The following is a 55,954-nucleotide window of genomic DNA, read 5'->3' on the forward strand; positions in this document are numbered from 1 at the left end:
CGGCTCGACTGGGGCTACGGTCTCAACCACCGCCCCGGAGAGCAGAGGTACCAGGTCAACTTCGGCATCGGCCCGATGTTCTGAACTATGAAAAAAAGAACCTTGCTTTCCCTCCTCGCCGCCGTCGCCCTCGCCGCCCTCCCGCGCAGCGCCCGCTCCCTCGAGGTCAGCCTCGAGGAGAACCGCGGCGAACGCGGCAGCATCGGCTACGTCGACCTGCACCGCGTCTTCCAGCGCTTCCCCGAGACGCACAAAGCGCGCCAGAGCTTCCAGGAGATCGTCCGGCAGGCCGAAGAGCAGGTGAACCTGCGCAAGGCGGAGCTGGTGGCGCTGCGCGCAGACCTCTCGCGGCTCATCCTCGAGCGCGAGCTGCTCCAGAAGACCCCGCTCGCGGTCCCCGCGCCCGAACCGGCGAAGCCCCCGGAGACGGTTCCGGCCGCTCCCGCGCCCCTCGAAGCCAAGCTCGCGGTGGCTGAGCCGCCCAAGCCCGAAGCCCCGAAGCCTGAGGCCACGAAGCCTGAGGCCGCGCAGCCTCCATTGCCCGACCTCAAGCTCCCCGCCAGGGAGGAGATGACGCTCCCGGGCATGAACAAGCCGCTGACCATCAACCTGCCCGGCCTCACCACCGGACCGGTGCAGATCGAGCCCCCCGTCCAGGAGGCCGCCAAGCCGGCGGAGACTCCGACGCCCGCCGAGCCCCCGACGCCCGCCGAATCCCCGAAACCCGCGGAGCCGGCCGCCGTTCCCGTCCTCCCGCCGCCTCCCCCGCAGCCCACGACCGCCGACCTCGAGGCCGCCGCACTCCGCTCGCGACAGGACCGGCTCGCCATCCTCGACGCCCAGTCCGACGCCAAGCGCAAGGAGATCGCCGCGAAGGAAGAAGAGGCCCTCAAACACCAGGAGCAGGTCGAGAAGAACCTCCTGGAGCTGGAGAGCCGGCGCTCCGAGATCCTGCTCGGCAAGATCTATACCGTCGTCCAGGAGGTCGCTCGCGAGAACGGCGTCAGCGTCGTCGTCGACAAGGGGCAGATCCTCTTCGGCCAGAAGACCGTGGACCTCACGGAGAAGGTCCTCAAGAAGTTGGAGGGCCTATGAGTCTGCGGATGACCCTGAAGGAGCTCGCCGAGCGGACCGGCTGCGTCCTGGAGGGAGACCCCGCCCATGAGGTCGGCGCCGCCGCGGGGCTCGCGGAGGCCGGCCCCTCGGACGTCTCGTTCCTGGAGAACCCCAAGTACGCCGAGCAGGTCGCCGTCACGAAGGCCGGCGCGGTGTTCCTCCACGACTCCGCCAAGGGCAAGCCCGGCCCGGCGAACCGACTCTACTGCGCGCAGCCCAAGTGGGCCTACGCCCAGTGGCTGGCGCTCATCGACAAGGAGCGCCGCCGCACGGAGCCGCCGCTCGTCTCTCCCAAGGCCGACGTGCACCGCGAGGCCGTGCTCGGAAAAGACGTCTTCGTCGGCCCGTTCGCGACGATCGGCGCCCGCACCATCATCGGCGAACGCAGCTCCATCGGCGCGCACTGCGCGATCGGCTACAACGTCCGCATCGGCAAGGACTGCGTCGTCCATCCCAACGTCGTGATCTACGACTTCTGCGAGCTCAAGGACCGCGTCGAGCTCCACTCGGGGACCGTCGTCGGCTCCGACGGCTACGGCTATTGGACCGACCCGAAGACCGGAGAGCACCGGAAGATCCCCCAGATCGGACGCGTGGTCCTCGAGGACGACGTCGAAGTCGGCTCGAACGTCTCGCTCGACCGCGCGACGACCGGGGAGACCCGCATCGGCGCCGGCACGAAGATCGACAACCTCGTCCAGGTCGGCCACAACGTGCGCATGGGCCGCAGCTGCCTGATCGTCTCCCAGGCCGGCATCGCCGGCTCGACGGCCCTCGGGAACGGCGTGGTCCTCGCCGGCCAGGCGGGCGTGGCCGGGCACCTCACGATCGGGGACGGCGTCGTCGTCACGGCGCAGACCGGCGTGATGAACGACGTCGAGCCGAAGACCATCCTGTTCGGCTCTCCGGCCCGCCCGCACCGCGAGGCGATGAAGCTGCAGGCGATCTTCTCGAAGCTGCCGGAGATGTATCAGGCTTTCAAGGAACTGCGACGCAAGGCCGAGGAGGCCCCGCGATGAACGACCGTCCCGACTGCCAGACCACCCTGCGCGAAAGCGTCACCCTGGAGGGCATCGGGCTGCACACGGGGAACTCCTCGCGCATCACCTTCCGTCCGGCCCCCCCCAACGCGGGGATCCGCTTCTTCCGCTCCGACCTTCCGGGCTCTCCGATGATCCCCGCCCGTCTGGGCTTCGTCGTCGCCACCGTGCGCGGGACCAACCTCGGCCTCGGGGACGCCAAGGTGCACACCGTCGAACACGCCCTCGCGGCCCTCACGGGCCTGGGCATCGACAACGCGGACGTCGACGTCACCGCCAACGAGCCGCCGGCCCTCGACGGCTCCGCGATGCCCTACTTCCAGGCCCTCATGAAAGCCGGCCTCCAGCGCTTCCCCGAGAACCCCAAGCGCTACCTCCACCTCCCCGGAGAAGTCGTCTACGAGGACAAGGGCTCGATCTACCGCGCCGTCCCCGCCGAGCACTTCGAGATCTCGGCGACGCTTCTCCACGACCATCCGCTCGTCCCCGAGTTCAAGATGACGGTCCGCCCGACCCCGGAGACCTTCGCCTCCGAGATCGCCTCCGCCCGAACCTTCTGCTTCGAGCATGAGATCGCCTTCCTGCGGGAGCTCGGCCTCGCCCAGGGCGGGAGCCTCGACAACGCCGTCGTCATCTGCCGCGACCGCATCATGGCCAGCGAGGGCGGCCTGCGCTTCCCCGACGAGTTCGTCCGCCACAAGGTGCTCGACCTCATCGGCGACCTGACCCTCATCGGGCGGCCGCTCTTCCGCATGCGCATCGAGGCGCTGCGGCCGGGCCACGCCCATAACATCGAGTTCGCCCGCCTCCTCAACGAGGCCGCCATGCGCATGCGCGGCCGCGTGCCGGCCGCGGGGAGACCGGCGTGAGCGGCACCGCGCGCCTCCTCGGACCCGTCGAGGTCCAGGCGCTTCTGCCCCACCGGCACCCCTTCCTGCTCGTGGACGCCGTCGAGGTCCTCGAGCCGGGGAAGAAGGCCGTCGGCCGCAAGGGCGTGACGATGAACGAACCGTTCTTCCCGGGCCATTTCCCCGGACGGCCGCTCATGCCCGGAGTCCTCATCCTCGAAGCCCTCGCCCAGACGGCCGGCGTCCTGCTCGCCGACGACGGCACCCTCGCGGGCAAGCTCGGGGTCTTCATCGGCATCGAGGAGGCGAAGTTCCGCCATCCCGTGACCCCGGGAAGCCTGCTCGAGCTGCACGTCGAAGTCCTCCGTTCGGGCTCCCGCGCCGCCAAGGTGCGCGGAGTCGCGTACATCGCCGGCGGGACCTCGGTCCTTAGCGCCAAAGGTCCGTCGCGAAAGGAGGGCGAACAGCGCGACGGACACGCCGCGCCCTTGAGCGCGTCAGGGACGGCGCGAGAGGAACACGGCCTGCGCGCCGCCGAGGCCGTCATGACGTTCGCCTTCATGGAGAAGCCATGAGAAAAACCCTTCTGTTCGGAGTGCTCCTCGCCGCGGCCGCGGGCTGCGGGAAGGAGGAGAAGAGCGTAGCGGTGGCCCCCGCCAAGGACTTCACGCTCGCCAAGCCCGTCGTCTGCATCTTCCAGGAAGGCCAGTCGCTCACCGACCACGGCGACCTGCGCTTCTTCTTCCGGCAGAAGCCGAACTCCCGGCCGATCGTCTGGCGCTTCGCGGAGCTCTTCCACGCGAACCCCGTCTGGAGCCGCGACGGCGAGTCCGGCCCCGCCGCCGCGCACGTGACCGGCGACGGGGTCACCCTCGTGATCCCCCGCGTCAACGGCATGCACGTCGTCACGCTCTGGGGCAGCGGCGCCTCGGTCTGGACCAAGCACGACGTCATCAACGGACTCGCCGGCGCCAATCAGTTCCTCGGCGTCTGCGAGAACAGCGGAGACAAGAAATGAGCGACATCCACCCTTCCGCCGTCATCCATCCCAGCGCGAAGATCGACCCCACGGCCGTCATCGGCCCCGGCGCCGTCATCGGCGAGGACGCCGTCATCGGCGCGGGGACCGTCGTCGGCGCCCACGCCGTCGTGGAGTTCGCCGCCCTGGGGAAGAACAACCGCCTCTCGCCCGGCTGCTTCGTCGGAACCCCTCCGCAGGACGTCAAATACGCCGGCGAGCGCACGCGCCTGACGATGGGCGACAACAACGTCGTGCGCGAAGCCGTAACCCTCAACCGCGCGACCCCCGCCACCGGGATGACGAGGATCGGGTCCAACTGCATGTTCATGGCCTACTCCCACGTGGCCCACGACTGCCAGATCGGCAACAACGTCATCCTCGTGAACTCGGTCGCGCTGGCCGGCCACGTCCACATCGGCGACAACGCCATCCTCGGAGGGCTCTGCGCGGTGCACCAGTTCACGCGCATCGGGCGCTTCTGCATGGCCGGCGGCGGCTCGATGATCGGCAAGGACCTCCCCCCCTTCTGCCTATGCCAGGGCGACCGCGCCCGCGTGCGCGGCCTCAACCTCGTGGGACTGCGCCGGGCCGGCTTCTCCCGCGACGCGATCACGGCCGTCAAGCGGGCCTATAAGACCCTCTTCCTCGCGGGCCTGCGCCTCGAAGAGGCTCTCGCGTCGCTCAAAGCGGAGAAGCCGGGACCCGAGGTCCTGGAGCTCCTCTCCTTCATCGAGACTCCGACCAAGCGCGGCGTCATGCGGGCCGCTTCCCGCGTCCGCGCGAGCGAGGACGAGGACGTGTCTGTTTAGCATGGGAGAACGGCTCGGCCTCATCGCCGGTTCGGGGCGCTTCCCCCTGCTCGTCGCCGAACAGGCGCGCCGTGCCGGCCTGGAGGTCGTCGCGCTGGGGCTCCCCGGCGTGACCGACCCCGCGCTCGAAGCGCTCGTCTTCCGCCTGGAGTTCTTCAAGCTCGGACAGATCGACGCTCCTGTCCGCTATCTTCGCGAGAGCGGCGTGAAGAAGGCCGTGATGGCCGGGAAGGTCCAGCATGCCTCCCTCTTCGGCGGGGTCCTGCCCGACCTGCGCGCGGTGCGTCTGCTCGCCGGCCTCAAGGACAAGCGCACCGACACCGTCCTGGGCGCGATCGCCGACGAGTTCAAGAAGGAGGGCATCGAGCTCATCTCTTCGGCCGCCTACCTCGGCCACCTGCTGCCCGAGGAAGGCGTCCTCAGCCGCCGCAAGCCCTCCGCCGAAGAGAGCGCCGACGCCCTCCTCGGCTGGAAGGCGGCGAAGGCGCTGGCGGGCTTCGACGTCGGCCAGAGCGTCGCCGTGCAGGGCGGCGCCGTCGTCGCCGTCGAGGGGATGGAGGGCACCGACGCGATGATCGCCCGCGCCGGCGAGATCGCCCGCAGCCACGGCCGAGCGCCGCGCCTGACCCTCGTGAAGGTGGCCAAGCCGAAACAGGATTTCCGCTTCGACCTGCCGGTCGTTGGACTGGACACGCTCGCCTCCCTGCGGGGAGCCGGGGCCGTCCACCTCTGCCTCGAGGCGCGCAAGACCCTCATCTTCGACCGCCCCGAGTTCCTGCGCGGAGCCGACGAGATGGGGCTGTCCATCGCCGCCGTCTCCGAGGATACCGTCGAGAAGGGAGGCCGCACATGACGAAGGACAAGACCCGCTTCGCCGTCATCGGCGCCGGACGCATCGGCGCGCATCACGCCCGCATCCTCAGCCAGCATCCGGACACGGAGCTGGTGGCCGTCTGCGACCAGAACATCTGGCGCGCCCAGCTCACCGCCTGGCGCACGGGCGCCCTCGCCTACCGCGACTACCGGCAGGTCCTCGACCAGATCGACGCCGCCGTCATCGCGGTCCCGACCACCAAGCACCACGAGATCAGCATGACGGCCATGGAGAAGGGCATCCACTGCCTCATCGAGAAACCGCTCGCGGCCACCATCGAGCAGGCCAAAGAGCTCGTGGCCTCCTCCGAGAAGAACAACGTGGTCCTCCAGGTCGGCCACGTCGAGCGCTTCAACCCCGCCGTCCTCAAAGCCATCGAGTTCGTGCGCCAGCCGCGCTACATCACCGTCGAGCGCCTCGGCCCCTACGACCCGCGCATCGCGGACGTGGGCGTCGTCCTCGACCTCATGATCCACGACCTCGACATCCTGCTCACGCTCGTCGGCTCGGAGATCGAGAACATCGAGGCCGTGGGCGCGAGCCTCTTCTCCAAGCACGAAGACATCGCCAACGTCCGCGTGCGGTTCAAGAACGGCTGCATCGCGGACGTCACCGCCAGCCGCATCTCGCTGAAGCGCTGCCGGAAGATCCGCATCTTCCAGGAGAGCAGCTACATCTCGCTCGATTACATGAACGCCTCCCTGCAGGTCTGCCGGAAGAAGGCCGACGTCATCAAGACCCTCCAGGACGTGGACGTCCATGAACCCAAACTGGCCAAGTCCGAACCCCTTCGCAACGAGATGGACCATTTCCTCGACTGCGTGCGTCACAACCGCAAGCCCTGGCCCTCCGGGGAGCACGGGATGGAGGCGTTGAAGCTCGCCCTGCAGATCACCGACGAGCTCGAGAAATACGAGCTCGCCGGACACGCCGGCTCGCGCTCGTTCTTCCCCAGCTGGGTGGGCGGTCTCGGAAAGATCGCGGAAACCGTCTCAAAACAGGTGCTCGGCTAGGATGAGGCTTCTCGTCGTCGCCGGCGACCCCTCGGGAGACCTCTACGGCTCCCTGCTCTTGCGCGCCCTGAAGACGCGCCGCTCCGACCTGCGCGTGGACGCGGTCGGCGGCGCGCTCATGCGCGCGGCGGCCGAGGAGACCGGCGGAGAGTTCCTCCATGACCTCGCGGGCATGGGACTCACCGGCTTCGTCGAGCCGCTGCGGCGCATCCCGCATCTGTTCGCGCTGCGGCGGACGCTGGCCGCGCGCATGCGCACCGAGCGCCCCGACGCGCTCGTGGTCATCGACTACTACGGCTTCAACCGCCACGTCCTCGCCGCGGGCCGCGACGCGGGCGTGAAGACCCTGTACTACGTGAGCCCCCAGGTCTGGGCCAGCCGTCCGGGCCGCATCCGCGTACTGCGCGGACTCGTCGACCGCATGATCGTCATCTTCCCCTTCGAAGAAGAGCTCTACCGCGCGCAGGGCGTGCCGGTGACCTGGGTCGGGCATCCGCTGCTGGACCTGCTCCCGGCGCCGCGCGACCCCGACGCCTCCGGCGACGGCACCCTGCGCCTGGGCCTGCTCCCCGGAAGCCGCGCCTCCGAGCTCGCGCGCCACCTCCCCGTCCTCCTGCCCGCCGCCGAGCGCGTCCTGAAGTCCTTCCCGCGCTCGGAGCTGTCGGTCTTCGCCGCGCCGCAGGCCCCCGACGCCCTCTACACGCCCCACCTCGCGGCGTTCGAGCGCCGCACGGGCCGCGCCGTCCGCCTCGTCCGCGACCGGGCCTACGCGGAGCGCGCGCGGCTCGACCTCGCGCTCTGCTCCTCCGGCACCGCCACGCTGGAGAACGCTCTCCTCGGCGTACCGATGGTCGTCGTCTACCGCCTCTCCTGGCCGACCTACGCCCTGGCCCGCGCCCTGGTCCATGTGCGCAACATCGCGATGGCCAACCTCCTCGCCGGCCGCACCCTCGTGCCCGAGCTCATCCAGCACGAGGCCACGCCGGAGCGCATCGCCGACGCCGCTCTGGACCTCCTCGCCGAACCCCGCCGCCTCGCGGCTCTGCGCCGAGAACTGGCCGCCCTGCGCGAGAAGCTCGGCGGCCCCGGCGCCACCGGCCGCGCCGCCGCCGCGGTCCTGGAGGCCGCCGTCGGCCCCGCGCCCGCGCGCGAGGAGGTCCGCGCATGAACCCCCTGCGGCGCATCCTCCCCTACCTGAAGCCCCATCGGCGCCGCTTCATCGAGGCCGGGATCGCGATGGTCATCGTCGCCGCGGCCAACGGCGCCATCGTCTACCTCATCAAATTCCTGACCGACAACGCCCTCGTCCGCAGCGACGCCCGGATGCTGAAGGCGATCGTGATCGCGGTCCCCGTCCTGATGGGGATCAAGACCGTCGCCGCGTACGCGCAGAACTATCTGATGAGCTGGATCGGCCAGCGCGGCACGCAGACGCTGCGCGAGGAGCTCTTCCGGCACCTCCACACGCTCTCGCTCGACTTCTACGCGGAGAAGAAGTCCGCCGAGGTGCTCGCGCGCGTCACCAACGACCTGGGCAACCTCCAGTCCGCGCTCCAATTCCTCCCCCTCTACCTCATCCGCGACACGCTCACGGTCATCGTGCTGACGGCCACCCTCTTCTTCCTGAACTGGCGCTTCGCCCTCATCGCGTTCTGCGCCATCCCCATCGCCTCGCTGGTCATCGGCGTGCTCGGCCGCAAGATGCGCGACGCGAGCCGCGAGAGCCAGGTCATCATGGGCCAGCTCTACCACCGCTTCCAGGAGAGCCTGCAGGGGATGCTCCTCATCAAGGCCTTCAACTACGAGGAAGGCGCCATCGCGAAGTTCCGCCTGGAGAACGACTCCTTCTTCAGCCAGATGATGCGCTACCTCCGCGCGGCCGCCCTTTCGGGGCCGCTCATGGAGTTCTTCGGGGCCCTCATCCTCTCCCCGCTCCTCTATTTCGGCGGCCGGGAGATCCTCGCCGGCCGCATGACGATCGGCGACTTCTTCGCCTTCATCACGGCCTTCTTCGCCGCCTCCGCGCCGACCAAGAACATCGCGCGCCTGAACTCCGAGCTCCAGCGCGGGCTCGCCTCGGCAGAGCGCATCTTCCAGGTGCTCGACGAGAGGCCGACCGTCGTCGAGCGCCCGGGATCCGCGCGCTTCTCCTCCCTGCGCGAAGGGCTGCGCTTCGAGGACATCGTCTTCCGCTATCCCACGCGCGAACTTCCCGCCCTGCGCGGGGTCACCATCGACGTGCGCCGCGGCGAGCGCGTCGCCCTCGTCGGGCCCTCGGGCTCGGGGAAGTCCACCCTCATCCACCTCCTCCTGCGCCTCTACGACCCCGCCTCGGGCCGCGTCCTCGTCGACGGCGTCGACCTGCGGGAGGTCGACGTGCGCTCCCTGCGCGCCCAGACCGGCTTCGTGACCCAGGAGACCATCCTCTTCAACGAGACGATCCGGCACAACGTCGCCCTCGGCCGCCCCGACGCCACGGAGGCGGAGGTCGCCGCCGCCTGCCGCGTCGCGGACGCCGATTCCTTCATCCGCGCGCTCCCCGCGGGCTACGACACGCCCCTCGGCGACCGCGGCCTCAAGCTCTCCGGCGGCCAGCGCCAGCGCCTGGCCATCGCGCGGGCGGTGCTCAAGGACCCCGCGATCCTCGTCCTGGACGAGGCGACGAGCAACCTCGATTCCACCAGCGAGCGCGAGGTCCAGGGCGCGCTCGACCGCCTGATGGACGGCCGCACCACCCTCGTCATCGCGCACCGCCTCTCGACCGTGCGCGGCGCCGACCGCATCTACGTGCTGCAGGAGGGGGCCGTCGCCGAGTGCGGCTCTCACGACGAACTCATCGCCCGCGACGGCCTCTACCGCCGCCTCTGGGAGATCCAGCGCGCGGCGCCCGAGCCTCGCTCCGCGGAGGCCGCGGCGTGAGGGAGCTCGTCCTTTTCAACGTCGGCGCCGCCGCCATGACCCTCTTCGGGGGACTCGTCCCCGCGATCCGCGGGGCGCTCTCGCGCCGGACCGTCGCGCGGATGTTCGCTCTGCGTTCGGGCCTCCTGCTCGGGATCGCGCTCGTGGGCGTGCTCCCCGAGGCGGCCCGCCTCGACGAGGCGTGGTCCGGCTGGGGCGCGCTGACCGCCTTCGTCGCGCTCTTCCTCGTCGAGAGCACCGGCGTGCCCGACGCCTGCTGCGAGTACGTCGAGGACTGCCACGCCCACCTCCTCGGCCCCTGGGCCTTCGCGGCGCTGGCCCTCCACTCCTTCCTCGACGGGGCGAACCTCTCCGCCGCCCTCGCGGCCGGAGCGGCCGTGGGGGCCGCCGGCGGCTTCGCGCTGCTCGTGCACAAGCTGGCCGACGGCTACACCGTGACCTCTCTCATGCTGGAAGGCGGCTGGCGCCGCGACACGACCCTCACGGCGCTCGCCGCCGTCACTCTCGCGACCCCGCTGGGGAGCCTCGTCGCCCACGCCGGCCTCGCGGCCATGCCCGCCGCGGGGAATGCGGCGCTCCTCGGCTTCTCCGGCGGCTCACTGCTCTACATCGGCGCCGCGGGCGCGTTCACACGCGCCCACAAGGACAAGGACCGCTGGGCGCTCGCCTCCTTCGCCGCCGGCGCCGTCTTCATGGGCCTCCTGCGGAGCGTGCGATGAACCGCGAAGAGATGAAGGCCCGCTTCCTCGAGTACTCCCCTCACATCGACGCGGCGATGCTCGAGAAGGCCTACGATTTCTCCAAGCAGGCCCACGCGCGCCAGGCGCGCGCCTCCGGCGAGGAGTATTTCGTCCACTGCGCCGCCGTCGCCCAGACCCTGCTCGAGTTCAAGCTCGACCTCCCGACCGTCTGCGCCGGGCTCCTCCACGACGTGCTCGAGGACACCCCTTCGACCGCCGCGGAGCTCAAGAAGGAGTTCGGCAACGAGGTCGTCCAGCTCGTCGAGGGCGTGACGAAGCTCGACTCCCTGCAGTTCACCTCCCACGACGAGGCCCAGGCGGCCAACTGGCGGCGGATGCTCCTGGCCACGGCGCAGGACATCCGCGTCATCATCATCAAGCTCGCCGACCGCCTCAACAACATGCGCACCCTGCAGTACCTCGCCCCGGAGCGGCGCCAGCGCATCGCCTACGAGACCGTCTCCCTCTACGCCCCGCTCGCGCAGCGGCTCGGGATGTTCGAGCTCAAGAGCGAGCTCGAGGACCTGGCCTTCAAGTTCCTCCACGCGGAGGAATACGCCGAGCTCGAGAAGCAGGTCGTGGCCCTGACGAGCAGCCGCGAGAAGTCCCTGGAGAACTTCAAAGCCGTGCTCGAGCGCAAGCTCCAGAACACCCAGCTCCCTCACCGCGTGCTGGCGCGTTCGAAGAGCCTGTGGTCGATCTACCAGAAGATGCAGCGCCAGGACAAGCCGTACGCCGAGATCCAGGACTCCCTCGGCGTGCGCATCATCACCGACTCCGTCTCCAACTGCTACGCGCTTCTCGGCATCATCCACTCCGAATTCAAGCCCGTGGCCGGCTCCTTCACGGACTACATCTCCATCCCGAAGATCAACCTCTACCAGAGTCTTCACACGACGGTCGTCAGCCCCGGCGGGGACCTCGTGGAGATCCAGCTGCGCACCGAGGAGATGCACCGCACCTCGGAGTACGGCATCGCCGCCCATTGGCGCTACAAGACCGGCGAGCAGACCGCCGACGTCCACCTGGAGGAGAAGCTCAACTGGCTGCGCCAGTGGCTGGAATGGCTGCAGGACCTCAAGAGCCCGCGCGAGTTCCTCGAGAGCCTCAAGACCGACCTCGAGCTCCACCAGGTCTTCATCTTCACCCCCGCCGGCGAGGTCAAGGCCCTGCCCGCGGGAGCCACTCCGCTCGATTTCGCCTTCGCCGTCCACACCGACATCGGGATGACCTGCGTCGGCGCCAAGGTCAACAACAAGATGGTCCAGCTGGACTACGAGATGAAGTCCGGCGACATCTGCGAGATCGTCACCCGGCGCAACTCCGAGCCGAAGAAGGACTGGCTGCGCATCGTGAAGACCGCGCGCGCTCGCTCGAAGATCCGGAGCTTCCTGCGGGAGAAGGGCATCAGCGCCTAGGAGAGTCCGTCATGACCATCACCGAGTTCCTCAAGGACCATGTCCCCTTCCTCAAAGGCCTCAGCGACGAGCAGGCCCGCCTGCTCGCGACCTCGGTCGAGCAGAAGACCTTCAAGGCGAATCAGACCGTGATCTTCAAGGGCGTGACGGTGGACGGCCTGTACGTCATCGCGACCGGCAAGGTGAGCGTGTTCATCCGCCCTGAGAAGAACAAAGAGTGGGTGCGCGTCGCGGAGCTGGGCCCCGGCGACATCTTCGGCGAGCGCTCGATCCTCGAGTTCACGACGGCGACGGCGACCATCAAGGGAGCGGCGGAGGAATCCCTGCTCTTCGTGGTCCCCCAGGCCGCCTTCCGCCAGCTTCTGGACTCCGACGCCTCCTTCAAGGAGCGCACCGTCGCCCTCATCGAGAGCCGGACGAAGAAGCCGGCTCCGGCGTCCGCGTCCACCCCCGCCCCTCAAAAATAATCAGCGGATCCCCTTCGGGGACCCGCTGTTCTGCTTAAGCGGGTGAAGAACCCGCCCCTAAAGATCAGGGGGCGGGTTCTTCACAACCGCCCGACAGGGACGGCCGCGAGGACCGCCGACTCGCGGAGGTTCCTTTCCCGCTCGGCGGCGTAGCGCTCACCGGAGACCTCGCCGTGCGCGAGGGCGTCGGCGAAGGCCTCCTCGTCATGCGGACGGTAGAGCCGGTACTCGCGCGCGGCCACCCAGCGCGCGTCGAACGCGGCCCGCCGCACCAGCAGCAGCGCGCGCTCGTCGGAATGCAGGAGCGCCCAACGCTCCGAGGGGAAATAGCTCGCGTACCACGGCCGGCGCAGGGCCGCCGTGCTCCCGTCGGCATGGACGCGCGTCCCGGGCCGCATGAACGGGAGGTTCTCGACGAGCGCCGCCTCGACGCCGCGTTCGTCCAGGAAGGCGGCCCACGCCTCCGGACTGCGCGCCGCGCGGGCGGACTCGGCGAAGAGCGGATGGAAGATGTAGCGCCCATCCTGGAAGACCTTCAGGCGGCCCTGCAGGGCGTAGCCCAGATAGCCGCCCCAGCCCCAGGGGTGATAGAAGCGGCGCCCGTGAAGCTCGGGCGTGCGGGCGATGAACGCCGCTCCCTGCGCCGGGATCAGGACGTCGGTGAAGACCGCGCGGCCGAGCTCGAGCTCGGCGCCGGAACGGAGCGTCGAGAGGACGCAGAAGGCGAGGATGAGGGCGGAGGCCGCGCGCGCGGCGCGCGCGTACAGGCCGGCGAGGCCGGAGGCGACGAGGGGCACCGCGGCGCAGGCGAGGTAGGGAGCGAAGCGCGCATGCCGCAGGGAGAGCGCCGCGAAGAGCGCCGCGAGGAGCCAGGCCGCCGGCGCGCGGCGGAAGGCGGCGGGACGCTTGAGCAGGACCGCGGCGAGCAGGAGGATGAGGAGGAACGCGGGCCAGTGCGCCGGGCGCGACGGGTCGAGAGGGCGCCATTCGACGATGAGCCGGGCGAGCGTCCCGCCGTCGGCCGCGTGCACGGCGAGCGCCGAGTAGAGCCGGACGCCGAAAGGCGTGAGCAGCGTGCCCGCAGCGCCGCACGCGAGGGCCTTCAGCCAGGAGCGCATGCGCAGATGGGCGGACCCCTCGAGGCGGAAGAGTTCCCCCAGCGCGCAGAGCGCGAGCACGGCCAGGCCCGCGGCGAAGCCCGCGTGGAGGTTCGCCCAGAGGGCGAAGAAAGCCGCGCAGGCCCAGGCGGGGGCGAGGCGGCGCGCGGCGCCGCGGCGGTACGCGTCGGCCCGCGCCAGGAGGAGCGCGAAGAAGAGCAGCGAGAAGAGCTCGACGCGCGCGTCCGAGCGCGGGACGAGGCAGGCTCCCCAGAGCCCGAGGGCGGCGGCTCCCGCCGGCGCCGAGGCCCCCTCTTCCCCGCGCAGACCGGACGCGAGGACCGCCGCCGTCATCGCCAGGAACACCGCCTTGAAGACCCAGACCGCCGCCAAGCCGCCGGCGCGATAGGGCGCGTACAGGAGGAGCTGACCCAGCCACTCGAAGTCGGTCCACCGGCTCCCGGACCTCGTGAAGCTCAGCCAGTCGGAGACGGGCAGGGCGCCGTCGGCGAGCATGCGCTGCGCGGCGGAGAAATGCCACCACAGGTCGGGGTCGCGGACGGGGAGCAGGACGCAGAGGGCGAGCACGAGGACGGCGGCCGCGGCCCAGGCCCCTTTCATCGCGGCAGCCCCTTCAGCCAGGCGCGGGCCGCGGCGGCGTCGCCCGGCTCGGCCCAGCGGGAGAAGCGTTCGACCTCGCCCGCCAGGGCGGCGCGCGTCGCGTGGCCTTCGGCGAGCATGCGGGCGGCGGCGATGAGGTCGTCGGGACGGAAGAGGGAGAACTCCCGCTCCTTGAGCCACGCGGGCCTGACGGCGGCGCGTCGGACGAACGCGCTCGCCCGGGCGTCCCAGTACACCAGCGCCCAGTCCCTCTTCGGCAGATAGAACAGGTAGAACGGCCGCCAGAGCTGGGTCTTCGTCCCGTCCTTGAGCGTGACCGGCATCGGCACGAGCTGAGAGGTGCGCTCCAGGATCACGAGCTGCGCGCCGAGGCCGTCGAGCCAGGCCCGGTACAGCTCGGGGCTGCGGTTGGCCGCGTACATCGGCGCGAGGCGCTCGTGGAAGATGTAGCGGCCGTCGACGAAGATCGGATAGTCGGGAGCGAGCCGCCAGCCGATATAGCCGCCCCAATGCCAGGGGTTGACGAGCCGCAGCCGGCCCAGCGGCGCACGCTCGGCGTCGAGGAAGCGGCCAAGCCCGACCGGCACGTAGTCCGGGAGGAAGGCGCGAGGCCGCGAGAGAGGCGGGGCGAGCTTGACGGCGAAGAAGAGCACTCCGGACGCCCATACCGCCGCGAGCGCGGGCCGCAGCCACCGCGACCCGGCGAAGCCCCCGAGCGCCGCGGCCGCGATGGGGATGGCGACCGTGACCGAATAGACGGTCATGCGCGCGTGGCCGGAAGCCGCCAGCGCGAAGAGCAGAAGGGCGGCCAGGTGCTCGAAAGGGAGAGCGCGGTCCTTGAGGAAGCGCGCGAGCGCCGCCGCGAACGAGCCCGCGAGCAGCGCCCAGAACGGCCAGAGCCAGGGCGTCTCCACCGAGCTCCCCTGCCATTCGCGGATATAGCTGCTCAGCGCTTCGCGGGCTCCGGCATGTTCCAGGAGCACGCCGTAGACCCGCGTCCCATACGGGTTCAGCAGTGCGCCGGCTGCGGCCGCGAGAAGGCAGTACCCCAGCGTCCACGAGCGCCGGCGCCGGGCGTCGCCGGCGGCATGGAGCGCGAGCAGGAGCAGGCCGTAGGGGAAGCCGGCATGCAGGTTGGCCCAGAACGCGAAGAAGGCCGCGCAGCCGAGGATCTCCGCGCGGGGTCCCCGCGAAGGCCCGCGCAGGCGCCTGCGCTCGAGCAGCAGCCAGAGCGCCAGGAAGAAGACGAGGGAGAAGCCCTCGGGACGGAGGTCGTTGGCGGTCGTCAGGCCGAGCGCCCAGAGGAAGATCCCCAGCCCGCGCGCGGCCGGCGCGGCGCCGTAGAGGCCGAGGATGGGCCAGAGCAGGGCCGCGGCGCAGGAGAGCTGGAGGAACTTGAGGACCCAGAGCCCGCGCATCCCTCCGAGGGCATGGAAGCCCTGGAAGACCAGCTGGGAGAGCCACTCGAAGTCGGCCCACGGGGCGCCGCTCATCGTCCAGGAGAGCCAGTCGACGCGGGGAACGGCGCCGTGCGCCAGCATCCAGCGCGCGGCGCTCAGATGCCAGAAGACGTCCGGGTTGGAGAGGGGAAGGCCGAAGCAGGCCGCGGCGAGCGCGGCCGATAGAGCGGCCGGCATCCAGCGTCGGAAGCCGGCCATGAGCCCGGGGAGCACCTAGGGACCCCCAGGGCTGTCTTGGAAGCCCCTATTCCGTGGCGAGTCCAAGAAGCGACGAGGGAGCATAGCGCGAGCTATGTGACCGAGGAGCGCCGCAGGAATCGTCCGGAAGAGGGGCTTCCCAAAATGAAGGGCGGGGCTGCTTTCTACCCGTCTGCAGCGTTGCTCGTCGCTCACATAGCTCACGCTATGCTCGCTCCTCGCGCCTTGCATCCGGGTCAAAACCAGCCCCGCCAAGACAGCCCTGGGGGTCCTTAGGTGCTCAGGGCTTTCTGCTCGGACGGACCGCTTTGCCGGACTTGATGCAGGTCGAGCAGACGTAGGCGGTGCGGGTCTTGCCCGCGAGGACCAACTTCTGCTTCTGGAGGTTGGGCCGGAACACCCGCTTCGTCGCCCTGTGCGAATGGCTGTAGCTGAAGCCGGAAACCGGACCCTTCTCGCAGATGGAACATCGATAGGCCATAGTAAGACTATGATAACAAATTCGGAGCGCCTAAATCTTCAGGGTCTCGGCGATGACGCAGAGGTCCCGGTCGCCCTCGCCCGCCGCGAGGGCTCGGGCCATGAGGACTTCGACCGCCTCCGTCACGGGCAAGGCGGCCCCCCGCGCCCCGGCCTCGGCCAGCATGAAGCGGACGTCCTTGAGCATGTGCTTGAGCGGGAAGGCCGGGGAGTAGTCGGGCGCGAGCAGGGCCTTCTCCTTGATGCGGAAGTAGCCGCAGTCGAGCGCGGGACTCGCCTTGAGCACGTCGAAGACCCGCGCGGGGTCCACCTGCAGCGTCCGGGCGAGCGTCACCGACTCGGTCAGAGCGGTCGTCATCTGCGCGACGATGAGGTTCATGCACAGCTTGAGCGCCGTGCCCTGCCCCGCCGCTCCGGCCCGCACGACGGCCTTCCCCATCTTCAGGAGCATCGGCTCGGCGAGCGCCAGATCGGCCTCCTCGCCCCCCGCCAGCACGATGAGCTGTGCGGCCTCCACCTGGGCCTTGCTGCCGGCGACCGGGCAATCGAGGAAGCGAGAGCCCGCGGCCCGGCAGCGCTCGGCCAGGGAGAGGGTGCAGGCGATGGAGACGGTGCTCATGTTGACGAGCAGGCGTCCGCGGGGCCCGCCGGCGAACCAGCCCGCCGGTCCGCCGAGGACCTCGTCGAGGGCCTCGGGACCCGTGACCATGGCGACCGTCGCGTCGCACTCGGCGAGGTCCCGGGGTGCGCCCGCCAGCGCGCAGCCCAGCGCCTCCAGGGGGAGCGCCTTGCGCCGGTCCCGGTTCCACACCCGGACCCGGTAGCCGGCCGCGCGCAGATGCCGCGCCATCGGCGCGCCCATGATGCCCAGCCCGATGAATCCGACGCTCTCGATCTTCTCCATAGGAGTCCCCCCCGACAAGGGTACTGAAATCCCTCCGCCCGGCGCCATGCCTGTTTGTTAGAATCCCCCTCGATGACCAGCGCGCTCGACCAGCCCGTGCAGTTCGTCAAGGGGATCGGGCCCAAGCGCGCGGCCGTCTTCGAGCGCCTGGGGATCGTCACCCTCCTGGACCTCCTCGAGCACCTTCCCCGCGCCTGGCAGGACCGCCGCCCCTCGCGCCTCGACATGCCGCCCGGGGAGGACCCCGTCGTGGCCTTCGGACGCGTCGCGCGCGTCCGCGAGATCCACGCCGGGATGCACCTCCTCATCTACAGCGCACTGCTCAAGGTGCCGGGAAACCCCGAGGACATCGAGTGCGTCTGGTTCAAGCGCCCGAGCCGCCGCTACGACGTCTTCGCGGGACTCAAGAAGGAGGTCCGCCCCGGCGCCGACCTCTGGGTGGTCGGCCGCACGGAGCCGGGCCTGCTGCGCGTGCGCAAGATCCAGGTCGAGGAGCACTATCCCGCCGAGGACCCGCGGGCCGGCCTCCACATCGACCGCCTCGTGCCGGTCTACGCGCTGACCGAGGGGCTGAGCGCCCGGCTCGTCCGCGAGACCGTCGCCGCGGCCCTCGAGGCGGCGGCCCCCGACCTGCGCGAGGTCCTCCCTCTCGCGCTCCTCGAGGAACGGGAGCTCCTCGCGCTGCCGCAGGCCGTCCCCGCCGTCCATTTCCCCCGCAGCGAAGCCGAGCTCGGCCAGGCGCGGCGGCGCCTCGCCTACGAGGAGCTCCTGCTCCTCGAGCTGGCCTGGGTCATCAAGCGCCGCCAGACCCGCGCCGTCGAGAAGGGCTTCAGCTACGAGGTGCGCCGGACCCTGCTGACCCCGATGCGCGAGAAGCTCGGCTTCGAGTTCACGCACGCCCAGAAGCGCGTCATCAACGAGATCTTCGAGGACCTGCGCGCTCCGCAGCCGATGACGCGCCTGCTGCAGGGGGACGTGGGCTCGGGGAAGACCGTCGTCGCGCTCTCGGCGCTGCTGCTGGCCGTCGAGAACGGAGGGCAGGGAGCCTTCATGGCGCCCACCGAGATCCTCGCCGAACAGCACCTCTGGACCCTGCGCCGCTTCCTCGAGGGCCTCCCCGTCCGCATCGAGCTCCTCTCCTCGAGCGTCGGCGCCCGCGAGCGCCGACGCGTCCTCGAGAAGCTCCGGGAGGGCGCCGTGGACATCGTCGTGGGCACCCATGCGCTGCTCGAGGGCGACGTAATGATCCCGAAGCTGCGCCTGGCGGTGATCGACGAGCAGCACCGCTTCGGGGTGCGCCAGCGCACGACGCTGCGCCGCAAGGGGCCGCCGCTGGACCTTCTGCTCATGACGGCGACGCCGATCCCGCGAACGCTGAGCCTCGCGCTCTACGGAGACCTCGACGTCTCGACCATCGACGAGATGCCTCCCGGACGGCGCTACGCGGTCACCCACCACGTCGCGGAGGAAGAGGCCTTCGAGGCGGTCCGCCGCGAGGTCGCGGCCGGCCGCCAGGCCTACGTGGTCTACCCCATCATCCAGGAGTCGAGCCGCCTCGACCTCAAGGCCGCCGTCGCCGAATACGAACGCCTGAAGGCGCACGCCTTCGCGGGCCTGCGCGTGGCCCTCGTGCACGGCGACATGCCGGGCAAGCGCAAGGGCGTCGTCATGGACGAGTTCGCGCGCGGCCTCTGGGACGTCCTCGTCGCCACCCCGGTCATCGAGGTCGGCGTCGACGTGTCCAACGCGACGGTCATGGTCGTCCAGAACGCCGAACGCTTCGGCCTTTCGAGCCTGCACCAGCTGCGCGGGCGCATCGGCCGCGGAACCGAGAAATCCTACTGCTTCCTCGTCGCCCAGCCGGCCACCCCCGAGGCGCGCCGCCGCATCGCGACCCTCTGCGAGACGAGCGACGGCTTCCGCATCAGCGAGGAGGACCTCAAGCTCCGCGGCCCCGGCGACGCGCTCGGCGTCGACCAGCACGGCGACCTCGCCCTGCGCGCGGCCGACCTGCTCCGCGACGCCGACCTCCTCGCGGCGGCACGCGAAGATGCCGAGCGCATGCTCGAGAAGGACCCGGAGCTGCGCGCTCCAGCGCTCGCGGCGCTGCGCCGCCGCCTGGGCCTGCGCTACGAGCAGAAGTGGCATTCTATAGATCTCGCCTGAAGTCTGCCGCGCACTAGAGGCTATTCTTCCTTAGCTCCCCTTCCTGCGGGAGGGGGTCAGGGGGAGGGGGCCCATACAGGGCAGGCCCCTGCCACCCGCATAAACATAACAAACGTCCCATAGGCCTACCTTCCTTCATAGGCCCCTCCCGCGCCCCGGGATGCCCCCGGGACCCACCCCGCCTTGGGCCGAAAAGCGGCCCGAAAATGCCCTTACGGACCCATCCGCTTCGGCCGCTCCGCCGCTATACTCTGGATATGAAAGGCCGTTGGTCTCTTTACTGGATCGTCTTCCTGTTCGCGGCGCTCTTCCTCGGTCCCACGCTCATCCTCGAGGGACCGCAGAGCCTGAAGCCCTCGGCCGACACCCTGCACGCGGCCATCGAACAGGAGCAGCTCCGGGACTCCCCGAACTCCCCTTCGCGGACGGGCTTCCCCGCTCCGTCACAGGCGGCCGCCGCGGGGAATCCCGTTTCCTCTAATTAGAGGGTTCTTCACCCTGCCGAAACAGACGCCGGGATCTCCTGCGGAGATTCCGGCTCTCGACAGGGGGGCGCCGCTCCGATATACTTGGGGACGATGATCCTCCTGCGGCTGCTCTCGCTGTTCGCGGCGGCGTCCTTCGCAGCGCCGGCGACGTTCCAGGGGCGGGTCGATTCGTTCAGCGAACTCCCCCGCGAGGAGCTCTCCTTCCTCGGCTGGTCCGACGCCTGCTCGGCCGCCATCACCCACCTGCGCTTCCCGGGGATCGGCGAGGGACTCCAGGGCGAGCCGGTCGCCTGGAGCATCGGCACGCTGACCCTGGAGCCGGGCCAGACCGTCCCCAAGCCGGCCTGGCGCTTTGATTCTCGCCGGGACTCCGCCTGGAGCCGCGAGCGCGGCCGCCAGGAGACCGAGGACCTCTCCAAGAAATTCCTCCGCAAGGGGTTCACCGAGAAGGTCCGCGACGCGGAGGTGCCGGGCCGCGCGGACCTGACGGCCCTGCTGCTCAGCACCGCTTCCCTGCGCGCCGAGGGCTCCCCCTCCTGGCCCGGGGAGAAGTTCGTGCCGTACCGGATCCAGTACCACCCGCTCCTCCAATGCGCCCTCATCATCTTCCGCGAGCGGGGGGTGGGAGAGGCGGCGGGCTACAAGCCCCTGCTCGTGCGCCTCCTCGAGCCCGGCGTCCGGCGCGAGCGCGCTCACGCCCACGCCACCCATGGGATCCTCCTCTACACCAAGGGCTCGGACCTCGAGGCGGCCGGAGTCGAGCTCGCGACCGCCGTCGAACTCGACCCCCGCCGCGCCGATGCGCGCTACCACCTCGCGCTCATCTCGGCCTCGCAGGGACGCGACGCCGAGGCGCTCAACCAGCTGCGCTCGGCCGCCCTGCTCGACCCGGGCCTGACGGAAAAGGCCCGTGAAGCCCTCGAGTTCGAGCCCCTGCGCGGCGACGCGCGCTTCCTCGACATCGTCGACAAGCCGCTCTAAGGAGTCCGTTCCTCCGAATTACTCGGACGGACTCCTGAGGGCGCGCCTGGAAAAGCTAGAATAGCCGCGCCGGAGGAGATCCCATGAAACGACTGCTCTGCGCCTCATTTCTCGTCGCCGCCCTGCTTTCCGCCGGACGCCCCGCGCAGGCGAAGATCGGGCTCTCGTCTCAGTTCGTGGACGTGGTGCTCGAGAACCTCAAGCCCGGGCACAGCTACAACATCCGCGAGCTCAAGGGCGTGCCCTACACGGTCAAGAACCGCGGAGACTCCCCCGCCGAGATCGCCGTCGAGATCGTCTCCCCCTCCAGCGCCGAGTGCAAGACGCCCTACGAGCCCATTCCCGACCCGACCTGGCTCCAGGTCCGCCCCGCGGCCTACCGCCTGAACGCCGGCCAGCCCGGCTTCAGCGACCTCGTCATCACCCTGCCCGACGACCCGAAACTCGCAGGGCGTCATTTCCAGGCGAAGATCTGGGCGCACACGAAGGATACGGGCCTCCTCGCCGCCGGCGTCAAGAGCGACGTCCGCTTCTCGGTCGGCAAAGGCCCCGCGACGCTCGAGGAGGAGCGCCGCCGCAAGGCGATGGTGGACCTCGACTACGACTTCTACCCGGCCGCCCTCTACGTGCGGAGCGCCCGGCCCGGGCCCTACGACGTGAAGAAGGAGGAGAAGCGCTCCTTCAAAGTCACCAACCGCTCCCAGAAGGCGCTGGACCTCGTGCTCAAACCCATCGCCTGGCAGAGCACCGTGATGCCGCTGCCGCCCGGCTACACGGCGCTCGAGGACGTCTCCTGGATCCGCGTCGAGCCGGAGAGACTGCGCATCGAAGCCGACACCGTCCAGGAGGTGCGCGTCACGCTCGCCGCTCCGGACGCGATGAAGGGACGGAAGGTCGCCCTGCTCATGCAGCTGAGCCTCCCCATCGGGGTGATCGTCGGCGCCTCGAACGCCGTCTACATCGAGTTCCCATGAACCCCGACCGCTCGAACGCCCTGAGGACCGCGCTCGCCGAGCGCATCCTCGTCCTCGACGGCGCCATGGGCACCGCGCTGCAGTCCGCGTCCCTGAGCGCCGCCGACTTCGGCGGCGCGCGCTATGAAGGCTGCAACGAACACCTCGTCCTGACCCGCCCGGACGCCATCGCCCGCGTCCATGCCGACTATCTCGAGGCGGGCGCCGACATCATCGAGACCGACAGCTTCGGCTCCGTGCGCCACGTCCTCGCCGAATACGGCCTCGAGGGGAAGACCGTCGAGCTCAACCGGGCGGCCGCGCGGATCGCCGCCGAGGCGGCGAGTCGCTTCTCGACCCCCGCGCGGCCCCGCTTCGTCGCCGGTTCGATGGGACCGGGGACCAAGAGCATCCTCGTCACCGGCGGGATCACCTTCGACGAGGTCCGGCGCTACCACGCGGAGCAGGCCCTCGCCCTCGTCGAGGGGGGCTGCGACCTGCTCCTCCTCGAGACCCAGCAGGACACCCTCAACGTGAAAGCCTCCCTGCTCGGCATCGAGGACGCCTTCGCCGCCGCCGGGCGCCGCCTGCCGACGATGCTCTCGGTCTCGATCGAGCCCATGGGGACGATGCTGGGCGGACAGACCGTCGAGGCCCTCTCCTCCGCGGTCGAGCACTTCGACCTGCTCGCCGTCGGCCTCAACTGCGCCACCGGCCCGGAGCTCATGACCGAGCACCTGCGCACTTTCGCGGCGGTCAGCCGTTTCGCCGTCGTCTGCTATCCCAACGCCGGCCTGCCGGACGAGCACGGCTGCTACAACGAGACGCCGGAGAGCTTCGCCGCCAAGGTCCGCCGCTTCGCGGATGCCGGCTGGCTGAACGTCGTCGGCGGCTGCTGCGGCACCACCGCCGCGCACATCCGCGCCGCGGCGCGCGCCGTCGAGGGGCTTCCCCCCCGCCGCCCCGACCCCGCCCGGCGCTCGACGCTGAGCGGCCTCGAGGCCCTGAGCGTCGAGGACGACCGCCGGCCCGTCCTGGTCGGCGAACGCACCAACGTCATCGGCTCGCGCATCTTCAAAGACCTCATCGCCCGTGAGGCCTTCGAGGAAGCCGCCGAGGTCGCGCGGCGGCAGGTCCGGGGCGGCGCCGGAGTCATCGACGTGTGCCTCGCGAACCCCGACCGCGACGAGAAGGCCGACATGGAGCGCTTCCTCGGCTTCCTCGTGCGCAAGACGAAGGCTCCCTGGATGATCGACTCCACGGACCCGTCGGTCGTGGAGGCGGCGCTGCGCATGTGCCCGGGGAAGGCCATCATCAACTCGGTGAACCTCGAGGACGGCGAGGAGCGCCTGGGTCCCGTCGCGCGCCTGGCGCGCCGCTACGGCGCCGCGCTCGTCGTGGGGACCATCGACGAGGACAAGAAGGCCGGCATGGCGCTGACGCGCGCGCGCAAGCTCGCGGTCGCGCGCCGCGAGCACGCCCTCCTCACCGGGACGTACGGGATCCCCGAAGAGGACCTTTACTTCGACCCGCTCGTCTTCCCCTGCGCGAGCGGCGACCGCAACTACGCGGGCTCGGCGGCGGAAACCGTCGAGGGACTGCGCCTCATCAAGGAGGCCTTCCCGCGCTCGAAGACCGTCCTCGGAGTCTCCAACGTCTCCTTCGGTCTCCCGCCGGCGGGCCGCGAAGTCCTCAACGCCGTCTTCCTTCACCGCTGCGTGGAGGCGGGACTCGACCTCGCCATCGTCAACGCCGAGAAGCTCGCGCGCTGGGCGTCGCTGCCGGAGGAGGAGCGCCGGCTCGCTGAGCGCGTCCTCTTCGGCGGCGAAGGGCCGGGCGACCCGGTCGCCGAGTTCGCCGCCCGCTACCGCGACGCGAAGTCTCGCGTGAAAGCCGCTCCCGCCGCCGGGCTCCCCGCCGAGGAGCGCGTCGCCCGCTGCGTCGTGGAGGGGAGCAAGGAAGGGCTCGGGGAGGCCCTCGACGAGCTCTCAGGGCGGCTGAAGCCGCTCGAGATCGTCAACGGCCCCCTCCTGAAGGGGATGGACGAGGTCGGCCGCCTCTTCGGCGAGAACCGCCTCATCGTCGCCGAGGTGCTCCAGTCGGCCGAGGTCATGAAGGCGGCGGTCGCGCACCTCGAGCCGCGCATGGAAAAGGGCGTCTCCTCCCCCCGCGGGCGCCTGCTGCTGGCGACCGTCAAAGGCGACGTGCACGACATCGGAAAGAACCTCGTGCAGATCATCTTCCAGAACAACGGCTTCGAGGTCGTCGACCTCGGCATCAAGGTCGAGCCCGGCGCCATCGTGGAGAAAGCCCGCGCGCTGAAGCCGGACATGATCGGGCTTTCGGGGCTGCTCGTGAAGTCCACCCAGCAGATGGCCGCGACCGCCTCCGACCTGAAGGACGCCGGCGTCGACGTCCCCCTGCTCGTCGGGGGGGCCGCGCTGACGGCCCGCTTCACGGCGACGCGCATCGCCGCGGCGTACGGCGGTCCGGTGCTCTACGCCCGCGACGCGATGACGGGACTGCAGCAGGCCAACGCGCTGCAGGACCCCGCGCGCCGCGCGGGGCTCGTCGCCGAGAACCGCGAGAAGCAGGCGGCCTTCGGGGCGGGAGACGCCTCTCGCCCGTCGACGGCCGCCCCCTCCGTCGGGATCCCTTCCTCCCCGGCTCCGAAGCACGACCACATCATCCCCACGCCTCCCGACCTCAAGACGCACGTCGTCCGCGGGATCGAGCTCGACGAAGTCTTCCGCTACGTCAATCCCGTGATGCTCTACGGCAAGCACCTCGGACTCAAGGGGAACCTCGAGGAGCTGCTCGCGCGCGGAGACGCGAAGGCGGTCGAGCTCCATGACCGCGTGCGCGCGCTCATGGGGGAGGCGGCGGAGAAGGGACTCCTCAAGCCCCGCGGGGTTCTGCGCTTCCTCTGCGCCGAGTCGGAGGGCGACGTCATCCGCCTCTATGACTCCCCGCGGGAAGGACGACGCCTCCTCGAGACGCTCTCCTTTCCCCGACAGAGGGGCGGCGCTCGCCTCTGCCTGGCCGACTATGTCGCCCCCGCCGGGAGCGGCCGCACGGACTACGTCGCGCTCTTCGTCGTCAGCTGCGGCGAGGGCGTGCGCGAGCTCTCGACGCGCTGGCGCGACGGCGGCGACTACCTGCGCTCCCATGCCCTTCAGGCCCTGGCCCTCGAGAGCGCCGAGGGCTTCGCGGAGCTGCTCCACGAGCGCGTCCGCTCGATGTGGGGCATCCCCGACCCCGCCGGCCAGGCGGTCGCTGAGAAGTTCAAGGCGCGCTACCGCGGAGCGCGCTTCAGCCCCGGCTATCCCGCCTGCCCTTCCCTCGAGGACCAGACCAAGCTCTTCCGCGTGCTCGAGCCGGAGAAGAACATCGGGGTGCGCCTCAGCGAGGGCTTCATGATGGATCCCGAGGCCAGCGTCTCGGCCCTCGTCTTCCATCACCCTCAGGCGCGCTATTTCTCCGTGGACGCATGAGGACTCTCCTCCTGCTGCTCATCTGCGGCCTCGGGGCGGCCCGGTCCGTCGACGCCGCGCCCCGCCGGGCCCGGCCGGGCCCGGCGCAAAAGGCCGCGAAGGCGACCGCCTCACCGGAGACGCTGCTCCCTCCCGCGCAGCGGGCCGAGGCGATGCTGCGCACGATGGAGGGCCTCGTCGCGCGCCAGGGAGAGGCCGATCCCCTCGAGCAGATCGCGCTCGAGCGGCGCCTGCGGGGCTTCGGCCCCGAGTTCCGCGCGCTCGGGCTGCCGGCGGTCGTCCCGCTCGCGTCCTGCCTCGGCGAGCGCACGCGCGCGCACAAGCTCAGGGCCTACGCCGCCGCCTTCCTCGGTCTGATCGGAGACCCCTCCGCGCTGGCGCCCCTGCGCGACGTCGCCGCGGACCCGAAGGAGGAGGCCGGCCTGCGCGCGGCCGCGCTGCAGGCGGCGGGCTCGCTGCGGCTCGACGTGACTGCGCGCCGCACCCTGGCGGAAAAGCACGCCTACGACCCGGCTTCCCCGGAGCCCCTCCTGCGCGAGGCGCTCGCCGTCCTCGCCGAGACCGGCTCCGACGAGGCGGACCTCCTGCTGCGCCTGGCGAAGAAGCACGGCCCGGGCCCGGAAGGCCTGCGCGAGACCGCGGCGCGCAGCGCGATCGCGGCGCTCGTCTCCTCGCGCCGCCCATCGGAAGGAGCGCTCCTCGAGCTCGCGCGCTACTACCGCCGCAGCAGCCCCCTCAGGGGCGAGGCCGCCGCGGCGCTGCGCGCGCGCAAGCCCCGCATCGGGGATCTTCCCGCCGACGGCTTCGACGCGGTCTGCGCGCTCCTCCTGCGCGAGCGCGGCCGCCCGGCCCTCGAAGCCGCGCGCCTGCTCGGAGGGACGGGCGACGTGCGGGCGGTGCGTCCGCTCCTCGAGGCCCTCAAATCCCCCGACCCCTCTCTCATCGCCGAGGCCGCCGAGGCGCTCGTGCGCATCGGCGACGCCGACTCCGCGGAGCCGCTGCTGCGGCTCAGTGAGAGCGTCATCTCCGACAAGCGCTTCGCGCCCAGGGAGAAGGGTGGGGACCCGCGCCCCTACGCGGTGCGCATCCAGAAAGCGGCGGATTTCTTCGCGACGGCGCTGCGCTCTTCGCGCGAGCCGCCGGCCGCCCCGGAGGCGAAGGCGCCCGCGAAGGAGAAGGCCGCGCCCGCACCCTTCCGTTACGGCGGCTGGCCCACGACGGGGAAGCCTTCGCCGCTCTGGAACGGACGGCGCCTCTCGCTCGAACTGCGCGAGACCCCGGACCCCACCTCGCCGGCGCGGCTCGAACGGCCCCCAGAAGGAACCCCCCTGCCGGTCGTCGATTCCGCCGTGGTGATGCTGGAGCCGGGGCTCCTCCGCGCGCGCAGGGATCTGCGCGCCGGGTTCCGGGACCTCGGGCCCGACCGCGTCCTGAAGCCCTCCGACTACGAATCACCGGTCCTGCGCGTGAACCTGGACCTGCGCGAGGGGCAGACCCTCGAGATCCTCGCCTACCGCCCCGACGGCGCCTGCTTCCTGCGCTCCGCCGGCCGCCTCCTGCTGGGAGAGTGCCTGACCGAGTCCGCCGAACGCGACTTCACGCTCGTCGCCGAGCCGCGCACGCGCTGGTGGCTGCGCACGCGCCTGGGGGGCGCGGCGGGCTGGTACCCCAGCGATGATGAGGGCGTCGACTTCACCCGCTAGCAAGGATTTTCCGCTCAAAGCGGCGGAAAATCCTTGCTCTTCAAGATCAGGAAGTTTCTGGGGCGATCCCGGACGCCTGGAACAGCTGGACTAGACCCTGTCGGGAATCCCCGTTGAGGATTCCCGACTACCGCATGATGCGGAGCATGCCGGCGCGGGGAGCCGGCAGCACGGCCTTCGAGACCGCCGCCAGCCCGTCGCCGACGAAGAGCGCGACGATGAAGACGACGCTCGCCAGAAGGATGCCCACGGCGAGGTTCCCCTTCTCCAGCTCGGCGCCGGCCCGCATCTTCTCGGTCCGGGTCAGACGACCGAAGAGCCGAAGCGACAGGGACATCGTCATCACCGTGACGCCGAAGGAGAGCGCCAGGTCCCCGAGCGTGTAGAGCGCGAGCTTCAGGATCCCGAACTGACGGGCCTGGGCGCTCGAGAACCAGCTGCGCAGGAGGTCGGCGGCCGGCTCGAAGGCCTTGTGCATCATGGAAGCCGAGCCGAGGAGGAGCGCCGCCACGAGCAGGCCCACGGCGACGTTGCCGCGCAGCAGCTGGTCGTCTTCGTCGAAGTCCGTGTTCGTCCGGATGAGCGCCCGGAGCGTGAGATACACCACGACCACCGCGAGGAGCGAGGTGACGAGGAACTCGAGAAGGCTGGCGAGGACGCTGAGGAGCGGCATCGCCCATTTATAGCAGATTTTTGGTAGATTCCCGAACGGAGGCGTCCATGAAGAAGATCGCCGTCTATCCGGGAAGCTTCGACCCCGTCACCCGGGGGCACCTCGACATCGTCCATCGCGCCAGCCGGCTCTTCGACCGCGTCATCGTCGCGGTCCTCTCGAACCCGGCCAAGAAGTGCACCTTCAGCGTCGCCGAACGCCTGGGGATGCTCGAGGAGTGCGTCCGCGGCATGCCGGGCGTCGAGGTCGACGCCATGCCGGGGCTGCTCGTGGACTACCTGCGCAAGCGCGATTCGCACATCATCATCCGCGGCCTGCGCGCGGTCAGCGACCTCGACTATGAGTTCCAGATGGCGGCGGTCAACCGCCAGCTCCACCCGAAGGTCGAGACGGTCTTCCTCATGCCCGACGACCGCTACACCTACCTCTCGTCGACCATCGTCAAGAGCGTCGCCTCCTTCGGCGCCAGCCTCGACCATTACCTGCCCGCGCCCGCGGCGCGCATGCTGCGCCGCAAATACCGCATCCGCCGCAAGAGCGCCCGATGAACGCCAACCGACGACGCCGTCTCCTCGTGGAGCCGCGCTTCCAGATCCAGATGATGCTGCGCATGGCCGGCTGGGCCGTCCTGGCCACCCTGGTCACCGCCGCCTGCATCGAGGTCTTCCTGCTCGTGGCCGACCAGCGCTGGCCGGGGGACTTCTTCTTCGTTCGCCCGGAGGCGGGCTCGCACCCCATGCTCCTCAAGCGCGCGGAGATCATCCTCCCCGCGGTGGCCGTCTCGCTCGTCATCAACCTCATCCTCGGCCTGGCGGCGACGCTCTTCTACTCCCTGCGCCTCGCCGGCCCCCTGCACCGCATCGCGCAGGACATGCTGAAGATCGCGCGCAACGAGCCGGTGAAGACCGATTTCCACCTGCGCGGCTCCGATGAGCTCCAGGACGTCGCGCGCTCCTTCGACGCGATGCTGAAGACCCTTCAGGAAAAGGGCGTCATCCGCAGCCAATGACCCCGCGGCCCGCGGCGCTCTCCCTCGCGCTCCTCCTGGGCGCCCTGCCTCTCCGGGCGGGGACGAACCCTTCCTCGGGCGGCCGCCTCCCCCGTCCGGCCGGCGACGCGCAGGCCGAAAGGGTCGTCTCGGCCATCGAGGCGCGCTGGCCCGAGGTCGAGCGAACGGTCGCGACGAACATCATGGTCCCCTCGAAATCCATGTCGCTCGGCCTCTCCACGAAGCTCTACCAGTGCTGGCAGCTCCGCCTCAACGGCGCGCACGGGCTCCAGGTGCAGGGAGTCCTCGAGCGTCTGAAGTCGCTGCAGGAGGCCCTCCGGGGCGACCGCGACCGCGTGCTCCAGGACCTCGGAGCCTACGCGGCGAAGCCCGACCCCGCCCGCCTGCGCCGCATCGAGGCGCGCGGCAAGACCCTCTCCGACGAACTCTCCGCCTACCGGACCCTGCTCGAGTCCGGAACCCGCAACGGCCTCGTGAAAGCCGTCGAACCCGGCCCGCTCTCCGAACGCGCCGTCGTCAGCGGCATCCTGCGCGACGACGACTACACGATGAACTACGACGACTCCAAGCCCGAGTGCCCGAGCGCGGAGCCGTCCAGGTGAACACCCCCGCGCGGCGGCGCGCCGTGGCCGCCGCGGTCCTCGCCGGACTCGGCGCACTCGTCCTCGCGGCGGGCTTCCTCTTCCGCGGCCGCGGCGCCGCGGTCGACGACTTCCGCGCCGGCGTCGACCCCGCCGCGGGCGTCCATTGGCGCAGCGACGTCCAGGCCGCAGGGACCCCGCTCGTCGTCCCGACCGAGCCCGCGACGCCCGCCGAACCCTCGGCGATGCCCGGGGACTCCGCGGGAGTCCAGGCGCCGCCCATCGCGCCGCCTACCGAGACGGTCGCGAGCAACGAGGAGATCCACAACTTCCTGGAGCAGGAACGGACGCGCATGGGCATCGCGAAGATCGGGGTCCAGCCGGAGGAGGAGACGGAGGACGCCCGCGAAGGGACCGTCGAGGCCGTCGGGAAGGACCACCCCATGACCAAGAAAGAGGCCATGGCCTACATGCGCGAGATGACGGCCGCGCTCGTGAGCCTCAATCAGCGACGACAGAATCAGCGCGCCCCGGCGGTCCCGATGCAGGGGACGGAGAGCCCGCGCCTCATCTCCGACCCCGATCCGTCCGGACCCCTCGTCGAAGCCGCTCCCCCGGCGTCGGGAAAGACCGCCGACAGCGTCGACTTCGTGCGCGGCAAGAACCTCTCCGGCGGCAAGCCCGCCGCCGAGCGCTTCGACATGCCGATGGACATCCAGCCCACCGCGGTCCAGGCGCGGCCGGTGCGGCCGCCGCTTCCACAGGTCCGGGAACCCCGGATCGACTTCAGCTGGAAGCAGGCGTGGACGGGCGCCGCGCCCGGACTGCCGCCCGGCGGCGCCCAGGCCCTGGAGAAGGACAAATGGGCCAAGCTCTGGAGCTCCGCCGGCCGGACCGACGCCGCCCCCGCGCTCGATTTCTCCCGCCAGATGGCCGTCGGCGTCTTCGGCAGCCCCTCGAAGGGCGTAGAGATCGTCTCCATCAAGCCCCAGGGCCCCAACCTCTGGGTCAGCTGGCGGGAGCTCCCGGACGGAGCTCCCGGTCTGACGCCCTACCAGATCGTCGTCGTCCCCTCCTCCCGCCTCCAGGTCACATTCGAGAAAATAAAGTAGGCCCTCAGCGGACCGAAAGACTTGTCCGCATGGGTCCTTCGGTCCATGTGCCCCCTCCGTACCGCACACCCCTCCTCGACGAGAAAAGCAACATCCTAGGCCTGGGGACCCAGATTACGATGGGGCCTACGCCTCTCGCGTGGGCCCACGGCAGGGACTAAAGTCCTAGGGTAGGGCCCCAGCCCGGGGTCCCGGAGGCAGCATGAGAAGTCTCATCGTCCTCGTTCCATTCCTCATCAGCGTCACCGCCGCCGCGCAGGTCCCGGTCTCCTTCGAGACCTCCCTCGGTCTGCTCCGCCAGAACGTGCTCGCCGTGCGTGCCCAGCAGGTCGAGACGAAGAACGCCTCTCTCGTCGCCGACATCAACCGACTGCGGGGTACGGCCCAGTGGCTGCGCGCCGACCTCTCCCGCATGCGCGGCGAACTGCTGAGCCTGAGCAGCCGCGTCCGCGGCGCTCAGACGGCGGACAGCATCCTGCGCTACGACGTCCAGCGCTTCAACTACTTCCTGCAGGAAACCGCCCGCAAGGCGCAGGACCTGGCCTACGGCGTCCGCCGCGTCGACAACGCCGTCACCGACAAGGACCCCGCGCTCGTCGGCCCGGCGCAGGCGCTCGCCTCCGAGACCCGATGGCTGGGCAGCGACCTGGTCTGGATCACCAACGACCTGCGGAGCATGGGCTGGGACCTTCGCCGCATCCAGATGCACATGGAGGCCTTCGACGTCGAGCGGGAGTCCCGCGAACTCGATAACCAGGTCACCCAGGCGGACTCCGAAGCCCAGCGCCTGTTGAGCAAGGTCCGCTGAGCTATGCGCCCCTCGAGCTCGACCCTCCTGGCCGTCGGCCTCCTCCTCGCGCCCGCACTCGCGCTCGCGCAGGACTCCTCGTGGATGGACGGCGCGGCCTCCGCTCCCGCCGCGGTCTCCGAGACCGCGGCCAAGGCCAAGGGAACGAAGGTCCATAAACCCGACGCCCTGCTCAGCGAGGACCGGGTCTGGGTCGAGCTCGAGGCGCCCGACAAGGGCGCCCGCAGCCGCATCGCGAACAGCGGCTTCGCCATCGAAGCCGTCAACGGGACGAAAGTCTCCGGGATCGCCGGCCCGGCCGCCCTCCAGCGCCTCGAGGGACTCGGCCTGCGCATCCTCAAGAAGACCCCGCTGCGCACCATCTCCCCGGAGGACTTCCCGCCGGCGGACTCCGCCTACCACAACTTCACCCGCCTCGACGCCGAGCTCAAGGGCATCGCCTCTCTGGCCCCCGAGCTGACGAGCCTCTTCTCCATCGGGAGCAGCGTCCAGGGCCGCCCGATCACGGCGCTGCGCCTGAACTCCTCGGAGCGCGGGACGCAGGCGAGCCGCAAGCCGGGCGCCGTGTTCCTGGGAACGCACCACGCCCGCGAGCACATCTCCACCGAGGTCGTACTCGGCGTCGCCCGCTGGATCGTCGAGAACCGCAAGCGCGCCGACGTGGCGAAACTCCTCCAGGAGCGCGACGTCTACTTCATCCCGCTCGTGAACCCGGACGGCTCGGAATACGACATCGCCACCGGCCGCTACCGCTGGCAGCGCAAGAACATGGCGAAGAACTCCGACGGCTCCGTCGGAGTGGACCTCAACCGCAACTACGACTGGCTCTTCGGCGGCGTCGGAACCTCGGACTACCCCGGCGACGACACCTATCACGGACCGCGAGCCTTCTCGGAGCCCGAGAGCCGGGCGGTCAAGCAGTTCTGCGAGGCGCGGCCAAACCTCAAGACGCTGATCAGCTACCACAGCTACAGCGCGCTCGTGCTCTACCCCTGGGGCGGGGTCGAGGAGCCCATCTCCGACCCGCGGGCGCTGAAGGCCTACAAGAACATGGCCGAGAAGATGGCCTCCTGGACCGGCTACACCGCCGAGCAGTCCTCGGACCTCTACCCGGCGACCGGGGACATGACCGACTGGAGCTGGGGAGCCCTGAAGATCTTCTCCTTCACCATCGAGCTCGGCCCCGCGAGCGGCGGAGCCGGCGGCTTCTATCCGGGGCCTTCCGTCATCAAGCCCGAGATCCAGAGGAACGTCCAGCCCGTCCTCTACCTCATCGACCTGGCCGACGACCCCTATCGGGCGGCCGACATGACGCTCTCCGCCGCCGCGCCGGCCGCGCCGGCCGCCGCGCTCGCGCGCTGAGGATGGGGAAGGTCGAGGCCGCCCTCCTCTTCGCGCTGCTGCCGACGACGGCGCTCGCCGCCCCGGAATCCCATCGGGCGGCGGGCGCCGCCGCTTTCGAGGTCCTCCTCGCGCCCGAAGCTTTCCGCGCCGCGAGAGGCGCGGGGGCGCCTCTCGTCGGCGCCTCCGGCGCGGTCGTTTCACCCGCTCTCCTCCTCCCCTCCCGCGCCCCGGCCGCCGCGGCCGCGCCGGAACTCCTGGGGAGCTTCCGGATGTCCGAGCGCCTCGACGCACACCGCCGCCTGCTGCGCCTGCGCCTGGGTCCCGGCGACTGGGACGTGAGCATGGCCTCCGACCCGTCCTTCTCCCACCGCTACCTCACCTTCACGCAGGGGGCGGCCGTCCGAGTCCTCCCCTTCGACGACTTCAACAACCCCTCCCGGGGGAGCACCCTGATCCTCGAACCCGCCGCGGGTACCGCGGGTCCGGCGCACCGGATCAAGACCGGCGCGCTCTTCGACGCCCTGCGGGCGAACGCCTACGTCTTGCGCGCCGCCGGCCGCGAGCTCTGGCTGCTCTACGGCACCGACGTGGACCCGGCCACCGGCTCCTTCGCGGACAGCCGCAGCCTGCTCCTCATCCAGGAGGACGGCACGAACACGCGGATGTGGCCGATCACGGAAGCCTCTCTGCCCCTCGACAAGCCCGCCGCCTGGACCTTCGGGACGGCGACCCTCACGTTCCTGCGCGGCTCCAACGGCCTGCTGAGCGTCTTCGGCGTGCGCTGAAGCCTCGGGCGGAAGTAGTACAATCGTCGACGACGGAGCGCCCGTAGCTCAGCGGTCAGAGCAGCCCGCTCATAACGGGTTGGTCGCAGGTTCGAACCCTGCCGGGCGCAGACCTTTTCCTTCCGCACAGTCCTCGGCGCCGCGCGCGACAGCGCGATACGGACGGCGACGAGGGCCGGGCGCAGACGATTTCCTCGGACGAGGAGACGATGGCGAACTCAGAGCTCATCCGCTACATACGCGAGAACCTGGCCGCTCACGGCGAGCAGTCCGTGCGCGAGCATCTCATCGACGAAGGGCTTTCTCCGGAGGAGATCGAGGCCGCTTTCGCGGAGATGCGCGGGCCGGCGCCCTTCCCGCGCCGTCCGCGCGGCAAGAACGCCGTCTACGGGATCTTCCTGGGGGTCGCGATGATCGCCGTCGCCGCTTACATCGCCCTCGACAGGCCCGCGAACTCCCCGGACCCCGTCCCCGCGGAGACCGCCGCTCCGCCGCAGCCCTCGGCGCAGGTCGTCCAGGACGGCGACGCGTTCATCTTCAACGGGCACTACGGCTACATGGTCAAGCTGCCGGCCGGCTACCAGGCCGAGGCCGGCTTCCTGGACCCGGAGAAACGCCACGAGGTCGTCCACCTCTATCCCACCGGGACCAACCCGACGAACTTCATCCATGAGGGGCTTTACGGCGCGCTGGGCATCCTCCGCATCGAGGCCGTGCCGCGCCGCACCCCGGGAGGGGTCCTGGGCCTCGACACCCTCCGGGCGATCGCCCAGCAGCGCCTCCAGCTCGAGCGGGCGCAGTTCACGGTCCGCGCCGCGGTCTATAACGGACTCAACGCGTCCGTCTTCTCCGTCACGCAGCCCTTCGCCCAGGCGAAGGCCTATCTGGTCGGGCAGAAGGTCTACTACATCGTCACCACCGGAGCCGACGACGAGCGCCTCAACGGCCTCCTCGAGACGCTCGTCGAGGTCTCGCCGCACGACAACCCGGGAAGATGACGCTTCCCTCGCACGCACGAACGCGCTAGAATCTCCCTGAGGATCGGAGGAAGACCCATGCCGCCCAAGAAGAAGACCCGCAGACCCGCGCGCAAGGCCGCCCGCAAGAGCGTCCGCAGACCCGCGCGCCGGCCGGCGCGCAAAGCCGTCCGCAAAGCCGCGGCGCCCGCGCGCGGGCGCAAGCACGGCGTAAAGAAGTCCGCTTTCACACGCACCCTGCGCCTCGCCGGCGCCATGACCGGTGCGCAGAAGACCCTCTCCCCCAAGGACATCGACGCGCTCTGGGAGCAGCTGCAGACCGAGGAGCGCAGCGAGAAGGCCTGGCAGGAGATGACCGGGCAGAAACCCTACGAAGACGAGGACCGCTGGAACCAGGTCGAAGAGGACCTCGTCCAGGAAGCGAACTCCCGCAACGGCGACATCAAGCGCTGGAAGTACTTCGCCAAGTAGACTGAATTTTCCCTGTTCGCATGCCGGACGGTATGGGCGGGAAAATTCAGTCTCCTCAAGACAAAACGAAGTCTTATCTTAACATCAGCCGAGAATCCTTGCAGGATTCTCGGCTGATTGACACCCACGCCCATCTGCTCGACCCCGCCTTCGACGCGGACCGCGCCGACGCGCTCGCGCGCGCGCAAACGGCGGGGGTCGGCCTCGTCGTGGAGATCGCCGACTCTCCCGAGACCTGGGAGCCGGTCCTGGCGCTCGCACGCTCGCGCGGCCTGCGCTGCGCGCTCGGCCTGCATCCCTACTCGGCCGACCGCTACGAGCCCTCGCTCGCCGGACGCCTTCTTCGCTGCGCGGAGGACCCCGTCGTCGTCGCCGCCGGCGAGATCGGTCTCGACTACGCGAAGTGCCCGCATCCCCGGGACCTGCAGAAGGCGGCCTTCCTCGGCATGCTCGAGGCGGCCGACGCCGCGGCCCTTCCCGTCGTCGTGCACTCCCGCGACGCCTTCCCCGACACCCTGGACATCCTCGAGGCGTTCTATCGCGACCGTCCCGCGCGCGGGCGCCTGCGCGGAGTCCTGCACTGCTTCTCCGGGGGACGGACGGAGGCCTTGCGCGGCGCCGCCCTGGGCTTCGCGCTCGGCGTCGACGGCCCCGTGACGTATCCGAAGAACGAGCCGCTGCGCGACGCCTTCCGCGCCGTCGGGCTCGCCGCGCTCGTCCTCGAGACCGACTGCCCCTACCTCCCCCCCCAGAGCTCCCGCGGCCGCCGCAACGAGCCCGCCTTCCTCCCCGAGATCGCCCGGGGCCTCGCCGCCGCGCTGGCGACGACCGAAGCGGCGGTCGCCGAGGCGACCAACGCCAACGCCCGGGAGCTCTTCCGACTCGGACGTCCTTAATAGAGGAAGCCCCTCCGCAGGGAGGGGCTTCTCTCTATCCGGGGAGCCCGGAGGCTAGTTCAGGATCGAAAAGCCGGCTTTCTCGACGGCGTCGCCGAGGCCGCTGCCGTCGAGGTCGAAATGGGCGCCGCGGTCCGTGGTCACCGTGAGGCCGCGGACGATGCGGGTCTTGCCGCGCAGACCCTCGACGAGCCCCTGGATGTCGCGGACGGCGCGCCGGTGGTCCTGCACCTCTCCGTCGGCGAACCAAGCGATGGGCTTCTTCTTGGTCTTGCAGCTGGGGTGGAGCTTGACGGTGACTTCGGACTCCGTCACGAACAGGTCTCCGATCTCTTCTTCGAACTTCATCGACGCGCCTCCGAAATAGTATCGCTGCGTCCGTACGGCGGGAACTCATTCTACCATATCCCGCCAAGCCCTGCGAAGAATCTGGGCCCCAGGGCCCAGGAGTCAGGGGCCCGCCGCCTGGGTCCCGGGCTCTCCTTGGAGCCCCTCCCGCTCCGCCTCCTCCTCGCCGCCCGCGCTCTGCGGCATGCGCAGCGGCTTGAAGACCGTCTGCGTCAGCGCCTCGGGCTTCGGCGGCAGGACGCCCTCCTCCAGGAACCAGACGGGCAGCGCCGTCTTCGCCGCCAGCTCCCGATCGTCGAGGCCGAGCAGGGCGATGTCGGGCTCCTTGCCGACGATGCGCAGGAGCGCCTCGACCGTGCCGGTCCCCCACGGCAGCGGCGGGATCATGCCGGCCTCGAGCTTCCCTTCCATGACGACGTTGCGCACGCCGAGGACCCGCTCCGAAGGCACGCGGTAAAGGGACGCGAAGCGCTCGGCCGACCACTGGTCGGAGCGGCTCATGACCCAGACGACGAAGCCCTGCTCCGCGAGCTTGCGCGCGAGCTCCTCGAGCTCGGGGACCCGGCGCAGGCCGGTCGGGAACTCGACGGGGTCGGGGTCGTCGAGGAAGTCCCCCGCCCGCCCGGAACCCACCGGCTCCGCGAGCGCGTCGGGGATCGCCTCGCGCACGATCGCGCGCAGGTCGCGCTCGGAGAAGCCGGCGAGCAGCGTGGCCTTCCAGCGCGCGCACTCGCGCCCGCCCCAGAGCCGACATACTTCGCGCCGCGCCCGGTAGAAGGCCTTGCGGTAGACGGCGTAGTCCTCATCCTTGGGCCAGACGGCGGGCGGGCGGTCCTTGAAGCCGTTGTAGCCGGCGCGCACGCGCTCGCCGCCGAAGGGTTCGGGGATCATGCGCCAATATTTGTCGTCGAAGCGGAACTCCGCATGGTCGACGAGGCGTCGGAAGAGCGCGTCGCCGGCCGAATGCGCGCCGGCGAGGCCGTCGAGCATGAGCACGGCGACGGGCGGATCCTCCGGATCGTAGCGCGAGGAAAGACGGCCTTCGCGCGCGAGCCGGAGCTCGAGCGCGTCGCGGACCTCGGGCTTCCAGCGGCCCGGCTCGAGCGGGATGCGCGCGGGCCCGGAGTCGACGACGACGGCGGCTTTCCGGCGGTGGCGCGGACGCCAATGCGTGTCGGGGTCGAAGGCCTTCTTCCTGCGCCGCACGGGGGCCGCCGCGGGCGCCTGCGCGCCGACGACGGGAGCCGTAGAGACCCGCGGCAGCGGCTCGCGCGCGAGCGCCGTGGCGGCGCCGAGGACGAGCAGAGAGAGGAGCGCCGCGCGCGGGCGCGGAGCCTTCGAAGCGTTCATCGTCAAAAAGGTTAGCACACGGATGTTTCTTTTTTTATATCATTGCGAAGTCTTGTGGTACGCGCGCGTATGAGGAGGTCTCAACGCGACGACGGGCCCGGACTGCTTAAAACGGCAAGAAGGACGCTGAAGAAGAGGCCATCATGGCTAAGAAGTCGGACTTTCTGAAGACGCCCATCGAACACATCGACATCAAGAAGCACGACACGGTCAAGCTCGTCGAGGCCATGTCGAAGATGGCCTTCTCCGCGCGCGACCTCGCGCGGGCGAGCGAGATCTACGACATGATGCTCGCCGACAAGGACTGCGCCGTCGTCCTCTGCCTCGCGGGCTCGCTGTTCTCCGCCGGCCTCAAGCGCGTCGTCTACGACCTCGTCCACAACAACATGGTCGACGCCATCGTCTCGACGGGCGCGAACATCATCGACCAGGACTTCTTCGAGTCGCTCGGCTACCTGCACTACAAGGGCAACAAGTGGGCCGACGACTGCCAGCTGCGCGACGTGCGCGTCGACCGCATCTACGACACGTTCATCTGCGAGGACGAGCTCGGAGAGTGCGACAACACCACGGCCCGCATCGCCGACGGCCTGAAGCCGCAGCCCTACTCCTCGCGCGAGTTCATCGCCGAGATGGGCCGCTACCTCGTCAAGAACAACAAGGCGCAGGACTCCATCACCCTCGAGTGCTTCAAGAAGGGCGTGCCGATCTTCTGCCCGGCCTTCTCCGACTGCTCGGCGGGCATGGGCCTGCTCTACCACCAGTGGCACAAGCCGGACGCCCACGTCACGATCGACTCGGCCCGCGACTTCCGCGAGCTGGTGCGCCTGAAGCTCGCCAGCAAGAACACCGGCCTGCTCATGATCGGCGGCGGCGTCCCGAAGAACTTCGCCCAGGACATGACGGTCGGCCTCGAGATGGTCGGCTTCGAGCCGAAGATGCACAAGTACGCGATCCAGGTCACCGTCGCCGACGAGCGCGACGGCGCCCTCTCGGGCTCGACGCTGCGAGAGGCGCGCTCGTGGGGCAAGGTGGACATCACCTACGAGCAGATGGTCTGGTGCGAAGCGACCATCGCGGTGCCCATCATGGCGGGCTACGCCTACCACAAGGGCAACTGGAAGAACCGCAAGGCCTTCAACTTCAACAAGGTCCTCAACGAGACGAAGGAGCCGGCCGCGAAGCGCTGAGACTTATCTTCCACAAAGAGGAACCCCGGGGATGACACCCCGGGGTTTCTTTTTTGCGGCGGGTCCTGCCGGCGGCGCCTTCCCGGCACCTGCGGTGCTCAGACGGCTACGGACATTGCGCTCCTCGGTGCCGGGGCCCTTCCGCCGTCACCCGCCGCGCAGGCACGCTTCGACCTCGTCTCCTCACGCCACCGTATCTCTTGTGAGTCCTATTAGCTTCTTAGACGAAGCCTTCCCTTCTCCCCACAGGTATCGTTGAGCTCAAGAGAAGGGGATGATTCTCGCGGTTTGGGGGACCTCCCCCACCCTCCACCAACGCCTGGGAGGTGGGCGGCCCTCCCGCGAATCAAAGAGCGGGAGGGCCGAACGACCGACAAGATGAGGAGTTAGGAACCTTTGGAAGAGGGGACGAGGTCGGGCGGGCGGGACTGGCGGAGGATATGGGTCAGGCAGACGGGGCAGACGCCGTGGGTGTAGCCGCCGCCGAGCGTATCCCGGCCCGTGACGACCCCGAGCTCCCGACGGCACCACGAACAGATCCGGCGCGATGAGGGGCCTGCGTCGCGCCGAGTTCAACGGGCGCGACGAAGGCCGCGGCTCACGAACGTCCAGGCGATGAGTTTGTAAAGAAGCCGCATCCCCACGTTGGCGTCCCACTCATCCTTGCCGCCGGGGGCGGGAGCGACCTCGACGAGGTCGAAGCCCAGGATGGTCCGGCCGGAGCGGGCGAGCTCGGCGAGGATATACGAGGCCTCCGCGAACTCGAGGCCGCCGGGGACGGGGGTCCCCGTGTGCGGGCAGAGCTTGGGGTCGAGCCCGTCGATGTCGAAGCTCACCCAGACCTTCTTCGGCAGGGCGGTCACGATGTCGGAGACGGTCCTCGCGAACGGCTCCCCGGCGAAGCGGCGGCGCTTGAGCTCGTGGTCGAAGAAGACGCGGACCCGCTCCCCCTGGGAGCGGACGAAAGCGTCTTCCTGCGCGCAGTAGTCGCGGATGCCGACCTGCACGAGCGTCTTGACGCGCGGCAGGCGGACGAGCGCGTTGCGCATGATGGAGGCGTGGGAGCCGACGAAGCCCTCGTAGGCGTCGCGCGTGTCGGAGTGCGCGTCGAAATGGAGGAGGCCGAAGTCCCCGTGCACCTCGCCGGCGGCCTGGAAGGCGCCGAAGGGCGTGGAGTGGTCCCCCCCCAGCACGCAGGCGATCTTGCCGGCGTCCATGAGCGCGCGGCACTCCCCATGGACCCAGGCGTCGAGCTCCGCGCTCAGCGCGTTGGCCGCAGAGAGCGCGGACTGCAGCGCGCGGCTCCCCTCGACCTTCCCCCCCGCGCGGATGACCTTCTGCGCGGCGGCCTTCGCCTTCCGGCTCCAGGCCCGTACCTTCGCGGACTCGGCGCGCAGGTGGATGCCCGGCTCGTAGGGCCGTTCGACCTCAGGGTCGAAGAGGTCGATCTGCCCGCTTGCCGCGAGCAGCGCGGCGGGTCCCTCGGAGGCGCCGGCGCCGTAGGAGGTCGTCGCCTCCCACGGAACGGGCAGAAGGACGAGCGCGGCCTCTTTCTCGCTGAACGGAAGGCCGAAGATCCCGCCTTCGTCGTCCGCCGGGGCATCGGGGTCGAAAACCATGCGTGGATTATACTCTTTCTCCCCCCTTTCATCGCCGCACGCGGTTTAACGCACAAACAACACTGAATAGCTGTATATGATTACTAACAATCCAAATAACAAAATTATGATTCAATATGACTCTAAATCCACATGAATCTATATGGTTTTCACGTGAAAACTCATTGCCTTGATTGACGCGGAGCGCTCTCAGCGATATAATCAGGCAGCCCCTCCTATATATCCCCTATCCACCACCGGAAGAGACACATGACCGAGATCATCGCACTCGCGAACCAGAAAGGCGGCGTCGGGAAGACCACCACCGCCATCAACATCGCCGCGGCCCTGGCCTGCTTCGGTCAGGAGACCTTGTTGGTGGACCTGGATCCCCAAGGCAACGCGACCTCCGGGGTCGGTGTCGACAAGTCCGCGGTCGAGTTCGGGACCTACCAGGCGCTGCTGGAAGATGTGCCCGCTGAAAAAACCATCAAAGATACCGCACAGGAATTACTCGACATTATGCCGTCCAATTCGGATATGTTGGGCGCGGAGATGGCCCTTGCGGATGCGTTTTCACGTGAAAACAGGCTGCGGGAGGCCCTCAAGAGCGTCCGGGACCTCTACAAGTTCATCATCATCGACTCCCCACCCTCTCTGGGTCTTCTCACGATCAACGCTCTCTGCGCCGCGGACAAGGTCATCGTTCCCATCCAAGGCGAATACTACGCGCTCGAAGGCCTTGCGAGCTTTGTGCAGACGGTCAACCGCGTGAAGGAGACGATCAACCCCTCCCTGGAACTCGAAGGCGCCGTCCTGACGATGTTCGACCCGCGCCTCTCCCTGGCCCAGCAGGTCCGCGACGAGCTCTCTCGCTTCATGGGAGAGAAGCTCTTCAAGTCTTTCATCCCTCGCTCGGTACGCCTCGCGGAGGCCCCGAGTCATGGAAAGTCCATCCTGCAGTACGACCCCCGCTCGCGCGGAGGGCAGTCGTATCTCGCCGTCGCCGGCGAACTGCTCGTCCGACGCGGCTGGGATGTCGTGAAGATCGATTGAGGTGACGACATGAGACAGGCACTCGGCAAAGGACTCGAAGCTCTGCTCCCCCGCAAGGGGGGGACGCCCACGGCGCACGCGCCGGCGCACGCCAAGGACGCCCCTACGGCGGAGTCGACCAGCAAGGTCCCCATCGGAGACGTCCGCCCGAATCGGCACCAGCCGCGCCACAGCTTCGATCAGACGAAGCTCGCGGAGATGGCCCAGACGATCAAGGAGCATGGCCTCGCGCAGCCCATCCTGGTCACACCGCTGCCGGACGGGAAGTATGAACTCGTCGCGGGCGAGCGGCGCCTGCGCGCCGCGAAGCTCGCGGGACTCAAGGAGATCGATGTCGTCGTCCGCAAGCAGATGGGGGAGAAGGACCGGCTCGCGCTGGCCCTCATCGAGAACGTCCAGCGCGACGACCTCAACGCGGTGGACGTCGCGCGCGCCTACCGGAACCTCATCCAGGATCACGGCCTCACGCAGACCGACCTCGCGCATCAGATGGGGAAGTCGAAGTCGGCGGTCTCGAACACCCTGCGCCTGCTCGACCTCTCGGAGGACATCCTCAAAGCCCTCGAAACCGACCAGATCACGGAAGGGCACGCCCGCGCTCTCCTGGGCGTCAGCGACCGCGTCAAGCGCACGCGCCTCTTCCACTCGATCCTGGAACGCAACCTCTCGGTGCGCGAAGTCGAGACGCTGGCGCGCGTCATGGAGACCGGACAGGTCGAAGCGCAGCACGCGCCGAACAAACGGACGCCGATGACCAAGCCGGCCGAGGTCCGCGAGATCGAGCGCAAGCTCGCGCACTCGCTGGGGATGAAGGTGGACCTGCGCACCAAGAAAGACGGCAAGAGCGGCGCCGTCGTCATCCACTTCTACAACCTCAATGACTTTGAAAAACTGATGGGGAAACTTAAATAATGTATATTTTTAAAGGATTATTTACTATCGCCTTCGCCCTCTGCGCGCTCGCGCCCTGCGCGCTCGCGCAGCAGGACGCCGAGCCCGTCGCGGAACCGGACTTCGAGGACGCCGAACCGGCGCCCCGCGCTCCGGCCGCCGCGAAAGAGGAGGTCGTGCGTCAGCCCCTGGTCCTCTCGCTGGCCGAGAACATCAACGACTTCGGCCGCTTCGCGGACGGTGGTTCGGATTCCAACTGGTTCATCGGCTTCAACAACGCGTGGATCGTGAAGCTTCCGCCCGCGCCTCCCGGCGACTACGCGCGGGCCTTCGTCGGCGCTCGCATCGGCCGCGCGAAGTCGCAGCCGCTGGCCGAACGGCCCTGGGAGCGCACGCTCGTCCCCGGACAGGTCTACATGGGCGTCTCGCAGACGCCCTCCTACGGCACGGAGAAGAGCTTCTTCCTCGCCGAGACCGCCGACATCCCCGCGGAGACCGACGCGAGCGTCAACATGCCGGGCACGGGCCGCTCGGAGTGGTTCTGGGCCGAGGTGCCGCCGGGCCTGGTCTCCTTCGACCGTCCCAACTACCTCATCATCTGGTCTCCGACGCGGGAGTTCCGCGACGCGCTCCACTCTCCCATCCTGGCGGGCCTGGAGACCCCGGCGTCCGCGAAGGGGGAGGAGACGCGGGCCTGGAACAACCATTCCATCCAGGGCGTCCCGCCGCGCTCGGAGCAGGACGCGCTTCAGGTCCCCATCAACAACCTGCGCCCGGCGCTCGCTCTCAAGCTCGTTCCCGCGGGACTGCGCGGAGCGGTGCGCCTGAGCGCCTTCAGCGTGCGCCCCTCGGGCGAGGGCTGGGTCGCCCGTTTCAGCGTCGAAGGCCGCGACATCGACGCGGCCTGGCTGGAGGCCTCGCAGGACGAGCTGGAATGGAAGCGGGTCACCCCGCTTCTGCGCCGCCCGCCCTACATCTCCACCCTCGCGAAGGGCTCGCTGCCCGCGCGGGGCGCCTACCTGCGCGCGGCGGCCCGCGACTTCTCCGCCGTCGAGAATCACAGCTCGTCGGTTTACGTCGGCCCCTCCTCCGATGGCCCGCGCTGAGGGGGGGCTTCGCGTCGGCGTCGTCGGGGCCACCGGCCTCGTCGGACGCATCCTGCTCGACCTGCTCGTCGAGCGGCGCTTCCCCGTCGGCGAACTGCGCCCCTTCGGCTCGGGCCGCGCGGGCGCACGCGCGCGCTTCCGCGGCCGCGCGCTGCCCTGCCCGGCGCCTTCGCTCGCGGCCCTCAAGGCCTGCGACCTCGTCTTCCTCGTCTCCAGCGACGAGGTCTCCAGACGCTTCGGCCGGGCCCTCGCCCGGGAAGGGGTCTGGGTCCTCGACGACTCCTCGGCCTTCCGGCTCGACCCCGCGGTCCCGCTCGTCATCCCCGAGGTGAACGCCTCGGCGCTCTCGCCGCACCGCCGCCTGGTGGCCGGTCCCAACTGCACCCTCACCGGCGCGGCCGTCGCCGGGGCCCCGCTGCTCCGCAAGGCCGGCCTCGCCGCGGTGCGCATCGCGTCCTATCAAGCCGTCTCGGGCGCCGGCCGCGAGGCGCTCGAGGAGTACCATGCCCAGGCCCGCCGCGCGGCCCGGCTCGCCGGCCGCCGCGGACCGCTCGACGTGCCCTCCGCCCCGCGCGCACGCGCGCTCCCGCGCCCCATCGCCCTCAACGTCTTCCCGCAGGTCGGCTCCTTCGATCGGAAGGGGGACTCGGGGGAGGAGTTCAAGGTCCGCGAGGAGCTGCGCAAGATCTGGGGACTGCCCCGCCTGCCGGTCTCCGTGACCGCCGTGCGCGTCCCCGTCGTGCGCGGCCATTCGCTCTCCCTCTGGCTGGAGACCCGGCGGCCTCTCGCTCCCGGCGCCGCCCGCGCGCTCCTCGCGAAGACCCCGGGGCTTCGGCTGTGGAAGGAGGGGGACTACCCGACTCCGCTCGACGCCGCCGGCACCGCGCCGGTCCACGTGGGTCGCCTGCGCGCGGGGACCTCCGGACGCGAACTCGCGCTCTGGGTCGTCTCCGACAACCTCCTCAAAGGAGCCGCGCTCAACTCCGTGCAGACGGCCGAGCTCCTGCTGCTGAAAGGCTGGCTCAAGAAGCGCCTATAATGGAGGAGCCGTGAAAATCCTTCCCTTCCTCTTCGCCGCACTCCTCGGTCCCCTCGCCGCCCAGACGCCTTCCAGCGCGCCGGTTCCCGCGCAGGCCCTCCAGGGTCAGCCGCCGCCCACGCCCGGGAGCGTGCTCCTCGCTCCCGACGGTCGCTTCCGCTGGGTCGAGGGCGAGGACGCCGTCTTTGTTCGGACCGACGACGGCTCCGAACGCCGCGTCCGCCTCCCCTCTCCACTCGAGAAAGCCGCACGGCGCCGCGTCCTCTTCGCCGCCGGGGCCCGCCACTTCTGCGTCCTCGAGGAGAAAGACAGCGACTTCGGCCTGCACGTGAACGCGCGCAAAGGCGCGAAGAACGCCAAGGCCCTGCTCCTCTCCTCGACGCTGCGCCTCATCGACGAGCGCGGCCGGCCGCTCTGGGCGCGGCCGCTCCCCGAGAAGGCCATCGTCGGCAAGGCCTCCGAGGCCCGGATCCTGGCCCTGGCCGGCGACGGCACGACGGCCATCCTCCTCCAGGACATCGACCCCTACAACAAGGTCCGGCCGCTGCTCATGGTCTTCGACGCCCGCGGCCGCGAACTGCGCGCTCTCGACTACGCGCAGTGGACCCGCGTCGACGAGTTCGCGCTCTCCGCCGACGGCCGCGCGCTCGCCGTGCGCGGCTTCGGGCTCGTGCCCGAGGACGCCGATTGGAGCAAGGCCGTCGGCGTCTATCCGCTCAACGGCAGGGCCAAGCCCCGCATCGCCGCCGCCCCGAAGGCCGAGGAGAGCCGCGAGCTTCGCGGCTTCGACAAGGACCTCTGGGTCTGCTGCGTCAAGGAGGGGGGGACGCTCTCGGCCCTCGGGCCCGCCGGGGAGAAGACTCCCGTCGATCCCGCCGAGGCCGACCGCCGCTTCGGAACGAGGGGAAGATGAGAGCGCTCCCCCTGCTGCTCGCGTTCGCGCTTTCCGCGGTCCCGTCCTTCGCCGTCCCGCCGGGCGACCCCCTCGCCCGGGAGCTCGCGCGCCTCTCGAAGGAAGGCTTCACCGACGTCCAGCGCGCCGACGCGAAGGTCCGGGAAGGCCTCCTCAGCGCGCTCGTCGTGCGCCGCTCCGACGGAGGGGGTTCGCGCCTGCTCGTCTACCTCAGCGGCGACGCCAAAGCGCGCCTCCTCCACTTCGAGCCCTCGCTGGCGGGCATCCGCCTCTCGGCGCTGCATGTCGACGGGACCCTGCCCGACCTGGCCGGCGACGGCTCGCGTACGATCGCCTACGTGGTCAGCTTCTCCGGGCTCGAACAGGACGCGCTCGTGCTGCTGCGCTACGGCAAGGGCCGCGTCGAGCGGCTCGGAAAGCCCATGCCCTTCACCGATTTCGAGGACGTGGACGTCGACGGGAACCTCGAGCTCGTACGCCGCGAGAAGCCCCTGGGCCGCTTCTTTTCCATGGACTGCGAGTCCTTCTTCACGATGGCCGGCAAGGCCGAGAAGACGACCATCCTCCTCCTCAAGGGCCGCCGGCTCGTCGACGTCTCCGCGCGCTATCCCGCCTTCTACCGCGCGCACATGGGCCGCCTCGAAACGGAGCTCGCCTCCAACGACCCGATGAAGACCCAGCGCTTCGAGGACTACCTGAGCACCTCGCTCGCCTTGTACTTCGACTACGAGACGCTCGGCCGCAGGAAAGAGGGTTACGACCGCCTGCGCAAGGCGTACAAGCTCCCACGCGCCGCCCCGTCGGGGATCCGCTCCTGCGCCGACAAGATGGGCGCCGAGCTGCGCCAGAAGCTGAATGTACCCAGCGATTGGGATTAGGCCGTACCTGAAGTTCCTTATTGTCCTCCCCCGCGGGGAGGGCAGGGTGGGGGGAAGTCCCTAAGAAAAGAAGAAGGCCCGCATCAGCGGGCCTTTTTCCATTCTTGGGGATCCGCCCCCCTCCTGCCTCCCCCGTGGGGGGAGACAATGAGGAAACTGTCAGACGCCCGTGACCTTATCACCCCCGAAGTAGGGCCGCAGCACCTCGGGCACCAGCACGCTCCCGTCCGCCTGCTGGAAGTTCTCCAGGATGGCTGCGAAGATGCGTCCGACGGCGAGCCCCGAGCCGTTGAGGGTGTGGACGAACTCCGGCGCGTCCTTGGGCCCGCGGCGCATGCGCGCGTTCATCCGGCGCGCTTGGAAGTCCCCGCAGTTCGAGCACGAGGAGACTTCGCGGTAGCGGCCCTCGCCGGGGAAGAAGACCTCGAGGTCGTAGGTCTTGCAGGCGCCGAAGCCGATGTCGGCGGTGCAGAGCTCGAGGACGCGGTGGGGCAGCCCGAGCTTGAGGAGCACGCTCTCGGCGTCCTTCGTCAGGCGCTCGAGGGCCTCCGGGGAGTCCTCGGGCCGCGTGATCCAGACGAGCTCGACCTTGTCGAACTGGTGGTTGCGGATGAGCCCCTTCACGTCCTTTCCGTACGAGCCCGACTCCTGACGGAAGCAGGGAGTGAGCGCCGTGAGCTTGAGCGGGAGCTTTGAGGCGTCGAGGATGTCTCCGCGTACGGTGTTCGTCAGCGGGACCTCGGCGGTCGGGATCAGGAAGCGGACATCCTTCGCGACCCCTTCGGCCCCTTCCTTCTCGGCGTGCTGTCCGGTCTTGTAGAGGTCCGCCTCGAACTTGGGAAGCTGACCGGTGCCTTCAAGGACCTCGGGCAGAACGAGATAGGGGACCCAGTGCTCGAGATAGCCGTTCTCCTTCGTCTGGTGGTCGAGCATGAACTGCGCGAGGGCGCGCTCGAGGCGGGCGCCGGCGCCCTTGAGCAGGGCGAAGCGCGCGCCGGAGAGCTTCGCGGCGAGCGCGAAGTCGAGTATGCCCAGCTTCTCCCCGACGGCGGCATGATCGAGGGCCTTGAAGGGGAGCTTGGTCGGCTCGGCGCCGAGCCGCACGACTTTATTGTCCTCTTCCGACTTCCCGACGGGGCAGCTGGGATGAGGAAGGTTGGGGATGGAGAGGAGGCAGTCGCGCACCTCGGTCTCGACGGCGGAGAGCCGCGCTTCCTTCTCGGGCATGGCCGTCTTGAGGACGGCGACCTCGTCCATGAGGCGCTTCGCTTCGGCCTCGTCCTTCTTCGCCTTGGCCGCGCCGACGGCCTTCGAGACCTCGTTGCGGCGCGCGCGCAGGTCCTCGACCTCCTTGAGCAGGGCCCGGTGGGCTCCGTCGAGCTCGAGATACTTCTCCAGAGCGGGGAGATAGCGTCCCCCGCGGTCGCGCACGCCCTGCCGGGCCCTCTCGCTCTCCGTGCGCAGGATCTTAGGATCGTTCATCGCGGGCCTCCGCCCTTCGCCTCGCCTGCGGGGGCCGTCCCCGCCGCCTGCTGCTTCCAGAGCACCGGCAGGACGGACTCGTGTATGCGGCCTTGCAGCGTGCTCTCGCCGGGACGCGGCTCGAGCATCACCTGCAGCCGCAGTGCGTCGGGCCAATAGCCCGCGCGCGCCATGCGCTTGAGATAAGCTCCGAGGACGGCGCGGTTGAGCCCGGCCGGCACCGGCCTCGTTTCGCCGGCGCGGATCGTGGGTACCCGGCGGTCCTCGAGGATGAAGGGGATGGCCCAGACGCCCTCGCCTCCGCCCACGATGGGGACGAGGCGCGCGGTCACGATATAGCGAAGGAGCATCGCCTCGTCGGCCTTGCCCGCCGCGTTGCGCAGTCGCAGCTCCAGACGCGGAGCGGCGGCGACGGAGCCGTTGGGGGGGAGCAGCCAGGCGCTGACGTCATGCCAGACCGGCTTCGTCGGACGGCCGACGGGAAGCTGCCAGCGCGAGCTCTCGATGGAGACTTCGGCCCTTATGAGTGTAGGCAAGGAAGTGACGACAAGGATGACGAGGAGCAGTAATCGATTCACGAGAAGGATTCTACCAATTACGGTTTTCCTTAGCTCCCCTTCCCCTGCCCCTTCCCGCAGGAAGGGGAGTTAGGGAAACTGGGGTTACCCCTTGAGCACGCCCATAGGCCTCATCCTCGCCACACGTTGGGCCAACCCCGAGGAGTGGCAGACCTCGACGACTTCGTCGACATCCTTATATGCCGAGGGCGCCTCCTCCGCGAGCCCTTTCCAGTTGTCGGTGCGGACGCAGATCCCGGAGGACTCCAACTCGCGCACGAGGAGATGGGGGTCGGTCCGCTTGGCGGCCTGGGTGCGGCTGAGCAGGCGCCCGGCTCCGTGGCAGACGGTCCCGAAGGTCTCGCGCATGGCCGCGTCCGTGCCGACGAGGACGTACGAGGCCGTCCCCATGGACCCCGGGACGAGCACCGGCTGGCCGACGCCGCGGTAGACTTCCGGGACGTCGGGATGTCCGGCCGGGAACGCGCGCGTGGCGCCCTTGCGGTGGACGAGGACGCGCCGCGCGGCGCCGTCGACGAGATGAGTCTCGAACTTCGCGATGTTATGGCAGAGGTCGTAGACGACGCGCAGGCCGAGTCCGTCGGGTCCCGTCTCGAGGACGCGCGCGAAAGCCTCGCGGATGAAATGGGTGATGGCTTGGCGGTTGGCGCGCGCGTAGTTCGCCGCCGCGCACATCGCCGCATAATAGGCGCGTCCCTCCGGCGATCCGATCGGGGCGCAGGCGAGCTGGCGGTCGGGCAGGCGCCAGCCGCTGCGCGCGGCGACGCCCTGCATGGCGCGCAGAGCGTCCTCGCAGACCTGATAGCCGCTGCCGCGCGAGCCGGTGTGGATGAGCGCGACGATCTGCCCCTTGAAGAGCCCGAAAACGGCGGCCGTCCCGGGGTCGTACACCTCATCGACCTCCTGGAGCTCGAGGAAGTGGTTCCCGCTGCCCAGAGTCCCGACCTGGTCGCGGCCTCGTTCGGCCGCCCGCTCGCTCGGCGCGTCGGGATCGGCGTCCCTCAGCCAGCCGCCGTCCTCGCAGGTCTCGAGATCCTCCCGGCCGCCCAGCCCCTTCTCGACGGCCCAGCGCGCCCCTCGCTCGAAGACCCGGCGCACGCCCCTCTCATCGAGCCGGATGGGGCCGCCCTTCCCGACGCCGGAGGCCACGCGGGCATGGAGGGCGTCCATGATCCTGGGGATCCGCTTGCGCACTGCCGCCGCCTCCAGGTCGCTGCGCAGCAGGCGCACGCCGCAGGAGATGTCGAAGCCGACGACGCCGGGCGAGATGACGCCCGTCTCGGCGTCGGTCGCGGCGACCCCGCCCACCGGAGCCCCGTAGCCCCAATGGCAGTCGGGCATCGCGAGCGAACGGCCGACGATCCCGGGAAGGTGCGCGACGTTGGCCACCTGCTCGGCGACCTTCTCGCGCTCGATCTTCGGGAGCATCCCCTCCGAGGCGTAGACGAGGCCCGGCACGCGCATGCCGCCGGTCCGAGGCAGTTCCCACCTCCACGGATCGATTTTCTTCAACATAAATTCATGCCCCCTCTCCCGCCACGCGGGAGAGGGGGTAGCGGGGATGAGGGGTCGAGCCGCCCTCAGTCCTTCTTTTCAGGAGGCGGCTCGACCGGCGCCGTCCCCTCCGTCTTGATGGGCAGCTCGACCGCCGCCTTCTCCTCGGGGACGATGGGGGAGACGCTCGCGACCTTGTCTCCCTCCTCGAGCCGCACCAGGCGCACGCCCTGGGTGTTGCGGGAGATGACCTTGATGTCCTTGCAGCGCAGGCGGATGGCCATGCCCTTCTCGGTCATCACCATGAGGTCGTCGTCGTTGGTCACGAGCTTGAGGTTGACGACGTTGCCGTTGCGCTCGTTGGTCTTGATGGTGATGATGCCGCCGCCGCCGCGGTGCTGGTCGCGGTACTCGGAGAGCGCGGTGCGCTTGCCGTGGCCGTTCTCGCAGACGGTGAGCATCGTCTTCTTCGTGTCCTTCGGGAACTTCTCCATCCCGATGACGATGTCCCCCTTCTCAAGACGCATGCCGCGCACGCCCATGGCCGTCCGGCCCATGGCGCGGACGTCGGTCTCCGCGAAACGGATGGACATGCCGCCCTGGGTGCCGATCATGACCTCGTCCTTGCCCGAGGTGTGCTGGACGTCGACGAGGATGTCGCCCTCCTCGAGGGTGATGGCGGCGATGCCGCTGCGGCGGATGTTCTCGAAGTCGGCCAGCGGGGTCTTCTTCACCGTGCCGTTGCGCGTACACATGAGGAGGTAGGTCTCCTTGCCCTTCTTCTCCTCGAAAGAGCGGATGGCGACGACCGAGGTGACCTTCTCCTCGCCGGTGATGGCGAGCAGGTTGACCATGGCCTTGCCGCGCGAGGTGCGCTGTCCCTCGGGGACCTCGAAGGCGCGCAGCGCGTAGACTTTCCCGCGGTTGCTGAACATCAGGAGGGTGGCGTGGCTGTCGGTGGTGAAGAGGTGCTGGATGAAGTCCTCCTCCTTCACCTCCTGCCCCGTGACCCCCTTGCCGCCGCGCCCCTGGCTCCGGTAGGTGTCGACCGGGATGCGCTTGACGTAGCCGCCGTTGGAGATCGTGATGACGACCTCCTCCTTGGCGATGAGGTCCTCGAGCGTCATCTCGGCGCGCTCGGTGGTGATCTGGGTGCGGCGCGGCTCCCCGTACTTCTCCCGCAGAGCCTCGAGCTCCTTGGCGATGATGGCCAGGACCTTCTTGGGGTTGGCCAGGATGTCCTTGAGCTCGGCGATGCGCTTCTGCAGCTCCTTGTGCTCCTTCTCGATCTCATCGGCGGAGAGGCGGGTGAGCTGGTGCAGGCGCATGTCGAGGATGGCCTGGGCCTGGATCTGCGAGAGCTCGAACTCGCTCATGAGCTTCGTGCGCGCCTCCTCCTGGTCCTTCGAGGCGCGGATGATCTTGATGACCTTGTCGAGGTACTTGAGCGCGATGAGGAAGCCCTCGAGGATGTGGGCCCGCGCCTGCGCCTTGCGGAGCTCATAGCGCGTGCGGCGTGTCACGACGACCTTGCGGTGCTCCACATAGTGGCCGAGGCAGTCCTTGAGCGGCAGGATGCGCGGCCGTCCGTCGACGAGGGCGAGCATGATGACGCCGAAGCTCGACTCCAGCGCCGTGTGCTTGAAAAGCTGGTTGAGGACGACGTTCGCATTCCCGTCGCGCTTGACCTCGATGACGACGCGCATGCCGGTGCGGTCGGATTCGTCGCGGATGTCCGAGATGTCCGGGATCTTCTTCTCGCGCACGAGGTCGGCGATGGTCTCGAGGAGCTGGGCCTTGTTGACCTGATAAGGCAGCTCGGTGACGATGATGGCCTGACGGTTGCCCTTGATGTCCTCGATCTCGGTCTTGGCCTGGATGCGCACCGAACCGCGGCCGGTCTCGAAGTACTCCTTGATGCCGGTCTTGCCGCGGACGATGCCGGCGGTCGGGAAGTCCGGGCCCTTCACGATCTTCATGAGCTCCGAGCTCGGGATCGAGGGGTCCTTCACGTAGGCGATGGTGGCGTCGCAGATCTCGACGAGATTGTGGGGGGGGATGTTCGTCGCCATGCCGACCGCGATCCCGGTCGAGCCGTTGACGAGGAGGTTCGGCAGCATCGCGGGGAGCACCGTGGGCTCCTGCATGGAGCCGTCGAAGTTGGGGACGAAATCGACGGTGTCCATGTCGATGTCGCCGAGCAGCTCGTCGGCGATGGCGGCGAGGCGCGCCTCGGTGTAGCGGTAGGCGGCCGCCGGGTCGCCGTCGACGGAGCCGAAGTTCCCCTGCCCGTCGACGAGCGGGTGGCGCAGAGAGAAATCCTGGACCATGCGCACCATGGCGTCGTAGACCGCCGAGTCGCCGTGGGGATGATATTTGCCGAGGACGTCGCCGACGACGCGCGCCGACTTCTTGTAGGCCTTGTTGTGCTTGAGCCCCATCTCCTCCATCGTGAAGAGGATGCGCCGGTGCACGGGCTTCAGGCCGTCCCGGACGTCGGGCAGGGCGCGGCCGACGATGACCGACATCGCGTAATCGATGTAAGAGGACTTCATCTCTTCGCCGATGTCGCGCGAGATGATGTTGCCGGCGGGCTCCGGCAGGAGCGTCGGGTTCGGCTCTGGGGTGCTCATATGAAGTCGTCTCCTGTCCAATCCTTCCTTACTGCCCTCCCCCGCGGGGGAGGGGCAGGGGAGAGGGGGAACCTGCCTTCTCGTCCCCCTCGCCTTAAATCAGATATCCAGATTGCGCACTTCCTTCGCGTGCGTCTCGATGAACTGCTTGCGCGGTCCGACCTTGTCGCCCATGAGCTTCGTGAAGGTGTCCTCGGCCCCGGCGAGGTCCTCGAGCTTGACCTGGAGGAGCTTCCGCCGCTTGGGGTCCATCGTGGTCTCCCAGAGCTGCTCGGGGTTCATCTCGCCCAGACCTTTATAGCGCTGGATGCTCGCGCCCGAACGGCCCGCGTTCCGGACGTCCTCGAGGAGCTCGTGGAGGCCGTAGCCGAAGCTCTCCCCGCGCGGCGTCTTGCAGGCGACGAGCGGCTTCGTGTTCTCGTCCTCCTTCACGCGGTCGTACCAGGCGATGTCGAGACCGAGGTCCTCGAGCTTGGGCACGATCTTCGAAAGCTTGTCGAGCTCCCAGAGCTCCTGGACGTCGAAGCCGGGGTCTTCGTCGCCGACGACGACCTCGGCTTCCGGCTCGCCCTCGGCCTTGAGCTCCTCCTTCATGCGCTCGCGGCGGGCGGCGAGCAGCTCCTGCTGCTTCTCGCGCCATTCCTTGTCGCTGTAGAAGTAGAGGTACTGCCCCGGCGCCTCCTCGAAGCGATAGCACGGGAAGCGGTTCTCCTTCTTGAAGCGCAGGTAGTCCTGGAAGAAGATGCCTTTGCGCTCGAGATGGCGCAGCAGGTTCTCCATCTCGATGAGGAGCTTGAGGATGTACTCGACGTCCTTCTTGTCGAGGACCTTGGACTTCTTGCCGTCCGGAGAGAAGGCCCGGACCTCGCTCTCGTCGAGGCCCTCCTTCAGCAGCCAGGCGTTCATCTTCTCCTCGGTGTCGACGTACATCTCCTTCTTTCCCTTCTTGACCTTGTAGAGCGGCGGCTGCGCGATGTAGATGTGCCCGCGCTCGATGAGGGAGCGCATCTGGCGGTAGAAGAAGGTCAGCAGAAGGGTGCGGATGTGCTGGCCGTCGACGTCGGCATCGGCCATGATGATGAGCTTGTGATAGCGGAGCTTCTCGATCTTCATCCCCTCGTCGCTGTCGGGCTCCATGGCGGGCTCGCCGATGCCGGTGCCGATGGCCGAGATGAGGGTCCGGACCTCCTCGTTGGAGAGGATCTTCACGAGGCGCGCGCGCTCGACGTTGAGGATCTTGCCTTTGATGGGGAGGATGGCCTGGAACTCGCGGTTGCGGCCCTGCTTGGCCGAGCCGCCGGCCGAGTCGCCCTCCACGATGAAGAGCTCGCAGCGGGACGCCTCGCGCTCCTGGCAGTCGGCGAGCTTGCCGGGCAGCGTGCCCTCGCCGAGAACGCCCTTGCGCCGGGTCAGGTCCTTCGCCTTGCGCGCGGCCTCGCGCGCCTCGGCGGCGCCCATCGCCTTCGCGATGATGGACTTGGCGGTCGCCGGGTTCTCCTCGAAGAAGGTGACGAGGGCCTCTCCGACGATGGACTTCACGACGCCCTCGACCTCGGCGTTGCCGAGCTTGGTCTTCGTCTGTCCCTCGAACTGCGGGTTGGGGATCTTGATCGAGAGCACGGAGACGAGGCCCTCGCGGACGTCGTCTCCCGTGATGCTGAAGTTCTTGCCTTTGAGCATGTCGTACTTCTTGACGTAGTCGTTGATGACGCGCGTCAGGGCCGAGCGGAAGCCGGCGAGGTGCGTGCCGCCCTCGGGGGTGTTGATGTTGTTGACGAAGCTGTAGACGTTCTCGGAATAGTCCTCGTTGTATTGGATGGAGAGGTCGACGTTGACGTCGTCCTTCTCCTTGTTGAACGAGATGGGTTCCGCGTAGATCGGCTTCTTGTTCGCGTTGAGGAACTTCACGAACTGGGTGATGCCGCCCTCGTAGTGGAAGACGTGCTTCTTGTCCTCGCGCTCGTCGCTGATGGTGATGTGGGCGCCGGCGTTCAGGAAGGCGAGCTCGCGCAGGCGGTTGGAGAGCACGTCGAAGCTGAGCTGGTGCCCGTCGAAGATGTCGGGGTCGGGCTTGAAGGTGACCTTGGTGCCGTGGTCGTCGGACTTCCCTTTGGCCGCGACGGCGGCGCGCGGCTTGCCGCGGTCGTAGGCCTGGAACCAGACCTTCCCTTCGCGGTAGACCTCGACCTCGACCCACTCGGAGAGGGCGTTGACGACCGAGATGCCCACGCCGTGGAGGCCGCCGGAGACCTTGTAGGCGCGGCGGTCGAACTTGCCGCCGGCATGGAGCACCGTCATGACGACCTCGAGGGCGGACTTGCCCTTGAGCTTCGGGTCCTTGACGTCGCGCATCGGGTCGACGGGGATGCCGGAGCCGTCGTCGAGCACGGTGACGGAGTTCCCGGGATGGAGGATGACCTGGACGGACTTGCAGCGCCCCGCGAGGATCTCGTCGACGGAGTTGTCGACCGCCTCATAGACGAGGTGGTGGAGCCCGGAGGGCCCGGTCGAGCCGATGTACATCGCGGGCCGCTTGCGGACCGCGTCGAGGCCCTCGAGGACCTGGATCTTCGAGGAGTCGTAGACCTCATCGTCTTTCTTCACCGGGATGTCCGTCTCGGGTGCGTTCTTCGCCATAGGGTTACCGCTCCTTCCTTCGTCCTGATCCTTCTTCGGCTTCCCGGACATGCTCAGTCCCGCGAGGCCCGGACCTCTTTGATCCAGGCGCGCTGGAAATACTTATTGAGGGCGCGCACGAGCGTCGGGCCGCGCAGCTGCAGCTCCTGCGCCGCGGCGGGAGAGCGCGTCTTCACGTACAGCACGCCCGCGCGAACGCCGCTCAAGGACCAGTGCCGGGCCATCCCGCCCGCCTCGCGCTCCCAGACCTGGTGCAGGATGACCAGGCGGTCGGGGTCGAGGCGGCGATAGCGCGTCCAGCCCTTGAGGATGTCCCCCGCGGTGGAGAAGGTGTTCCGCGGCGGCTTGGCGTGCGGCGCGAGGCGCATCAAGCCCTCATCGGCATCACGACGTACTTGTAGTCTCCCTGCCCTTCCGGCTCGATGAGGGCGGGGTTGACCGGCGTCGTGAGGCTGAGGACGATGTTGTCGGTGCCGACGGCCTTGAGACCGTCGACGACGTACTCGGGGTTGAAGGCGATGGAGAAGTCCTCTCCTTTGTACTCGACGGGGAGCTCGTCCTCGAATTGGACGGTTTGACTCGCCGCGGCCACATGGAGAGCGCCTTTCTTCAGCGTGAACTTCACCGAGCCCCCGCGGTCCGGGGTCGCCAGCGCGGCCTGCTTGGTGATCTGCATGAGGTCCTTCGTCGCCAGGCGCAGCTGGATGTCCTTCTTGGCCGGGATGACCTGCTCGTAGTTCGGGAAAGACCCTTCCACGAGGCGGGAGATCATGGTCGTCGAGCGCGTCTGGAAGCCCACCTGGTTCTCTGTGATGCCGATGAGGAGTTTGGAGTCCCCTTCCTCGTGCCCGAGCACCCGCAGAAGCTCCTGGAGGATCTTGGTCGGGATGATGGCGCGGAACTCCTTGTTCGCCGGGAGGATCTTCTTCTTGACCGCCGCGAGCCGCCGGCCGTCCGTGGCGACCATCTCGAGATGGCCCCCGGCGGCGGCCCAGAAGACGCCGTTGAGCACATAGCGGGTCTCGTCGGTCGAGGCCGCGAAGATGGTCTTCCGGACCATGTCCGCGAGCACCTCGGAGGGGAGCTCGAAGGCCTCGGACTTGTTGAACTCGGGCAGGACCGGATATTCGGACTTCGGGGTCCCCACGATCACGAAGCGGGAGCGCTCGCACTTGACGAGGACCTTTCCGTCGGGCTCCACGGAGATGTGGACGCTCTTGCCGCCCTGGAGGGTGTGTAGGATGTCGGAGAACTTCTTCGCCGGGATGGTGACGCTCCCCTCCTTCTCCACTTCG

General features: G+C 69.3%; 52 protein-coding genes and 1 tRNA gene (2 of these 53 running past the window's edge). 38 read left to right on the forward strand and 15 right to left on the reverse strand.

Annotated elements, in window-relative coordinates:
* The 14 genes in view from bamA to WC969_08855 are tightly spaced (at most 18 nt apart) and all read left to right on the forward strand, a layout consistent with a single transcriptional unit that may run on beyond the window.
* Positions 1-84 carry the end of an outer membrane protein assembly factor BamA gene (gene bamA, locus WC969_08790; protein MFA6029936.1) on the forward strand. The gene continues 2,685 nt to the left of window position 1, outside the view, so only the last 84 of its 2,769 coding nucleotides appear in the window; the start codon falls outside the window, past its left edge; the stop codon is at positions 82-84.
* 18 nt (positions 85-102) lie between these two features.
* On the forward strand, positions 103-1,095 hold the full coding sequence (locus WC969_08795; protein MFA6029937.1) for an OmpH family outer membrane protein: 993 nt from the start codon (positions 103-105) through the stop codon (positions 1,093-1,095).
* The gene (gene lpxD, locus WC969_08800; protein MFA6029938.1) at positions 1,092-2,135 is read left to right on the forward strand and encodes a UDP-3-O-(3-hydroxymyristoyl)glucosamine N-acyltransferase; all 1,044 of its coding nucleotides are present in this window, start codon (positions 1,092-1,094) and stop codon (positions 2,133-2,135) included. Before WC969_08795 ends, lpxD begins: the two co-directional genes overlap by 4 nt.
* Positions 2,132-3,025, forward strand: a complete 894-nt coding sequence (lpxC, locus tag WC969_08805) for a UDP-3-O-acyl-N-acetylglucosamine deacetylase (protein MFA6029939.1) — start codon at positions 2,132-2,134, stop codon at positions 3,023-3,025. The genes lpxD and lpxC overlap by 4 nt, the downstream gene beginning before the upstream one ends.
* Positions 3,022-3,579 (forward strand): 3-hydroxyacyl-ACP dehydratase FabZ, encoded by a 558-nt coding sequence (fabZ, locus tag WC969_08810; protein ID MFA6029940.1) that lies wholly within the window; start codon positions 3,022-3,024, stop codon positions 3,577-3,579. The genes lpxC and fabZ overlap by 4 nt, the downstream gene beginning before the upstream one ends.
* On the forward strand, positions 3,576-4,022 hold the full coding sequence (locus WC969_08815) for a hypothetical protein (protein ID MFA6029941.1): 447 nt from the start codon (positions 3,576-3,578) through the stop codon (positions 4,020-4,022). The genes fabZ and WC969_08815 overlap by 4 nt, the downstream gene beginning before the upstream one ends.
* The gene (gene lpxA / locus WC969_08820) at positions 4,019-4,834 is read left to right on the forward strand and encodes an acyl-ACP--UDP-N-acetylglucosamine O-acyltransferase (protein ID MFA6029942.1); all 816 of its coding nucleotides are present in this window, start codon (positions 4,019-4,021) and stop codon (positions 4,832-4,834) included. Before WC969_08815 ends, lpxA begins: the two co-directional genes overlap by 4 nt.
* A 1-nt stretch (position 4,835) precedes the next feature.
* On the forward strand, positions 4,836-5,687 hold the full coding sequence (lpxI, locus tag WC969_08825; GenBank protein ID MFA6029943.1) for a UDP-2,3-diacylglucosamine diphosphatase LpxI: 852 nt from the start codon (positions 4,836-4,838) through the stop codon (positions 5,685-5,687).
* On the forward strand, positions 5,684-6,721 hold the full coding sequence (locus WC969_08830) for a Gfo/Idh/MocA family oxidoreductase (protein ID MFA6029944.1): 1,038 nt from the start codon (positions 5,684-5,686) through the stop codon (positions 6,719-6,721). Before lpxI ends, WC969_08830 begins: the two co-directional genes overlap by 4 nt.
* A 1-nt stretch (position 6,722) precedes the next feature.
* Positions 6,723-7,889 carry a lipid-A-disaccharide synthase gene (gene lpxB, locus WC969_08835; GenBank protein ID MFA6029945.1) on the forward strand — a complete coding sequence of 389 codons (1,167 nt, stop codon included), beginning with the start codon at positions 6,723-6,725 and terminating at the stop codon, positions 7,887-7,889.
* Positions 7,886-9,640 carry an ABC transporter ATP-binding protein gene (locus WC969_08840; protein ID MFA6029946.1) on the forward strand — a complete coding sequence of 585 codons (1,755 nt, stop codon included), beginning with the start codon at positions 7,886-7,888 and terminating at the stop codon, positions 9,638-9,640. Before lpxB ends, WC969_08840 begins: the two co-directional genes overlap by 4 nt.
* Positions 9,637-10,359: a hypothetical protein gene (locus tag WC969_08845; protein MFA6029947.1), complete on the forward strand. Its 723-nt coding sequence runs from the start codon at positions 9,637-9,639 to the stop codon at positions 10,357-10,359. The genes WC969_08840 and WC969_08845 overlap by 4 nt, the downstream gene beginning before the upstream one ends.
* Entirely contained in the window at positions 10,356-11,798 is a 1,443-nt protein-coding gene (locus WC969_08850; protein ID MFA6029948.1) for a RelA/SpoT family protein, read from the forward strand. The genes WC969_08845 and WC969_08850 overlap by 4 nt, the downstream gene beginning before the upstream one ends.
* Positions 11,799-11,809: 11 nt before the next feature.
* Positions 11,810-12,265 (forward strand): cyclic nucleotide-binding domain-containing protein, encoded by a 456-nt coding sequence (locus WC969_08855; GenBank protein ID MFA6029949.1) that lies wholly within the window; start codon positions 11,810-11,812, stop codon positions 12,263-12,265.
* Positions 12,266-12,345: 80 nt separating this feature from the next.
* On the opposite strand, the gene WC969_08860 is transcribed toward WC969_08855, so the two are convergent.
* The 4 genes from WC969_08860 to WC969_08875 all read right to left on the reverse strand — a co-directional run bounded on the left by WC969_08860 (position 12,346) and on the right by WC969_08875 (position 17,025).
* The gene (locus tag WC969_08860; GenBank protein ID MFA6029950.1) at positions 12,346-13,983 is read right to left on the reverse strand and encodes a hypothetical protein; all 1,638 of its coding nucleotides are present in this window, start codon (positions 13,981-13,983) and stop codon (positions 12,346-12,348) included.
* Entirely contained in the window at positions 13,980-15,656 is a 1,677-nt protein-coding gene (locus WC969_08865) for a hypothetical protein (protein ID MFA6029951.1), read from the reverse strand. Before WC969_08865 ends, WC969_08860 begins: the two co-directional genes overlap by 4 nt.
* A gap of 265 nt (positions 15,657-15,921) precedes the next feature.
* On the reverse strand, positions 15,922-16,122 hold the full coding sequence (gene rpmB / locus WC969_08870) for a 50S ribosomal protein L28 (GenBank protein MFA6029952.1): 201 nt from the start codon (positions 16,120-16,122) through the stop codon (positions 15,922-15,924).
* A 30-nt stretch (positions 16,123-16,152) separates the two neighbouring features.
* Positions 16,153-17,025: an NAD(P)-dependent oxidoreductase gene (locus tag WC969_08875; protein ID MFA6029953.1), complete on the reverse strand. Its 873-nt coding sequence runs from the start codon at positions 17,023-17,025 to the stop codon at positions 16,153-16,155.
* A gap of 72 nt (positions 17,026-17,097) precedes the next feature.
* Here WC969_08875 and recG point away from each other — a divergent pair, with 72 nt between their 5' ends.
* The 6 genes from recG (at position 17,098) to WC969_08905 (ending at position 26,810) form a co-directional block, all read left to right on the forward strand.
* Positions 17,098-19,191, forward strand: a complete 2,094-nt coding sequence (gene recG / locus WC969_08880; GenBank protein MFA6029954.1) for an ATP-dependent DNA helicase RecG — start codon at positions 17,098-17,100, stop codon at positions 19,189-19,191.
* A gap of 257 nt (positions 19,192-19,448) precedes the next feature.
* Positions 19,449-19,676: a hypothetical protein gene (locus WC969_08885; protein ID MFA6029955.1), complete on the forward strand. Its 228-nt coding sequence runs from the start codon at positions 19,449-19,451 to the stop codon at positions 19,674-19,676.
* Positions 19,677-19,769: 93 nt separating this feature from the next.
* Positions 19,770-20,660, forward strand: a complete 891-nt coding sequence (locus WC969_08890; GenBank protein MFA6029956.1) for a hypothetical protein — start codon at positions 19,770-19,772, stop codon at positions 20,658-20,660.
* Positions 20,661-20,743: 83 nt separating this feature from the next.
* Positions 20,744-21,634, forward strand: a complete 891-nt coding sequence (locus WC969_08895; GenBank protein ID MFA6029957.1) for a hypothetical protein — start codon at positions 20,744-20,746, stop codon at positions 21,632-21,634.
* Positions 21,631-25,107, forward strand: coding sequence for a methionine synthase (gene metH, locus WC969_08900; GenBank protein MFA6029958.1), 3,477 nt, complete (start codon positions 21,631-21,633; stop codon positions 25,105-25,107). Before WC969_08895 ends, metH begins: the two co-directional genes overlap by 4 nt.
* Positions 25,104-26,810 (forward strand): HEAT repeat domain-containing protein, encoded by a 1,707-nt coding sequence (locus WC969_08905; protein MFA6029959.1) that lies wholly within the window; start codon positions 25,104-25,106, stop codon positions 26,808-26,810. The genes metH and WC969_08905 overlap by 4 nt, the downstream gene beginning before the upstream one ends.
* A gap of 127 nt (positions 26,811-26,937) precedes the next feature.
* Here WC969_08905 and WC969_08910 read toward each other — a convergent pair whose 3' ends face one another.
* Positions 26,938-27,483 carry a DUF350 domain-containing protein gene (locus tag WC969_08910; GenBank protein MFA6029960.1) on the reverse strand — a complete coding sequence of 182 codons (546 nt, stop codon included), beginning with the start codon at positions 27,481-27,483 and terminating at the stop codon, positions 26,938-26,940.
* Between the two features lie 47 nt (positions 27,484-27,530).
* Between WC969_08910 and coaD the strand changes: the two genes are divergently transcribed.
* The 11 genes from coaD to WC969_08965 all read left to right on the forward strand — a co-directional run bounded on the left by coaD (position 27,531) and on the right by WC969_08965 (position 35,466).
* A complete protein-coding gene (gene coaD, locus WC969_08915) occupies positions 27,531-28,031 on the forward strand; it encodes a pantetheine-phosphate adenylyltransferase (protein ID MFA6029961.1) in 501 nt (166 codons plus the stop codon).
* On the forward strand, positions 28,028-28,492 hold the full coding sequence (locus WC969_08920) for a HAMP domain-containing protein (protein MFA6029962.1): 465 nt from the start codon (positions 28,028-28,030) through the stop codon (positions 28,490-28,492). The genes coaD and WC969_08920 overlap by 4 nt, the downstream gene beginning before the upstream one ends.
* The gene (locus WC969_08925) at positions 28,489-29,094 is read left to right on the forward strand and encodes a hypothetical protein (protein MFA6029963.1); all 606 of its coding nucleotides are present in this window, start codon (positions 28,489-28,491) and stop codon (positions 29,092-29,094) included. The genes WC969_08920 and WC969_08925 overlap by 4 nt, the downstream gene beginning before the upstream one ends.
* On the forward strand, positions 29,091-30,185 hold the full coding sequence (locus WC969_08930) for a hypothetical protein (protein ID MFA6029964.1): 1,095 nt from the start codon (positions 29,091-29,093) through the stop codon (positions 30,183-30,185). Before WC969_08925 ends, WC969_08930 begins: the two co-directional genes overlap by 4 nt.
* 202 nt (positions 30,186-30,387) lie before the next feature.
* The gene (locus WC969_08935) at positions 30,388-30,993 is read left to right on the forward strand and encodes a hypothetical protein (protein ID MFA6029965.1); all 606 of its coding nucleotides are present in this window, start codon (positions 30,388-30,390) and stop codon (positions 30,991-30,993) included.
* A 3-nt stretch (positions 30,994-30,996) separates the two neighbouring features.
* Positions 30,997-32,355 carry a M14 family metallopeptidase gene (locus tag WC969_08940; GenBank protein ID MFA6029966.1) on the forward strand — a complete coding sequence of 453 codons (1,359 nt, stop codon included), beginning with the start codon at positions 30,997-30,999 and terminating at the stop codon, positions 32,353-32,355.
* Between the two features lie 2 nt (positions 32,356-32,357).
* Positions 32,358-33,122, forward strand: a complete 765-nt coding sequence (locus tag WC969_08945; protein MFA6029967.1) for a hypothetical protein — start codon at positions 32,358-32,360, stop codon at positions 33,120-33,122.
* A gap of 37 nt (positions 33,123-33,159) precedes the next feature.
* A tRNA-Ile gene (locus tag WC969_08950) sits at positions 33,160-33,232 on the forward strand.
* Between the two features lie 99 nt (positions 33,233-33,331).
* Positions 33,332-34,120 carry a hypothetical protein gene (locus tag WC969_08955; protein ID MFA6029968.1) on the forward strand — a complete coding sequence of 263 codons (789 nt, stop codon included), beginning with the start codon at positions 33,332-33,334 and terminating at the stop codon, positions 34,118-34,120.
* Between the two features lie 57 nt (positions 34,121-34,177).
* The gene (locus WC969_08960) at positions 34,178-34,570 is read left to right on the forward strand and encodes a hypothetical protein (protein ID MFA6029969.1); all 393 of its coding nucleotides are present in this window, start codon (positions 34,178-34,180) and stop codon (positions 34,568-34,570) included.
* 98 nt (positions 34,571-34,668) lie between these two features.
* On the forward strand, positions 34,669-35,466 hold the full coding sequence (locus WC969_08965; GenBank protein MFA6029970.1) for a TatD family hydrolase: 798 nt from the start codon (positions 34,669-34,671) through the stop codon (positions 35,464-35,466).
* A 54-nt stretch (positions 35,467-35,520) separates the two neighbouring features.
* Here the strand turns inward: WC969_08965 and WC969_08970 are convergent, their stop codons facing one another.
* Both WC969_08970 and WC969_08975 read right to left on the reverse strand, forming a co-directional pair.
* Complete coding sequence (locus WC969_08970) at positions 35,521-35,814, reverse strand: hypothetical protein (GenBank protein MFA6029971.1); 294 nt, start codon at positions 35,812-35,814, stop codon at positions 35,521-35,523.
* Between the two features lie 102 nt (positions 35,815-35,916).
* A complete protein-coding gene (locus WC969_08975) occupies positions 35,917-37,164 on the reverse strand; it encodes a hypothetical protein (protein MFA6029972.1) in 1,248 nt (415 codons plus the stop codon).
* A 143-nt stretch (positions 37,165-37,307) separates the two neighbouring features.
* Here WC969_08975 and WC969_08980 point away from each other — a divergent pair, with 143 nt between their 5' ends.
* A complete protein-coding gene (locus tag WC969_08980) occupies positions 37,308-38,354 on the forward strand; it encodes a deoxyhypusine synthase (protein MFA6029973.1) in 1,047 nt (348 codons plus the stop codon).
* 572 nt (positions 38,355-38,926) lie between these two features.
* Here WC969_08980 and WC969_08985 read toward each other — a convergent pair.
* Positions 38,927-39,973: an agmatinase family protein gene (locus WC969_08985; GenBank protein MFA6029974.1), complete on the reverse strand. Its 1,047-nt coding sequence runs from the start codon at positions 39,971-39,973 to the stop codon at positions 38,927-38,929.
* 249 nt (positions 39,974-40,222) lie between these two features.
* Here WC969_08985 and WC969_08990 point away from each other — a divergent pair, with 249 nt between their 5' ends.
* Genes WC969_08990 through WC969_09015 form a run of 6 tightly spaced genes read left to right on the forward strand, consistent with a single transcriptional unit; the run spans position 40,223 to position 45,835 of the window.
* Positions 40,223-41,008 (forward strand): AAA family ATPase, encoded by a 786-nt coding sequence (locus WC969_08990; protein MFA6029975.1) that lies wholly within the window; start codon positions 40,223-40,225, stop codon positions 41,006-41,008.
* 9 nt (positions 41,009-41,017) lie between these two features.
* Positions 41,018-41,920 carry a ParB/RepB/Spo0J family partition protein gene (locus tag WC969_08995; protein MFA6029976.1) on the forward strand — a complete coding sequence of 301 codons (903 nt, stop codon included), beginning with the start codon at positions 41,018-41,020 and terminating at the stop codon, positions 41,918-41,920.
* A complete protein-coding gene (locus tag WC969_09000) occupies positions 41,920-43,005 on the forward strand; it encodes a hypothetical protein (protein ID MFA6029977.1) in 1,086 nt (361 codons plus the stop codon). Before WC969_08995 ends, WC969_09000 begins: the two co-directional genes overlap by 1 nt.
* Positions 42,992-44,044 (forward strand): aspartate-semialdehyde dehydrogenase, encoded by a 1,053-nt coding sequence (locus WC969_09005; protein ID MFA6029978.1) that lies wholly within the window; start codon positions 42,992-42,994, stop codon positions 44,042-44,044. Before WC969_09000 ends, WC969_09005 begins: the two co-directional genes overlap by 14 nt.
* A gap of 10 nt (positions 44,045-44,054) precedes the next feature.
* Entirely contained in the window at positions 44,055-44,957 is a 903-nt protein-coding gene (locus WC969_09010) for a hypothetical protein (protein ID MFA6029979.1), read from the forward strand.
* Positions 44,954-45,835, forward strand: a complete 882-nt coding sequence (locus WC969_09015; protein MFA6029980.1) for a hypothetical protein — start codon at positions 44,954-44,956, stop codon at positions 45,833-45,835. The genes WC969_09010 and WC969_09015 overlap by 4 nt, the downstream gene beginning before the upstream one ends.
* A gap of 159 nt (positions 45,836-45,994) precedes the next feature.
* Here the strand turns inward: WC969_09015 and serS are convergent, their stop codons facing one another.
* The 7 genes from serS to dnaN all read right to left on the reverse strand — a co-directional run.
* Positions 45,995-47,317, reverse strand: coding sequence for a serine--tRNA ligase (gene serS, locus WC969_09020; protein MFA6029981.1), 1,323 nt, complete (start codon positions 47,315-47,317; stop codon positions 45,995-45,997).
* Positions 47,314-47,895, reverse strand: coding sequence for a hypothetical protein (locus WC969_09025; GenBank protein ID MFA6029982.1), 582 nt, complete (start codon positions 47,893-47,895; stop codon positions 47,314-47,316). Before WC969_09025 ends, serS begins: the two co-directional genes overlap by 4 nt.
* A gap of 84 nt (positions 47,896-47,979) precedes the next feature.
* Positions 47,980-49,410 carry an RtcB family protein gene (locus WC969_09030; protein ID MFA6029983.1) on the reverse strand — a complete coding sequence of 477 codons (1,431 nt, stop codon included), beginning with the start codon at positions 49,408-49,410 and terminating at the stop codon, positions 47,980-47,982.
* 65 nt (positions 49,411-49,475) lie between these two features.
* Positions 49,476-52,022, reverse strand: coding sequence for a DNA gyrase subunit A (gene gyrA, locus WC969_09035; protein MFA6029984.1), 2,547 nt, complete (start codon positions 52,020-52,022; stop codon positions 49,476-49,478).
* 99 nt (positions 52,023-52,121) lie between these two features.
* Entirely contained in the window at positions 52,122-54,659 is a 2,538-nt protein-coding gene (gene gyrB, locus WC969_09040) for a DNA topoisomerase (ATP-hydrolyzing) subunit B (protein MFA6029985.1), read from the reverse strand.
* 53 nt (positions 54,660-54,712) lie between these two features.
* Positions 54,713-55,027, reverse strand: coding sequence for a DUF721 domain-containing protein (locus WC969_09045; GenBank protein MFA6029986.1), 315 nt, complete (start codon positions 55,025-55,027; stop codon positions 54,713-54,715).
* A protein-coding gene (gene dnaN, locus WC969_09050) for a DNA polymerase III subunit beta (GenBank protein ID MFA6029987.1) crosses the window boundary here: on the reverse strand, positions 55,027-55,954 show its 3' portion. The gene runs 176 nt beyond the window's last position; only the last 928 of its 1,104 coding nucleotides appear in the window; its start codon lies beyond the right edge, outside the window — the gene reads right to left on this strand; its stop codon occupies positions 55,027-55,029. Before dnaN ends, WC969_09045 begins: the two co-directional genes overlap by 1 nt.

It is taken from the genome of Elusimicrobiota bacterium, from assembly GCA_041660925.1.
In the GTDB taxonomy this organism is placed as follows: domain Bacteria; phylum Elusimicrobiota; class Elusimicrobia; order UBA1565; family UBA1565; genus JBAZUV01.

What these genes read in the sequence shown, in the direction of transcription:
- lpxD (MFA6029938.1), top strand. Translation starts at nt 1,092, where the DNA reads ATGAGTCTGCGGATGACCCTGAAGGAGCTCGCCGAGCGGACCGGCTGC.
- lpxC (MFA6029939.1), top strand. Translation starts at nt 2,132, where the DNA reads ATGAACGACCGTCCCGACTGCCAGACCACCCTGCGCGAAAGCGTCACC.
- WC969_08815 (MFA6029941.1), top strand. Translation starts at nt 3,576, where the DNA reads ATGAGAAAAACCCTTCTGTTCGGAGTGCTCCTCGCCGCGGCCGCGGGC.
- lpxA (MFA6029942.1), top strand. Translation starts at nt 4,019, where the DNA reads ATGAGCGACATCCACCCTTCCGCCGTCATCCATCCCAGCGCGAAGATC.
- lpxI (MFA6029943.1), top strand. Translation starts at nt 4,836, where the DNA reads ATGGGAGAACGGCTCGGCCTCATCGCCGGTTCGGGGCGCTTCCCCCTG.
- WC969_08830 (MFA6029944.1), top strand. Translation starts at nt 5,684, where the DNA reads ATGACGAAGGACAAGACCCGCTTCGCCGTCATCGGCGCCGGACGCATC.
- lpxB (MFA6029945.1), top strand. Translation starts at nt 6,723, where the DNA reads ATGAGGCTTCTCGTCGTCGCCGGCGACCCCTCGGGAGACCTCTACGGC.
- WC969_08840 (MFA6029946.1), top strand. Translation starts at nt 7,886, where the DNA reads ATGAACCCCCTGCGGCGCATCCTCCCCTACCTGAAGCCCCATCGGCGC.
- WC969_08850 (MFA6029948.1), top strand. Translation starts at nt 10,356, where the DNA reads ATGAACCGCGAAGAGATGAAGGCCCGCTTCCTCGAGTACTCCCCTCAC.
- WC969_08855 (MFA6029949.1), top strand. Translation starts at nt 11,810, where the DNA reads ATGACCATCACCGAGTTCCTCAAGGACCATGTCCCCTTCCTCAAAGGC.
- WC969_08860 (MFA6029950.1), bottom strand. Translation starts at nt 13,983, where the DNA reads ATGAAAGGGGCCTGGGCCGCGGCCGCCGTCCTCGTGCTCGCCCTCTGC.
- rpmB (MFA6029952.1), bottom strand. Translation starts at nt 16,122, where the DNA reads ATGGCCTATCGATGTTCCATCTGCGAGAAGGGTCCGGTTTCCGGCTTC.
- WC969_08875 (MFA6029953.1), bottom strand. Translation starts at nt 17,025, where the DNA reads ATGGAGAAGATCGAGAGCGTCGGATTCATCGGGCTGGGCATCATGGGC.
- recG (MFA6029954.1), top strand. Translation starts at nt 17,098, where the DNA reads ATGACCAGCGCGCTCGACCAGCCCGTGCAGTTCGTCAAGGGGATCGGG.
- WC969_08885 (MFA6029955.1), top strand. Translation starts at nt 19,449, where the DNA reads ATGAAAGGCCGTTGGTCTCTTTACTGGATCGTCTTCCTGTTCGCGGCG.
- WC969_08890 (MFA6029956.1), top strand. Translation starts at nt 19,770, where the DNA reads ATGATCCTCCTGCGGCTGCTCTCGCTGTTCGCGGCGGCGTCCTTCGCA.
- WC969_08895 (MFA6029957.1), top strand. Translation starts at nt 20,744, where the DNA reads ATGAAACGACTGCTCTGCGCCTCATTTCTCGTCGCCGCCCTGCTTTCC.
- metH (MFA6029958.1), top strand. Translation starts at nt 21,631, where the DNA reads ATGAACCCCGACCGCTCGAACGCCCTGAGGACCGCGCTCGCCGAGCGC.
- WC969_08905 (MFA6029959.1), top strand. Translation starts at nt 25,104, where the DNA reads ATGAGGACTCTCCTCCTGCTGCTCATCTGCGGCCTCGGGGCGGCCCGG.
- WC969_08910 (MFA6029960.1), bottom strand. Translation starts at nt 27,483, where the DNA reads ATGCCGCTCCTCAGCGTCCTCGCCAGCCTTCTCGAGTTCCTCGTCACC.
- coaD (MFA6029961.1), top strand. Translation starts at nt 27,531, where the DNA reads ATGAAGAAGATCGCCGTCTATCCGGGAAGCTTCGACCCCGTCACCCGG.
- WC969_08920 (MFA6029962.1), top strand. Translation starts at nt 28,028, where the DNA reads ATGAACGCCAACCGACGACGCCGTCTCCTCGTGGAGCCGCGCTTCCAG.
- WC969_08925 (MFA6029963.1), top strand. Translation starts at nt 28,489, where the DNA reads ATGACCCCGCGGCCCGCGGCGCTCTCCCTCGCGCTCCTCCTGGGCGCC.
- WC969_08935 (MFA6029965.1), top strand. Translation starts at nt 30,388, where the DNA reads ATGAGAAGTCTCATCGTCCTCGTTCCATTCCTCATCAGCGTCACCGCC.
- WC969_08940 (MFA6029966.1), top strand. Translation starts at nt 30,997, where the DNA reads ATGCGCCCCTCGAGCTCGACCCTCCTGGCCGTCGGCCTCCTCCTCGCG.
- WC969_08945 (MFA6029967.1), top strand. Translation starts at nt 32,358, where the DNA reads ATGGGGAAGGTCGAGGCCGCCCTCCTCTTCGCGCTGCTGCCGACGACG.
- WC969_08955 (MFA6029968.1), top strand. Translation starts at nt 33,332, where the DNA reads ATGGCGAACTCAGAGCTCATCCGCTACATACGCGAGAACCTGGCCGCT.
- WC969_08960 (MFA6029969.1), top strand. Translation starts at nt 34,178, where the DNA reads ATGCCGCCCAAGAAGAAGACCCGCAGACCCGCGCGCAAGGCCGCCCGC.
- WC969_08970 (MFA6029971.1), bottom strand. Translation starts at nt 35,814, where the DNA reads ATGAAGTTCGAAGAAGAGATCGGAGACCTGTTCGTGACGGAGTCCGAA.
- WC969_08975 (MFA6029972.1), bottom strand. Translation starts at nt 37,164, where the DNA reads ATGAACGCTTCGAAGGCTCCGCGCCCGCGCGCGGCGCTCCTCTCTCTG.
- WC969_08980 (MFA6029973.1), top strand. Translation starts at nt 37,308, where the DNA reads ATGGCTAAGAAGTCGGACTTTCTGAAGACGCCCATCGAACACATCGAC.
- WC969_08985 (MFA6029974.1), bottom strand. Translation starts at nt 39,973, where the DNA reads ATGGTTTTCGACCCCGATGCCCCGGCGGACGACGAAGGCGGGATCTTC.
- WC969_08990 (MFA6029975.1), top strand. Translation starts at nt 40,223, where the DNA reads ATGACCGAGATCATCGCACTCGCGAACCAGAAAGGCGGCGTCGGGAAG.
- WC969_08995 (MFA6029976.1), top strand. Translation starts at nt 41,018, where the DNA reads ATGAGACAGGCACTCGGCAAAGGACTCGAAGCTCTGCTCCCCCGCAAG.
- WC969_09000 (MFA6029977.1), top strand. Translation starts at nt 41,920, where the DNA reads ATGTATATTTTTAAAGGATTATTTACTATCGCCTTCGCCCTCTGCGCG.
- WC969_09005 (MFA6029978.1), top strand. Translation starts at nt 42,992, where the DNA reads ATGGCCCGCGCTGAGGGGGGGCTTCGCGTCGGCGTCGTCGGGGCCACC.
- WC969_09015 (MFA6029980.1), top strand. Translation starts at nt 44,954, where the DNA reads ATGAGAGCGCTCCCCCTGCTGCTCGCGTTCGCGCTTTCCGCGGTCCCG.
- serS (MFA6029981.1), bottom strand. Translation starts at nt 47,317, where the DNA reads ATGAACGATCCTAAGATCCTGCGCACGGAGAGCGAGAGGGCCCGGCAG.
- WC969_09030 (MFA6029983.1), bottom strand. Translation starts at nt 49,410, where the DNA reads ATGTTGAAGAAAATCGATCCGTGGAGGTGGGAACTGCCTCGGACCGGC.
- gyrA (MFA6029984.1), bottom strand. Translation starts at nt 52,022, where the DNA reads ATGAGCACCCCAGAGCCGAACCCGACGCTCCTGCCGGAGCCCGCCGGC.
- gyrB (MFA6029985.1), bottom strand. Translation starts at nt 54,659, where the DNA reads ATGGCGAAGAACGCACCCGAGACGGACATCCCGGTGAAGAAAGACGAT.
- WC969_09045 (MFA6029986.1), bottom strand. Translation starts at nt 55,027, where the DNA reads ATGCGCCTCGCGCCGCACGCCAAGCCGCCGCGGAACACCTTCTCCACC.